At 60.1% G+C, this 57,671-nt stretch carries 39 protein-coding genes and 2 pseudogenes (1 of these 41 running past the window's edge); 13 read left to right on the top strand and 28 right to left on the bottom strand.

Annotated features, from left to right (window positions below):
• Nucleotides 1-516: the 3' portion of a dipeptide/tripeptide permease DtpB gene (gene dtpB, locus AS136_RS08980; RefSeq protein WP_023323364.1), read on the top strand. The gene continues 957 nt to the left of window position 1, outside the view; only the last 516 of its 1,473 coding nucleotides appear in the window; its start codon lies off the left edge, out of view; the stop codon is at nucleotides 514-516.
• Nucleotides 517-661: 145 nt separating this feature from the next.
• Here the strand turns inward: dtpB and rsmJ are convergent, their stop codons facing one another.
• The 3 genes from rsmJ to AS136_RS08965 all read right to left on the bottom strand — a co-directional run bounded on the left by rsmJ (nucleotide 662) and on the right by AS136_RS08965 (nucleotide 4,918).
• Complete coding sequence (gene rsmJ, locus AS136_RS08975) at nucleotides 662-1,414, bottom strand: 16S rRNA (guanine(1516)-N(2))-methyltransferase RsmJ (protein ID WP_022066426.1); 753 nt, start codon at nucleotides 1,412-1,414, stop codon at nucleotides 662-664.
• A gap of 7 nt (nucleotides 1,415-1,421) precedes the next feature.
• The gene (prlC, locus tag AS136_RS08970) at nucleotides 1,422-3,464 is read right to left on the bottom strand and encodes an oligopeptidase A (protein WP_008806935.1); all 2,043 of its coding nucleotides are present in this window, start codon (nucleotides 3,462-3,464) and stop codon (nucleotides 1,422-1,424) included.
• Nucleotides 3,465-3,646: 182 nt separating this feature from the next.
• Nucleotides 3,647-4,918: an acid phosphatase gene (locus AS136_RS08965; RefSeq protein ID WP_023298311.1), complete on the bottom strand. Its 1,272-nt coding sequence runs from the start codon at nucleotides 4,916-4,918 to the stop codon at nucleotides 3,647-3,649.
• A gap of 193 nt (nucleotides 4,919-5,111) precedes the next feature.
• Here AS136_RS08965 and AS136_RS08960 point away from each other — a divergent pair, with 193 nt between their 5' ends.
• Entirely contained in the window at nucleotides 5,112-5,954 is an 843-nt protein-coding gene (locus AS136_RS08960) for a 23S rRNA (adenine(2030)-N(6))-methyltransferase RlmJ (protein WP_008806933.1), read from the top strand.
• A 72-nt stretch (nucleotides 5,955-6,026) separates the two neighbouring features.
• Nucleotides 6,027-7,379 carry a glutathione-disulfide reductase gene (gorA, locus tag AS136_RS08955; RefSeq protein WP_023323365.1) on the top strand — a complete coding sequence of 451 codons (1,353 nt, stop codon included), beginning with the start codon at nucleotides 6,027-6,029 and terminating at the stop codon, nucleotides 7,377-7,379.
• Between the two features lie 53 nt (nucleotides 7,380-7,432).
• On the opposite strand, the gene AS136_RS08950 is transcribed toward gorA, so the two are convergent.
• Nucleotides 7,433-8,056 (bottom strand): glutathione S-transferase family protein, encoded by a 624-nt coding sequence (locus AS136_RS08950; RefSeq protein WP_012540364.1) that lies wholly within the window; start codon nucleotides 8,054-8,056, stop codon nucleotides 7,433-7,435.
• A gap of 135 nt (nucleotides 8,057-8,191) precedes the next feature.
• Here AS136_RS08950 and AS136_RS08945 point away from each other — a divergent pair, with 135 nt between their 5' ends.
• From AS136_RS08945 to AS136_RS08935, 3 genes are all read left to right on the top strand, one after another.
• A complete protein-coding gene (locus AS136_RS08945; protein WP_023323366.1) occupies nucleotides 8,192-9,340 on the top strand; it encodes an iron-containing alcohol dehydrogenase in 1,149 nt (382 codons plus the stop codon).
• Nucleotides 9,341-9,579: 239 nt separating this feature from the next.
• Nucleotides 9,580-11,232 (top strand): alpha,alpha-trehalase, encoded by a 1,653-nt coding sequence (locus AS136_RS08940; RefSeq protein ID WP_008806929.1) that lies wholly within the window; start codon nucleotides 9,580-9,582, stop codon nucleotides 11,230-11,232.
• A gap of 66 nt (nucleotides 11,233-11,298) precedes the next feature.
• Nucleotides 11,299-11,832 carry a GNAT family N-acetyltransferase gene (locus AS136_RS08935; protein ID WP_012967100.1) on the top strand — a complete coding sequence of 178 codons (534 nt, stop codon included), beginning with the start codon at nucleotides 11,299-11,301 and terminating at the stop codon, nucleotides 11,830-11,832.
• A 34-nt stretch (nucleotides 11,833-11,866) separates the two neighbouring features.
• Here the strand turns inward: AS136_RS08935 and AS136_RS08930 are convergent, their stop codons facing one another.
• Entirely contained in the window at nucleotides 11,867-12,625 is a 759-nt protein-coding gene (locus AS136_RS08930) for an SDR family NAD(P)-dependent oxidoreductase (protein ID WP_023298315.1), read from the bottom strand.
• A gap of 119 nt (nucleotides 12,626-12,744) precedes the next feature.
• Between AS136_RS08930 and AS136_RS08925 the strand changes: the two genes are divergently transcribed.
• The 3 genes from AS136_RS08925 to AS136_RS08915 all read left to right on the top strand — a co-directional run bounded on the left by AS136_RS08925 (nucleotide 12,745) and on the right by AS136_RS08915 (nucleotide 16,376).
• Entirely contained in the window at nucleotides 12,745-13,644 is a 900-nt protein-coding gene (locus tag AS136_RS08925; RefSeq protein ID WP_049138017.1) for a LysR family transcriptional regulator, read from the top strand.
• 106 nt (nucleotides 13,645-13,750) lie between these two features.
• Nucleotides 13,751-14,782 (top strand): inner membrane protein YhjD, encoded by a 1,032-nt coding sequence (yhjD, locus tag AS136_RS08920; protein ID WP_008806925.1) that lies wholly within the window; start codon nucleotides 13,751-13,753, stop codon nucleotides 14,780-14,782.
• A 271-nt stretch (nucleotides 14,783-15,053) separates the two neighbouring features.
• Nucleotides 15,054-16,376 carry an MFS transporter gene (locus tag AS136_RS08915; RefSeq protein WP_012967096.1) on the top strand — a complete coding sequence of 441 codons (1,323 nt, stop codon included), beginning with the start codon at nucleotides 15,054-15,056 and terminating at the stop codon, nucleotides 16,374-16,376.
• Nucleotides 16,377-16,413: 37 nt separating this feature from the next.
• Here the strand turns inward: AS136_RS08915 and AS136_RS08910 are convergent, their stop codons facing one another.
• On the bottom strand, nucleotides 16,414-18,465 hold the full coding sequence (locus tag AS136_RS08910) for an AsmA family protein (RefSeq protein WP_023323368.1): 2,052 nt from the start codon (nucleotides 18,463-18,465) through the stop codon (nucleotides 16,414-16,416).
• A 194-nt stretch (nucleotides 18,466-18,659) separates the two neighbouring features.
• On the opposite strand from AS136_RS08910, the gene kdgK reads away from it, so the two are divergent.
• Entirely contained in the window at nucleotides 18,660-19,589 is a 930-nt protein-coding gene (gene kdgK / locus AS136_RS08905; protein WP_012967094.1) for a 2-dehydro-3-deoxygluconokinase, read from the top strand.
• Between the two features lie 53 nt (nucleotides 19,590-19,642).
• Here the strand turns inward: kdgK and AS136_RS08900 are convergent, their stop codons facing one another.
• The 9 genes from AS136_RS08900 to bcsR form a co-directional block, all read right to left on the bottom strand.
• The gene (locus tag AS136_RS08900) at nucleotides 19,643-21,145 is read right to left on the bottom strand and encodes a M16 family metallopeptidase (RefSeq protein WP_008806921.1); all 1,503 of its coding nucleotides are present in this window, start codon (nucleotides 21,143-21,145) and stop codon (nucleotides 19,643-19,645) included.
• A gap of 220 nt (nucleotides 21,146-21,365) precedes the next feature.
• On the bottom strand, nucleotides 21,366-22,652 hold the full coding sequence (locus AS136_RS08895; RefSeq protein WP_008806920.1) for a dicarboxylate/amino acid:cation symporter: 1,287 nt from the start codon (nucleotides 22,650-22,652) through the stop codon (nucleotides 21,366-21,368).
• A 156-nt stretch (nucleotides 22,653-22,808) separates the two neighbouring features.
• Nucleotides 22,809-24,815, bottom strand: coding sequence for a biofilm formation regulator HmsP (gene hmsP / locus AS136_RS08890; RefSeq protein WP_008806919.1), 2,007 nt, complete (start codon nucleotides 24,813-24,815; stop codon nucleotides 22,809-22,811).
• A 243-nt stretch (nucleotides 24,816-25,058) separates the two neighbouring features.
• Nucleotides 25,059-28,538 (bottom strand): cellulose synthase complex outer membrane protein BcsC, encoded by a 3,480-nt coding sequence (gene bcsC, locus AS136_RS08885; protein ID WP_023323369.1) that lies wholly within the window; start codon nucleotides 28,536-28,538, stop codon nucleotides 25,059-25,061.
• Nucleotides 28,520-29,629 carry a cellulose synthase complex periplasmic endoglucanase BcsZ gene (gene bcsZ, locus AS136_RS08880; protein WP_023298318.1) on the bottom strand — a complete coding sequence of 370 codons (1,110 nt, stop codon included), beginning with the start codon at nucleotides 29,627-29,629 and terminating at the stop codon, nucleotides 28,520-28,522. Before bcsZ ends, bcsC begins: the two co-directional genes overlap by 19 nt.
• 3 nt (nucleotides 29,630-29,632) lie before the next feature.
• Nucleotides 29,633-31,978, bottom strand: coding sequence for a cellulose biosynthesis cyclic di-GMP-binding regulatory protein BcsB (gene bcsB, locus AS136_RS08875; protein WP_008806916.1), 2,346 nt, complete (start codon nucleotides 31,976-31,978; stop codon nucleotides 29,633-29,635).
• Nucleotides 31,979-31,988: 10 nt separating this feature from the next.
• Nucleotides 31,989-34,607 (bottom strand): UDP-forming cellulose synthase catalytic subunit, encoded by a 2,619-nt coding sequence (gene bcsA / locus AS136_RS08870; protein ID WP_012540356.1) that lies wholly within the window; start codon nucleotides 34,605-34,607, stop codon nucleotides 31,989-31,991.
• The gene (gene bcsQ, locus AS136_RS08865) at nucleotides 34,604-35,335 is read right to left on the bottom strand and encodes a cellulose biosynthesis protein BcsQ (protein ID WP_023323370.1); all 732 of its coding nucleotides are present in this window, start codon (nucleotides 35,333-35,335) and stop codon (nucleotides 34,604-34,606) included. The genes bcsA (AS136_RS08870) and bcsQ overlap by 4 nt, the downstream gene beginning before the upstream one ends.
• A gap of 11 nt (nucleotides 35,336-35,346) precedes the next feature.
• On the bottom strand, nucleotides 35,347-35,535 hold the full coding sequence (gene bcsR, locus AS136_RS08860) for a cellulose biosynthesis protein BcsR (protein ID WP_002921513.1): 189 nt from the start codon (nucleotides 35,533-35,535) through the stop codon (nucleotides 35,347-35,349).
• 168 nt (nucleotides 35,536-35,703) lie between these two features.
• On the opposite strand from bcsR, the gene bcsE reads away from it, so the two are divergent.
• The 3 genes from bcsE to bcsG are packed head-to-tail and all read left to right on the top strand — an operon-like array spanning nucleotide 35,704 to nucleotide 39,130.
• On the top strand, nucleotides 35,704-37,257 hold the full coding sequence (gene bcsE, locus AS136_RS08855; RefSeq protein ID WP_023323371.1) for a cellulose biosynthesis protein BcsE: 1,554 nt from the start codon (nucleotides 35,704-35,706) through the stop codon (nucleotides 37,255-37,257).
• Nucleotides 37,257-37,454 carry a cellulose biosynthesis protein BcsF gene (gene bcsF / locus AS136_RS08850; RefSeq protein WP_008806912.1) on the top strand — a complete coding sequence of 66 codons (198 nt, stop codon included), beginning with the start codon at nucleotides 37,257-37,259 and terminating at the stop codon, nucleotides 37,452-37,454. Before bcsE ends, bcsF begins: the two co-directional genes overlap by 1 nt.
• Complete coding sequence (gene bcsG, locus AS136_RS08845) at nucleotides 37,451-39,130, top strand: cellulose biosynthesis protein BcsG (RefSeq protein ID WP_023323372.1); 1,680 nt, start codon at nucleotides 37,451-37,453, stop codon at nucleotides 39,128-39,130. Before bcsF ends, bcsG begins: the two co-directional genes overlap by 4 nt.
• A gap of 107 nt (nucleotides 39,131-39,237) precedes the next feature.
• On the opposite strand, the gene AS136_RS08840 is transcribed toward bcsG, so the two are convergent.
• From AS136_RS08840 to dppA, 13 genes and pseudogenes are all read right to left on the bottom strand, one after another.
• Entirely contained in the window at nucleotides 39,238-40,239 is a 1,002-nt protein-coding gene (locus tag AS136_RS08840) for a glycosyl hydrolase family 8 (RefSeq protein ID WP_012967086.1), read from the bottom strand.
• 11 nt (nucleotides 40,240-40,250) lie between these two features.
• Nucleotides 40,251-40,727: a cellulose biosynthesis protein BcsD gene (gene bcsD / locus AS136_RS08835; RefSeq protein ID WP_008806909.1), complete on the bottom strand. Its 477-nt coding sequence runs from the start codon at nucleotides 40,725-40,727 to the stop codon at nucleotides 40,251-40,253.
• The gene (locus AS136_RS08830) at nucleotides 40,727-44,779 is read right to left on the bottom strand and encodes a cellulose biosynthesis protein BcsC (protein ID WP_023323373.1); all 4,053 of its coding nucleotides are present in this window, start codon (nucleotides 44,777-44,779) and stop codon (nucleotides 40,727-40,729) included. The genes bcsD and AS136_RS08830 overlap by 1 nt, the downstream gene beginning before the upstream one ends.
• Nucleotides 44,779-47,211: a cellulose biosynthesis cyclic di-GMP-binding regulatory protein BcsB gene (gene bcsB / locus AS136_RS08825; protein ID WP_023323374.1), complete on the bottom strand. Its 2,433-nt coding sequence runs from the start codon at nucleotides 47,209-47,211 to the stop codon at nucleotides 44,779-44,781. The genes AS136_RS08830 and bcsB (AS136_RS08825) overlap by 1 nt, the downstream gene beginning before the upstream one ends.
• A complete protein-coding gene (gene bcsA / locus AS136_RS08820; protein WP_008806906.1) occupies nucleotides 47,208-49,319 on the bottom strand; it encodes a UDP-forming cellulose synthase catalytic subunit in 2,112 nt (703 codons plus the stop codon). The genes bcsB (AS136_RS08825) and bcsA (AS136_RS08820) overlap by 4 nt, the downstream gene beginning before the upstream one ends.
• Before the next feature lie 19 nt (nucleotides 49,320-49,338).
• A pseudogene (locus AS136_RS08815) lies at nucleotides 49,339-50,131 on the bottom strand (cellulose synthase operon protein YhjQ/BcsQ).
• Nucleotide 50,132: 1 nt separating this feature from the next.
• A complete protein-coding gene (locus tag AS136_RS08810; protein WP_008806904.1) occupies nucleotides 50,133-50,669 on the bottom strand; it encodes a cellulose biosynthesis protein BcsO in 537 nt (178 codons plus the stop codon).
• Nucleotides 50,670-50,985: 316 nt separating this feature from the next.
• Nucleotides 50,986-51,159 (bottom strand): annotated as a pseudogene (locus AS136_RS28605) (hypothetical protein); the annotation flags it as partial.
• 24 nt (nucleotides 51,160-51,183) lie between these two features.
• Nucleotides 51,184-52,197 (bottom strand): dipeptide ABC transporter ATP-binding subunit DppF, encoded by a 1,014-nt coding sequence (dppF, locus tag AS136_RS08805; protein WP_012967082.1) that lies wholly within the window; start codon nucleotides 52,195-52,197, stop codon nucleotides 51,184-51,186.
• Entirely contained in the window at nucleotides 52,194-53,177 is a 984-nt protein-coding gene (dppD, locus tag AS136_RS08800; protein WP_008806902.1) for a dipeptide ABC transporter ATP-binding protein, read from the bottom strand. Before dppD ends, dppF begins: the two co-directional genes overlap by 4 nt.
• A gap of 10 nt (nucleotides 53,178-53,187) precedes the next feature.
• The gene (gene dppC / locus AS136_RS08795; protein ID WP_012967081.1) at nucleotides 53,188-54,090 is read right to left on the bottom strand and encodes a dipeptide ABC transporter permease DppC; all 903 of its coding nucleotides are present in this window, start codon (nucleotides 54,088-54,090) and stop codon (nucleotides 53,188-53,190) included.
• 9 nt (nucleotides 54,091-54,099) lie between these two features.
• A complete protein-coding gene (gene dppB, locus AS136_RS08790) occupies nucleotides 54,100-55,119 on the bottom strand; it encodes a dipeptide ABC transporter permease DppB (RefSeq protein WP_008806900.1) in 1,020 nt (339 codons plus the stop codon).
• 134 nt (nucleotides 55,120-55,253) lie between these two features.
• Nucleotides 55,254-56,861: a dipeptide ABC transporter periplasmic-binding protein DppA gene (gene dppA / locus AS136_RS08785; protein WP_012540345.1), complete on the bottom strand. Its 1,608-nt coding sequence runs from the start codon at nucleotides 56,859-56,861 to the stop codon at nucleotides 55,254-55,256.
• Between the last annotated feature and the right edge of the window lie 810 nt (nucleotides 56,862-57,671).

The raw sequence follows: 57,671 nt of genomic DNA, 5'->3' as shown, positions 1-57,671 counted from the left end.
TTCTGGGTGGTGGTTGCCAGTCCGGTGCTGGCGGCGATCTACACCCATCTCGGTCACAAAGGGAAAGACCTGACCATGCCGGTGAAGTTTACCCTCGGGATGTTGCTCTGCGCGCTGGGCTTCCTGACCGCCGCAGCCGCCGGGATGTGGTTTGCCGACGCCCAGGGATTAACCTCGCCGTGGTTTATTGTGCTGGTCTATCTGTTCCAGAGCCTGGGCGAACTGCTGATCAGCGCCCTGGGGCTGGCGATGGTTGCCGCGCTGGTGCCGCAGCATCTGATGGGCTTTATTCTGGGGATGTGGTTTCTGACCCAGGCCGCCGCGTTCCTGCTGGGCGGCTATGTGGCGACCTTCACCGCAGTGCCGGAAAACATTACCGATCCGCTGCAGACCTTGCCGGTCTATACCAATGTGTTCAGTAAAATTGGCCTGGTGGCACTGGGCGTCACGGTGATGATGGCGCTGATGGTGCCGTGGCTGAACCGGATGATTAATACCCCGGCCAGCGCCGAGTAACCGTTTAAGATGGCCGATCCGCGCTGGCGCCGTTTGTTCAGATATTGCGGTTCCCGGCTTACGCTACGCTGAGCCGGGCGACAATTCGGTAGCCCGGATAAGGCGCGTTGCGCCGCTATCCGGGAGATACCACCACGGCGTAATATTACTCCGGCGTACCGGCGTAAATATCAAACCGATGCCCTTTGGTCACCACCGCGTTCGGCGTGGCGACCTCCGCCAGCGGCGGCGCGTAATCCGGGCGCTTCACCACCACCCGTTTGGTCGCCAGCTGGCGCGCCGGGGCCAGCAGGCCATCGGCGTCTAAATCGGGCCCCACCAGCGACTGAAAGACGCGCATCTCTTTCTTCACCAGCGCGCTTTTCTGCTTATGCGGGAACATCGGATCGAGGTACACCACCTGCGGACGCGGGGTGATATCGGTCAGCGCCGTCAGGCTGGAGGCGTGGATCAGCTGCAGCCGCTCCTCCAGCCAGCCGCCAATTTCCGCATCGGCATAGCCGCGCGCCAGGCCATCGTCGAGCAGCGCGGCGACCACCGGATTACGCTCCAGCATCCGCACGCGGCAGCCGACCGACGCCAGCACGAAGGCATCGCGTCCCAGCCCGGCGGTGGCGTCGACGACATCCGGCAGGTAATCACCTTTAATACCCACCGCTTTGGCGACCGCTTCACCGCGGCCGCCGCCAAACTTGCGCCGGTGGGCCATCGCCCCGCCGACAAAGTCGACGAAGATGCCGCCAAGTTTGGGCTCATCGCGCTTACGCAGCTCCAGATGCTCCGTCGTCAGCACCAGCGCCATCAGGTTATCTTCATCCTGCTCCAGCCCCCAGCGGGCGGCTAAAACAGATAAGGCGCCGTCTCCGGCGCCTGTTTCATCAATTAAGCAGATCTTCACCGCAGACTTAACCCTTGATCCCGTAGTGCTCCAGCATCGCGTCCAGCTGCGGCTCACGGCCGCGGAAGCGTTTGAACAGCACCATCGGCTCTTCGGAACCGCCGCGGCTCAGGATATTGTCGAGGAACGACTGACCGGTTTCGCGGTTGAAAATCCCCTCTTCTTCGAAGCGTGAGAAGGCGTCTGCCGCCAGCACGTCGGCCCACAGGTAGCTGTAGTAACCTGCCGCATAGCCGCCGGCGAAGATGTGGCTGAACGCATGCGGGAAACGGCCCCAGGTCGGGCCCGGCACCACAGCGACCTGCTTTTTAATCTCGGCCAGGGTCTCAAGAATTTTCGCCCCCTGCTCCGGCTTGTATTCCGCATGCAGGCGGAAATCGAACAGGCCGAACTCCAGCTGGCGCAGAATAAACATCGCCGCCTGGTAGTTTTTCGCCGCCAGCATTTTCTCCAGCAGCTCCTGCGGCAGCGGTTCACCGGTTTCATAATGACCGGAGATAAACGCCAGCGCTTCCGGCTCCCAGCACCAGTTTTCCATAAACTGGCTCGGCAGTTCGACTGCATCCCACGGCACCCCGCTGATGCCGGAAACGCCGGCGGTATCAATGCGGGTCAGCATGTGGTGCAGACCGTGGCCGAACTCGTGGAACAGGGTAATCACTTCGTCGTGGGTGAACAGCGCCGGTTTGCCGTTGACCGGGCGGTTGAAGTTACAGGTCAGGTAGGCGACCGGCTTCTGCAGGGAACCATCCAGTTTACGCATCTGGCCGACACAGTCGTCCATCCACGCCCCGCCGCGTTTATGTTCGCGGGCATACAGGTCAAGATAGAAGCTGCCGCGCAGCTCGTTGTGTTCGTCATACAGCTCGAAGAAGCGCACTTCCGGATGCCACACATCGACATCGGTACGCTCTTTAGCGGTAATGCCGTAAATGCGCTTAACCACTTCGAACAGGCCGTTAACGGCTTTGTTTTCCGGGAAATAGGGGCGGAGCTGCTCATCGCTGATGCTGTAGAGGTGCTGCTTCTGTTTTTCGCTGTAGTAGGCAATGTCCCACGGCTGCAGTTCATCAACGCCAAACTCGGCTTTGGCGAAGGCGCGCAGCTGGGCCAGCTCTTTTTCGCCCTGCGGACGGGCGCGTTTTGCCAGGTCGGTGAGGAAGTCGAGCACCTGCTGTGGATCCTCCGCCATTTTGGTGGCGAGGGATTTAAAGGCATAGCTGTCAAAGCCCAGCAGCTGCGCCAGCTCATGGCGCAGAGCGAGGATCTCCGCCATCACCGGGCTGTTATCCCATTTACCGGCGTTCGGCCCCTGATCGGAGGCACGCGTGGAGTAGGCGCGGTACATCTCTTCGCGCAGCGCCTGGTTGTCGCAGTAGGTCATCACCGGCAGGTAGCTCGGGATATCCAGGGTCAGCAGATACCCTTCCTGCTCTTTCGCCTGGGCCTGAGCCTGAGCGGCGGCCAGCGCGCTTTCCGGCATACCGGCCAGATCGGCGACGTCGGTCACCAGCTTGTTCCAGCCCATGGTGGCGTCGAGGACGTTGTTGCTGTACTGGTTGCCCAGCTCAGAGAGGCGCGCGGCGATTTCACCGTAGCGTTTCTGCGCCTCCGGCGGCAGGCCAATACCGGATAATTCAAAATCGCGCAGCGCATTATCAACCGCTTTTTTCTGCGCAGTATTCAGCGTGGCGTAGTTATCGCCATCGCGCAGGTCACGGTAGGCTTTATACAGCCCTTCATGCTGGCCAACCCAGGTACTGTACTCGGAGAGCAGCGGCAGGGTCTGTTCGTAAGCTTCGCGCAGTTCCGGGCTGTTTTTTACCGAATTCAGATGGCTGACTGGCGAGAAGATGCGTCCCAGCACATCGTCCACTTCCGCCAGCGGCTGGCAAAGATTTTCCCAGCTATACGGCGCGCCGTGCGCCACCGCGCTTTCCACCGCGGCCCGGCAATCATCCAGCGCTTTGGTGACCGCAGGGACCACGTGTTCCGGTTTGATCGCAGAAAAAGGCGGCAGGGAAAAAGGCGTCAGTAATGGATTGGTCATATGCGCTGTCCTGTTGAAAAGGGTGAATGAAGCGCGCGTCCGGCGCTTATGCATGAGATCTAGAATGGGGGATAGTTGGGGGAATTTCAATGACGGGCGGTGCGTCATCCTGGGTATTGCTGCGATAAGTCCGCCCGTTGCGGGAAAAGGCCGACACGCGGTGCAGCGTGCCGGAAACCGCATTAATGCCTTTTTTGCGCCATCTCCCAGGCCGCCGACAGATTCAGCCGCTGCCAGAACTGCTGTTCGGGGGTGGCGCCGGAAAGGGGGTAACCCGCCGGCAGCGCGGTGTTGACCATCAACGCCCGACGCTGGGCCGCTGACAGTTGCGGCAGGGCAGCCTCCAGCAGTACTTCCGCCCCCTCAGGCACCTGCAGACGCGGCTGCGGCCCCTTCTGCTGCGGCAGATCGTAGGTCATGGTGAAACGAGAGAAATCACGCATCGCCGGATCGCGCCAGGGATCGTCTTTCACGCTGCTCTTCGCGCACTCAGCAAGCGATGTGCCGCAGGCTTTCGCCAGCGCGGCGCGCAGCTGATCGCGAGCTTCGTTAAATAATACCCGGTAGTGCGGATCGTTAAGATAATGGGCCACGTTGCGCTCGGCCACCATCCGCGAGCCGATCACGTCCAGCGGATAGTGGACGCCCAGCACGATGCGCGAGTAGCCATAGCGGGCGCCGCGGGTTACCAGCGCGTCGTAGCGCTCCGGGATCATCGCCGCCAGCAGCAGCGCATCAGTATAGCCGGTGTTGGTGTGGCCGCTGGGGAACGAGCCGCCGTCGGCGGTATAGGGCTGGTTATCCTTCACCACCACGTCGTCCGGCACCAGGTGAATGGTGTTGCCCTGAACCAGAAACGGCCGCGGATTGTTGAAGTGCTTTTTCGCCTCGCCGGTGCTGACTTCCGAGGCTTTGATCAATGCTGCCGCTTTCCCCAGCGCGCCCTGGTCATAGGCGGTCAGAAACGCTTTGCCCAGCCGCGGCCCCAGCGCATCGCTGAGGAAGTAGAGGTAGCTAATCCCTTCCGCATCGGCCAGCGCCTGACGGCGTGTCGTCTGCACGGCATCGCGATTGATGCTAGTCACCGTCGCCAGATTCTGCTTCACGACGGTCTCCGGCAGGGTGCTGAACGCCGACAACAGCGCAATACCCGCCTGCTGGTTGGCCCGGGTCTGGAAGTCATAGCCGCTGGCCTTCAGCCAGGCGGTATCGGCCTGAGTTTTGTTTTGTTTCGTGTGCGCCAGCCGATCGCGGGTCAGCGTGGCGGCATCCCCCTGCAGAGCGTGACGTAGCTGCGTCAGCGCCTGTTGCTCAAGATCGTCATACGCCTGGCTGGAGGCAGCCGGCGTCACGCTATTGGCGAGGGCCGCCGCCCTGTCCAGCGGGATGTCTTTGGCCAGAACCGGTTGCGCCAGCAGCAGCGCGATGGCCAGCAGTGAGAGTTGCCTTTTCATTATTTTTCCTTTTATTCAGATAATTACCTTGCCTGCACCCGACGCTAGCGCGGCCGTTTGACGTTTTTATGACAGCGTTATGTTTTGCAACGCTTTTGGCAGAAATGAAACAGCGCGGCGGCGCAGCGGTAATCTCGGCCGATCTGCGGTAAACTATCGGTTAACTTGTTTACTTCCCGGAATCTCTGTATCCATGCTCAGTTATCGCCACAGCTTTCACGCAGGCAACCACGCCGACGTCCTCAAACACACCGTTCAGAGCCTGATCATCGAAGCGCTGAAAGAGAAAGAAAAACCGTTTCTCTACCTGGACACCCACGCTGGCGCGGGCCGCTATCAGCTGAGCGGCGAGCACGCCGAGCGTACCGGCGAGTATCTCGAAGGCATCGCCCGCATCTGGCAGCAGGACGACCTGCCGGCAGAGCTGGAGCCGTATATTTCCGTGGTCGAACACTTCAACCGTAATGGCCAGCTGCGCTACTACCCGGGCTCTCCGCTGATCGCCCGCCAGCTGCTGCGCGAGCAGGACAGCCTGCAGATGACCGAGCTGCACCCGAGCGACTTCCCGCTGCTGCGCGCTGAATTCCAGAAAGACAGCCGCGCGCGCGTCGATAAAGCCGATGGCTACCAGCAGCTGAAAGCCAAGCTGCCGCCGGTATCGCGCCGCGGTTTGATTCTGATCGACCCGCCGTACGAAATTAAAACCGACTATCAGGCGGTGGTGACCGGGATCCACGAAGGCTACAAACGCTTCGCCACCGGCACCTACGCCCTGTGGTATCCGGTCGTGCTGCGCGCACAGATCAAACGCATGATCAAAGAGTTAGAAGCCACCGGCATTCGCAAAATTCTGCAAATCGAGCTGGCGGTGCGTCCGGACAGCGACCAGCGCGGCATGACCGCCTCCGGGATGATCGTCATCAACCCGCCGTGGAAGCTGGAGCAGCAGATGAACAATGTGCTGCCGTGGCTGCACAGCAAGCTGGTTCCGGCCGGCACCGGCCACGCCACCGTCAGTTGGATCGTACCGGAGTAATCGCAACCATCGGTGGAACCTTTTAAGCCTCGCGCTACAATCGCGGCAATCAACGATTAAGGACATATGGGCATGAGCAAACATTATGATTACCTCGCCATCGGCGGCGGTAGCGGCGGTATCGCCTCGATTAACCGCGCGGCCATGTACGGCCAGAAGTGCGCGCTGATTGAAGCCAAAGAACTGGGCGGCACCTGCGTCAACGTCGGCTGCGTGCCGAAAAAAGTAATGTGGCATGCGGCGCAGATCCGCGAAGCGATTCATCTTTACGGCCCGGACTACGGTTTCGATACCACCATCAACCATTTCGACTGGGAGAAGCTGGTCGCCAGCCGTAGCGCCTACATCGACCGCATCCATACCTCCTACGACAACGTACTGGGTAAGAACAACGTCGACGTGATCAAAGGCTTCGCGCGCTTTGTCGATGCCCATACCGTGGAAGTGAACGGCGAGACGATCACCGCTGACCATATCCTGATCGCCACCGGCGGCCGGCCGAGCCACCCGAATATTCCGGGTGTGGAATACGGTATTGATTCCGACGGTTTCTTTGAACTGCCGGCGCTGCCGAAGCGCGTGGCGGTGGTCGGCGCGGGCTATATCGCCGTTGAGCTGGCGGGGGTGATTAACGGCCTCGGCGCCGAAACGCACCTGTTCGTGCGTAAACACGCGCCGCTGCGCAGCTTCGATCCGCTGATCGTGGAGACCCTGGTGGAAGTGATGAACGCCGAAGGCCCACAGCTCCACACCAACGCGATCCCGAAAGCGGTAGTCAAGAATGCCGACGGCAGCCTGACGCTGGAGCTGGAAGATGGCCGCAGCCAGACCGTAGATTGCCTGATTTGGGCGATTGGCCGCGAACCGGCGACCGATAACTTCGACCTGGCGGCTACTGGCGTCAAAACCAACGAAAAAGGCTACATCGTCGTTGATAAGTTCCAGAACACCAACGTGCCGGGCATCTACGCGGTGGGCGATAACACTGGCGCCGTCGAGCTGACCCCGGTGGCCGTGGCCGCAGGCCGTCGCCTCTCCGAACGCCTGTTTAACAACAAGCCGGAAGAGCATCTGGACTACAGCAACATCCCGACCGTGGTCTTCAGCCACCCGCCTATCGGCACCGTCGGCTTAACCGAGCCGCAGGCGCGCGAGCAGTACGGCGACGATGCCGTGAAGGTCTACAAATCCTCTTTCACCGCGATGTACACCGCCGTCACCTCGCACCGCCAGCCGTGCCGCATGAAGCTGGTGTGCGTCGGCCCGGAAGAGAAGATTGTCGGGATCCACGGCATTGGCTTCGGGATGGATGAGATGCTGCAAGGCTTTGCGGTGGCCCTGAAGATGGGCGCCACCAAAAAAGACTTCGACAACACGGTTGCCATTCACCCGACGGCGGCAGAAGAGTTCGTCACCATGCGCTAAGACGCGATCGCCGGATGATAAAAAGAAGCCCCAGGGGCTTCTTTTTTTTATGTTCAGGCCACGCCGTTATTGCCGTGGCGCATAAACGCCGGGCGCTGATTGAGCGCCATATACCAGCGTTCCACGGCCGGCATCTCCGGATGGGCAAAAGGGGTCATCTTCCAGCGATGCACCGACAGCCCCAGCACGATATCGGCGAGAGTGAAGCGCTCGCCGGCTATCCACGCCCCGGTACGCTGCAGTTGCGCTTCGACAATGCGCACGCAGTGGGTCCAGGTGGCAATACTCTCTTTAATCGCCGCCGGATCCTGAAAGCGCGGATCTTTACGCACCAGCCCCATAAAGGCATGGCGCCAGGCAGTGTTAAACTCGGTCGCCTGCCAGTCCATCCAGTGCTCCACCTCGGCGGCGGGCTGTGGCTCGGCGGGCAGCAGATCCCAGCGCTCCGCTTTCCGCGCCAGATAGCGGCAGATACTGTTCGACTCCCAGAGCACGAAGTCACCGTCCAGCAGCACCGGCACCAGGCTGTTAGGATTCAGGCGCTGAAACTCAGGCGTATCCAGAGGCTTAAATCCGCTACCGTAATCCTCCTGCTGGTACGCCAGCCCGGCTTCCTCGCAGGTCCACAACACTTTCCGTACATTGATTGAAGAGCGTTTGCCCAGAATTGTTAGCATTGTCAGCGATTCCTCAGCCATAAAAGAGAGATCTTTCACTCTACTCTATTGTCAGCCTTGCCAGCCAGCAACCAGGCAGAGTAGTGGATAATGTGTATAGTTGATTCCAGCCTGTTTGCCGAAAAGGAACCCGACATGTTGACCCCTTTTACCGTTTTGATGCCCGCAAATATTCGTTTTGGCCGTGGTCAGGCCCTGAGCGCTGCCCCCTGGCTGGCGCAGCAGGGCGGCCCCATTCTGCTGGTGCATGGCGCCAGCCCGCAGCGGGCGGCGTTTCTGCGCCATCAGCTGGAGGCGCTGCAGCTGGAGGTCACGATGCTGGCGATAAGCCGCGAACCCTGGCTTATCGATATCGAGCAGGGCGTCCAGCTGGCGCGCGAGAAAGGCGTCCGGGCAGTGGTCAGCCTCGGCGGCGGCGCGGTGATTGACGCCGGTAAGGCGATTGCGGCGCTGGTGCCCGCCGCCGGCCCGCTGGTCGACTATCTGGAGGTGGTGGGAACGGGTCGTCAGCTGGAAGCCAGTCCGCTGCCGTTCGTGGCGATCCCGACCACCGCCGGGACGGGCGCGGAGGTCACCAAAAATGCGGTGATCAACGTCCCGGAACAACAGCGGAAAGTGAGCCTGCGCGACGACCGAATGCTGCCTGACCTGGCGATTGTCGACCCGGCGCTGACCGACAACGCGCCGCGGAGCATCACCCTGAGCTCCGGCCTCGATGCCCTGACCCAGGTGATCGAGCCCTGGCTCTGCAGCCGGGCCACTCCCTTCACCGATGCCCTCTGCCAGCAGGCGATCCCGCGGGGCATCCGCGCGCTGAAAATCCTGATGGAACAAGAGTGTCCGGCCAGCCGCGACGAGATGGCCTGGGTCAGCCTGTGCGGTGGACTGGCGCTGGCGAACGCCGGGCTGGGAGTGATCCACGGCCTTGCCGGCCCGCTGGGCGGCCTGAGCCGCGCCTCGCACGGTGCTTTATGCGGCAGCCTGCTGCCGTTTGGCCTGGCGCTCAATGAGTCGCAGATAAGCGACCCTGCCCTGCGCCAGCGCTTCAACGACGTTCGCCGCTGGCTGGCCGACGGGCTGGACGTCCCTGTGGATCGGGTCTGGGACAGTCTGCGGGAATGGAGCCATCGCGCCGGCCTTGGCACCCTGCGCGACCTCGGCGTAGCGCGCGATGCGCTGGAACCGGCGGCGCTGGCCGCCAGCACCTCCTCATCAATGAAGGCCAATCCGGTCAGCCTGAGCGGCGAACAGCTGCTGGAGATGCTGGAGGCGGCGTGGGAGTGAGCGCCCCGGGATAAAATTTTGTTGCATAATGAATGCTCCGAATTTCATCTGTGCCAGGATGTACAATTTTTAATTACTTATCAACAGCATACTTTAAAATGACAGCTTTTCTTCTCGGCGGAAAAGCGTGATCTCACGCACAGTTTGCTTCACACTCACCGAAGCGACTGTCTACGCTTAATAGACAAGGCCGGGTATGCCCGGCCCCGAACTCACGCTATCCGGAGGTCCGTATCGCTATGTTCAGCCAGAAATTACGCCACGTTGAAGACGACGAGTTAAGGATCGACATCGATCCCTGCTACGAAGCCGATCCGTACGAATTAAAGCTGGATGAGATGATAGACGCTGAACCGGAGCCTGAGGTGATCGAGGGGCTTCCGGCGTCCGATGCCCTTACCCCGGCGGATCGCTATCTTGAGCTGTTTACCAACGTGCAGAAATCACGCATCTTTGCCGACAGCAAAACCTTCCCCGACTGCGCGCCGAAACACGATCCGCTGGACATCCTGCGCAACTACCGCAAGGTCAAACGTCAGCCCGACTTCGACCTGCGACAGTTCGTGGAAGACAACTTCTGGCTGCCGGAGAACCAGACCGACGTCTACACCTCGGACCCCAGCCTGACGCTGAAAGAGCACATCGATAAGCTGTGGCCGGTGCTGACCCGCGAGCCTCAGGATCATATCCCCTGGTCGTCGCTACTGGCGCTGCCGCAGGCCTATATTGTGCCTGGCGGTCGCTTTAGCGAAACCTATTACTGGGACTCTTATTTCACCATGCTGGGGCTGGCGGAGAGCGGCCGTGAAGATCTGCTGAAATGCATGGCCGATAACTTTGCCTGGCTGATTGAAACCTACGGTCACATTCCGAACGGCAACCGCACCTACTACCTCAGCCGATCGCAGCCGCCGGTGTTTGCCCTGATGGTCGAACTCTTTGAAGAGGATGGCGTGCGCGGCGCGAAGCGCTATCTGGACCATCTGAAGATGGAGCACGCCTTCTGGATGGACGGCGCCGAGTCGTTGATCCCGCACCAGGCGTATCGCCACGTGGTGCGTATGCCGGATGGCTCCCTGCTCAATCGCTACTGGGACGACCGGGACACGCCGCGGGATGAGTCCTGGCGCGAGGACGTGGAGACCGCCCGACACTCCGGGCGGCCCGCCAATGAAGTGTACCGCGACCTGCGGGCGGGCGCCGCGTCCGGCTGGGACTACTCCAGCCGCTGGCTGCGGGATATCACGCGGCTGGCCAGCATCCGCACGACGCAGTTTATCCCTATCGACCTGAACGCCTTCCTGTTCAAGCTGGAGACGACCATCGCCAATCTCTCCGGCCTGAAGGGCGATCGCGAGACAGAGGCGGCCTTCCGCCAGAAGGCTCAGGATCGGCGGGCGGCGGTCAACCGCTATCTGTGGGATGATGAGAACGGCTGTTTCCGCGATTATGACTGGCGCCGTGAACAGCTGGCGCTGTTTTCCGCGGCCAGCATCGTCACTCTTTACGTCGGCCTGGCGACTCACGAGCAGGCAGAACGCCTTGCCGATGCGGTGCGGGCCCGCCTGCTCACCCCCGGGGGGATCATGGCCACCGAATATGAAAGCGGTGAGCAGTGGGATAAACCTAACGGCTGGGCGCCGCTGCAGTGGATGGCGATCCAGGGATTTAAACGTTACGGCCAGGATCCGCTGGGGGATGAGATTGCCTGGAGCTGGCTGCAGACGGTCAATCACTTTTACAAGCAGCATCACAAGCTGATTGAGAAATACCATATTGCCACCGGCGTCCCGCATGAGGGTGGCGGCGGGGAGTATCCCCTGCAGGATGGCTTTGGCTGGACCAACGGCGTGGTGCGCCGACTGATTGGCCTGTACGGTGAGCCAACCTAGTCGGGCTGTTCCCGGCGGCTTTCTCCTGCTATGTTCAGAGGATTCGCCCTGCCCGGAATGACGCTTATGCCTGAACTCCTGACGCCGCGCCTGCGCTGCTCACCGCTGCAGCTGGACGACTGGTCGTTTTTTCTTTCCCTGCAGCAGGATCCGCAGGTCATGCTCTACGTCGCCGACCCCCGGCCGCAGGCGGCCATCCGCGAGGCGTTCGATTCGCGGCTGCCGCCGTGGGCGCCGGGGGATGAACACTGGCTGTGCCTGGTGGTGCGCGACAGGCTCACCCATACCCCGCTCGGCCTGACCGGTTACCAGCATCATCAGCGCGAGATTGCCGAGGTCGGCTTTCTCTTCGCTCCGGCGGCGCAGGGCCGGGGCTACGGCTACGAATCGCTGCGCGCGCTGTGCGACTACGCCTTTACCACCGGCGGCGTCCGCCGCCTGACCGCCAGCGTCACCGCCGGCAACGAGGCGTCTAAGCAGTTGTTGCTCAAAGCCGGGTTCCGGCTGGAGGGGGAGCTGCGGGAGAACTACTGGCTGAACGGGCGCTGGCACAATGACTGGCTGTTCGGTCGGCTGCGTGGGGAGGGCGATGCGCCGTAGCGCACCGCCGGTCACAGGCTGGTGGCAGTCAGGATCAGAGGAACATCCCGCCCGAGACTTCCACGCGCTGCGCGTTCATCCACGCCAGCTCATCGCTGAGCAGGGCGGCGATGGCGTCGCCGATATCATCCGGCAGCCCGACGCGCCCCAGCGCGGTCTGGGCCGCGATATGCTGATTCACCTCGGCGTTATCGCGCACCACCCCGCCGCCAAAGTCGGTCTCGATGGCTCCCGGCGCAATGATATTCACCGAAATACCGCGCCCGCCCAGCTCTTTCGCCTGATAGCGGGTCAGGACCTCCATCGCCCCCTTCATCGCGGCGTAGGCCGCATAGCCCGGCAGGGCAAAGCGCGCCAGGCCGCTGGAAACGTTGAGGATCCGTCCCCCGTCCTGCAGGAGGGGCAGCAGCCGCTGGGTCAGGAAAAATGGCCCTTTGAACTGGATGTTCATCAGCTCGTCAAACTGCGCTTCGCTGGTCTCGGCGAAGGGGACGTTAAGGCCGATCCCGGCGTTGTTCAGTAAATAATCAAAGGTGGTTCGCCCCCACTTCTGCGCCAGCACCTGTGCCACCTCGCTGGCGAAAGCGTCAAAACTTGAGATATCCCCGACGTTCAGCGCTAATGCTGCCGCTTTGACCCCTTTTTGCTCAATCTCCGCCACCACGTCGAGGGCCGCCTGGCGGTTGCTGTGGTAAGTCAGAAGAATATCGGTTCCCTTCGCCGCCAGCTTCAACGCGGCGTTTTTACCCAGACCGCGGCTGCCGCCGGTCACTAAAGCGATACGTTGTGTCATCAGAAGACCCCTTTCAGGTTGCGTTGTGATTGTGTTCTAGCTTATTAAGTGCCAGTGAAACAATAAATACGCTACATTACGTTTTACTGTTTCATTCATAACAACAATAGGCGATCGGCATGGATAAAATTCATGCAATGCAGTTATTCATTCGCGTAGCGGATCTGGAGAGTTTTTCCCGCGCCGCCGAGACCCTGGCGCTGCCGAAAGGCAGCGTCTCGCGGCAGATTCAGGCCCTGGAAAGCCATCTTGGCGTGCGGCTCCTGCACCGCACTACCCGCCGGGTTCAGCTCACCCAGGATGGGATGGTCTACTATGAACGGGCAAAGGATCTGCTGAGCAACCTCGATGAACTGGACGGCATGTTCCAGCACGATCCGGCGAGCATCAGCGGCCGGCTGCGGGTGGATATGCCGGTCGGTTTTGCTAAAAAACTGGTGATCCCTCATCTGCCGACTTTTTTACAGCAGTATCCGGGCATCGAACTGGAGCTGAGCAGCAGCGATCGGCTGGTGGACGTGATCCGCGAGGGGTTTGACTGCGTGGTACGCGTCGGCGCGCTCAAAGACTCAGGGCTTATCGCCCGCCCACTGGGCAAGCTGACGCAAATTAACTGCGCCAGCCCGGACTACCTTGCGCGATTTGGCTATCCGCAATCCCTTGAGGATCTGGCGGATCATGCCCTGATCCACTACGCCAGCACCCTCGGGGTCCGTCCCCCCGGCTTTGAGGTGGTGATCGATGGCGCGGTGCGCTGGGTAAAAAGCGGCGGCATATTGACAGTCAACAGCACGGAAACCTATCAGGCAGCCTGTATCGCCGGGCTGGGGATCATTCAGGTACCGCGTACCGGCGTGCGCGAGGCGTTACGCGCCGGCGACCTGACGGAGATCCTGCCCCAGTACCGCGCCGAGCCGCTGCCGGTCTCGCTTATCTACCCGCACCGGCGCAATCTCTCCCGCCGCGTACATCTGTTTATGGAGTGGCTGGGCGGGCTGATGAAAGCGTATGTCGATTGATCCACACGAGTGGAGAACGGGGGGCAGGCAGAGGCGTTCCTGCAGGATACGCCATTTAAGGTATACTTTTTGCTGAATCTCGCGGTAAAAAAGGAAGAAATCACGTATGACGCCGGAAAACGACGATCGACGCCCACCACAGGAACCGGACACGCAGCCGGAGAAAAACAAAAGCCCCCTCGACGCTCTCAATGACACGGCCGTCGGGCAAAAAGCCAGCCAGGCGCTGAAGACCGTCACCGGAACGGCGGCCAAAGTGCAGCGCAACCCGGTGATCGCCCACTTACTGCGCGCCGCAGAACGTTTCAATGACCGGCTGGGCAATCAGTTCGGCGCGGCCATCACCTACTTCTCGTTCCTGTCGATGATCCCAATCCTGATGGTCTCCTTTGCCGCCGCCGGTTTCGTGCTGGCCTGGCACCCGACCCTGCTGCAGGATATTTTCGACAAGATTCTGCAAAACGTCAGCGACCCGACGCTGGCGGCGACGTTGAAAAACACCATCAACACCGCGGTGCAGCAGCGCACCGCCGTCGGTCTGGTCGGCCTGCTGGTCGCCCTCTATTCCGGTATTAACTGGATGGGCAATTTGCGCGAAGCGATCCGCGCCCAGTCGCGCGACGTCTGGGAGCGCCGGCCGCAGGACGAAGAGAAAATCTGGATAAAATACTTCCGCGATCTTATCTCGCTGATCGGTCTGCTGGTGGCGCTGATTATTACGCTGTCCATCACTTCTGTCGCGGGTTCCGCCCAGCAGTTGATTATCTCCGCGCTGTATCTCGACAACATTGAATGGCTGAAGCCCGCCTGGCGGCTGATCGGCCTCGCCATCTCGATTTTTGCCAACTATCTGCTCTTTTTCTGGATCTTCTGGCGGCTGCCGCGCCATCGTCCGCGGCGCAAAGCCCTGTTTCGCGGCACGCTTATCGCGGCGATTGGCTTTGAAATCATCAAAATCGTCATGACCTGGACGCTGCCGGCGCTGGTGAAATCCCCCTCCGGGGCGGCGTTCGGTTCGGTGCTGGGGCTGATGGCCTTTTTCTATTTCTTTGCCCGCCTGACGCTATTCTGCGCCGCATGGATCGCCACCGCGGAGTATAAAGACGACCGGCGGATGCCTGGCAAAACCCACCGTTAACGCATTGCGAGGATGAATTGAAGAGGCAAAATTCATCCTCGCGCTTTATTTCAGTAGATAAATCCACCCATTAACTTTTATTTAACCAAAAACTGGTTTTATCCTCTATCTTTTTAATTGTGTGAAGCATTTCATAGAACCATTTTTACTGGTGTAAAAATTATCCGCTTTTTGCCTGTTTTTTGCCCACTTTCCACGTTTGTTACAGATTGAAATGTCCCTGTGGCTGTGGCTATATGGCTTTTCGTTCGCGCAAAAATAAGAAAGATCTATGCAAGCCACAGCCACCACACTCGAAAACTCGCAGGAAACCGCCCCGGTCAATTCACGCAACAAAGTCGTTGTCGCCTCGCTCATTGGCACCGCCATTGAGTTTTTCGACTTCTACATCTATGCCACTGCCGCGGTCATCGTCTTCCCGCATATCTTTTTCCCGCAGGGCGATGCCGCCGCGGCCACCCTGCAGTCGCTGGCCACCTTCGCCATCGCCTTCGTCGCCCGGCCGATCGGCTCCGCGCTGTTTGGTCACTTTGGCGATCGCGTCGGCCGCAAGGTCACTCTCGTGGCCTCGCTGTTAACCATGGGGATCTCCACCGTGGTGATCGGCCTGCTGCCCGGCTATGAAAGCATTGGCATTGTCGCGCCGATGCTGCTGGCGCTGGCGCGCTTCGGTCAGGGGCTTGGCCTCGGAGGGGAATGGGGCGGCGCAGCGCTGCTGGCAACGGAAAACGCCCCGGCGCGCAAGCGCGCCCTGTACGGCTCCTTCCCGCAGCTGGGCGCGCCGATCGGCTTCTTCTTCGCCAACGGCACCTTCCTGCTGCTCTCCTGGCTGTTAACCGATCAGCAGTTTATGGAGTGGGGCTGGCGCGTGCCGTTTATCTTCTCCGCGGTGCTGGTGATCATCGGTCTGTACGTGCGCGTCTCGCTGCACGAAACGCCGGTCTTCGCCAAAGTGGCAGCGGCGAAAAAACAGGTCAAAATCCCGCTGGGTACCCTGTTGACCAAACACGTCCGCGTGACGGTGCTGGGCACCTTCATCATGCTGGCAACCTATACCCTGTTCTACATCATGACCGTCTACTCGATGACCTTCAGCACCGGCGCCGCGCCGAATGGCCTGGGCCTGCCGCGTAACGAAGTGCTGTGGATGCTGATGATGGCGGTGATTGGCTTCGGCGTGATGGTGCCTGTCGCCGGCCTGCTGGCGGACGCCTTTGGCCGTCGCAAGAGCATGATTGTCATCACCACGATGATTATTTTGTTCGCCCTGTTCGCTTTTAAACCGCTGCTGGGTTCCGGTAACCCGCTGCTGGTCTTCGCCTTCCTGCTGCTGGGCTTAAGCCTGATGGGACTGACTTTTGGCCCGATGGGCGCGCTGCTCCCGGAGCTGTTCCCCACGGAAGTGCGCTACACCGGCGCGTCATTCTCCTATAACGTGTCGTCGATCCTCGGCGCCTCGGTCGCGCCGTATATTGCCGCCTGGCTGCAGGGCAACTATGGCCTGGCGGCGGTCGGCACCTATCTGGCGGCGATGGCGGCGCTGACGCTGATCGCCCTGCTGCTGACCCACGAGACCCGCCACCAGTCGTTGTGATCCTTCGCCCTGACGCCGCTGGCGTCAGGGCTCTCCCCTACTTTTTCATCTGTGACAAAATGGTCCGACACTGGTTGCTATCGCCCTCCGCCGGGGAGACCAGCGCCAGCAGCGCGGCAGCCGGCGTCACCAGGGTCGCCAGCGCCGCCGCTACCGCACCGCGGACAATCAGCGGCCCGGCCTTCACCCCCGCCTGCGGCGATTTAAAGGTGCCCCGTACATACAGCGGTGAACGCAGGGTGATCACCCGGAAGCCTTTGCTTTCCGGATCGATGGTCAGGTCCAGCTGCTCGGAGGCGAAGCTGGCGGTTCCGGTCACATTGATCAGCGCGTTTTCCGTATCGAAGGCAAAAATCTGCGGCCGGGCGACGCCGTTGGTCACGTCGATATTGGCCGCCGCACAGTTCACCCGAACTTCCTCATCACCAAAAATCTGGCCGATCAGGTAGTTACCGACGTTAAGACCGAGAATTTCCATCAGGTTACGACTGATCAGGCCGTCGTTCATCAGCAGTTTCAGGTTGCCATTACTGTTGCCGAGCAGGGCCGCCACCGAGTTGCCGCTGCCGCGCAGCTGAACATCGCCATTCATCTCTCCGAGGGTTTTCTGCATCATCTCGACGTTCGGCATCAGCGCCTTCAGCTTCAGGCGTCGCGCCTGCAGATTGGCCTCACCCTGCAGCGGCTTTTTATCGCCCTGCAAGTGTACGCTGCCGGCAATCGACCCGTTGGCCAGGCCAAAGCGCACCGGCTGCAGGCGCAGGTCGCCATCTTCCAGGATCACATGGGTCGACAGATCGCTGATCGGCAGGGTGCCGCCGTGCTCAATTCTCCGGCCCTTAAAGCGTACATCGGCATCCATCACCTGCCATTTATCGGTTTCAAAACGGTCTGCCGGCAGCACTTTACCCGCCGGCTGCGGTCGGTCGCCCGCCTGGCGCGCAGCGCCTTTCTTCGTCCCTTTGCCGGAATCGACGCCGATTAACGGCCCGAGATCCGCCAGCCGCAGCTGCTTCGACTCCATATCGCCGCTGAGTTTCGGCCGCGGTTTGCCGGTGGTATAGGTGAGGGAACCATGAATGTCGCTATCGCCGATCCGACCATTAAAATCCTGGTAGTCAAAACGCATGCGGTTTTTCTGCTTAAAGTCGGCGCGCAGGCGGCCATCGGTAGAGAACGATGGCGTCTCCGGCAGCAGCACACCGGTCAGGTCGTAGAGATCGCGCAGCGAGTCGCCGGCGAATTTCAGCCGCAGGTCAATACCGCCGACGTTGAGCGGGTCGCTGACCGTGCCGCTGAATGCCACCCGGGTGTTGCCGGAGTGGAAGTCGCCCTGCAGCGGGAAAGGGGTGCTTGCGCTGCGCAGGGCCAGCATGCCGCCGATTTTACCGTTGCCGGTGACCGGCTGGTCCTTGTAGCGGCCCTTCAGCGACAGGCCAAAGACATAGTCACCCACTTTCGCCGCGCTATGCCGATCCTTCGTGCCGGTCACTTCGCTGAACGGCAGCGGTTTGCCGAGGGGATCGACAAGGATGGTGATATCGCTGCGGGTGATCTTGTCATCGATGGCGATAGTCCCGCGGTCAAAGAGAATATTATCGAGGCGAAAGGACCAGCTGGAAGGCGCGCTGTCGCCCGACGTACGCTGATCGCCAGCCAGCTGAAAGGTCCAGTTATTATTGTCTTCCGTCAGGCGGATCAGCCGCACGTCGGGCTGTTCCAGCTTGATCCACGGCAGGTACACCGTTTTGCTCAGCAGCGCCAGCGGGGCGAGGGTCGCCTCCACCCGCGGCAGGTGGATCATAGTCACCTGGGGGATGGCCGGCGGGTTGCCCAGCACGATATCTTCCGCGTGCACATGGGGCCACGGGATCCAGCTGCGCCAGCCGCGCTCGTCCGGCTGCCGCTCCCAGACCACGCCGAGATCGCCGCGGATGGCGAACGGTCGGTTAAGTTCGGCGGACACTTTCTGATTGATCGTCGGCTTCAGCCGGTTCCAGTCAAAGGTGGCCAGCACGATAAAGAAGAGAACGATCAGCAACAGTATCGTTCCTGTGATGATAACCAACGTTTTACGGGTTCTGCTCATCCCTACTCCGCTCCTTTTGCATCACGTCAGTCCTGAATATAGTCAAAACGCGGCGTTTATCCTGGAAATGCGCTTTTCGTCACATTACGCGCGTCAGGTCAAAAAAATAATGGAACGATGTTTTAATATGATTGACCAGCAAAACAGCGCAGCGCACACTAGCGCTTATATCGATTCCATTGCAGGTTCTGGCTATGTCTAAAAAAATTGCCGTTATTGGCGAATGCATGATTGAGCTGTCAGAGAAGAACGGGGCCGTTAACCGCGGCTTTGGCGGCGATACCTTAAACACCTCGGTCTATATCGCGCGGCAGACCGATGCCAGCGCACTGAGCGTCCACTATGTCACCGCGCTGGGAACCGATGCGTTCAGCCAGCAGATGCTCGACAGCTGGCAGCAGGAAAACGTCAACACCGATCTTATCCAGCGGATGGCCGACCGCCTGCCGGGGCTGTATTACATTGAAACCGATGACACTGGCGAGCGCACCTTCTACTACTGGCGCAACGAGGCGGCGGCAAAGTTCTGGCTGGAGAGCGATCGCGCGGCGGCGATTTGCGAAGAGCTGGCCACTTTCGACTATCTCTATCTGAGCGGCATCAGTCTCGCCATTCTCAGCCCGGCCAGCCGCGACAAGCTGTTCACGCTGCTGCGTGAGTGCCGCGCCAACGGCGGCAAGGTGATCTTCGACAACAACTATCGTCCACGCCTGTGGGCCAGCCAGGCGGAGACGCAGCAGGTCTATCAGGAGATGCTTGCCTGCACCGATATCGCGTTTCTGACGCTCGATGATGAAGACGCGCTGTGGGGGGAAAAACCGGTTGCTGAGGTGATCGCCCGCACGCATGCCGCCGGCGTGGAAGAGGTGGTGGTGAAGCGCGGGGCGGATGCCTGCCTGGTCTCGGTTAGCGGGCAACCGCTACAGGAAGTGCCGGCTGTCAGGCTGGCAAAAGAGAAGGTGGTGGATACCACCGCCGCCGGAGACTCCTTCAGCGCCGGCTACCTGGCCGTTCGCCTGACCGGCGGCGATGCTGAATCCGCCGCCAAACGCGGACACCTGACCGCCAGCACGGTGATCCAGTATCGCGGGGCGATCATCCCGCGGGAAGCGATGCCGCAGTAATTCTCCGCAGGAAGCGCTCTCCGGCCGCCGCTGGCGCGCCGGAGAGGCGTTAGTTACTGCCCTGGCGGGATGTCGCTGGCCTCGCTGTGGGCGTCAACTGTATCAGCGCTGCCGCTGACCGCCGCGGCCGCCGGATTCGGCGCCATCAGTTTTTCCCACGTGGCCTGCAGCTCCTTCATGTTGTATTCCGGTTCGCCTTTCGGCTGCTGTAGCACCAGCGCCATATCCTGGGACAGCTGCTGACGCAGGTACTGATTCAGCATGTCTACCGTCAGGGAGTTGAGGAACTCCTGGCGCAGCTTCTGATATTGCTCCGGCGCGATATCCACCACCTGATTCTGCAGGGAGCGCATGCGCTGGCTCATCAGAATATCGGTGTCAGTGCGCGCATAGGTGGCAAACAGCCTCTGCAGCTCGAGGCTTTTCTGGGCGATAAGCGCGTCAAACTCCTCCTGCGGCAGGCCGTTGTCCCGCACTTTCGCCAGCTCGCGCGAGACCACGCTCAGGTTGTTGTTCAGACGCTCGCCCGGCGATTCGATGTTGATCGCGCACTGCGCGCGCTGATAGAGCACCCGGCAGTCAAAGCCAAGACCAATATCCTTCACGTTATTTTTGCTCAGGCTCTGCTGCACGTGCCAGAACAGCGCTTCGCGGGCGAGGTCGTCGCGCCAGTAGCGCTGCAGCGCCGCGGAGTCGCGGATTGGCTGCCAGGGCGCATCCCACATGATGGACAGTTTGTCCTGACGCACCGCGCTGGTCATGATGCTGACCGGCACGGTAGGCAGTGGCGATAAGGTCGGCACCGCCGCGGGCGTTTCCCGCTTGCCCTTCAGATCGCCGAAGGTTTTGCTGATTTGCTCAGCGACGCTGCGGCTGTCGACGTTACCGACCACAATCAGCGTCATGGCGTCGGGGGTGTACCATTTATGATAAAAGTCTTTCAGCTGCGCCACGTCTATCGGCTGCTTCAGCGGCGCGGCAGGATCATGGCCCAGCATGGTGGACCCTTTCAGGCGGTAGCGCCACCAGCCCTCTTTGGTATCCAGCGGCCACGTCGCCACCATGTCGCTGCCCTGCAGCGCATGATTGATCGATTCAGGCGTAATGGTCAGCTTACCGCTGGCGTCCGCCAGCCAGCTCAGCGCCTCTTTCAGCAGATCGTTGCGGTTATTGGGCAGACTGAGATTAAACATTGTGTAATCGTAGGAGACGATGGCCGGCGGCAGAGGACGCTTCGGGTCAATACTCTGCTGCCATAAAGAGCGCGCCTGCATCGTCGGCAGGCTGCCGCTTTGCGTCAACGCCAGGCGAGGAACAAAGCGGCTGAAACCACTCTGCTGAGTGCTTTCGCTCAGCGAGCCAATATTCACGGACAGACGGACTTCAATACGGTCGCTGGGACGCTGCGGCGTGGCCAGCACCTGCCACGTCAAACCATTCGCTAAGGTCCCTTGTTGCCAGGCCGGATCAGGCTGGAGCGCTTCTGCCTGCACATAACCGGCCGCCGCTACCATCAGCAAACCGCCCGTTAAGAGTTTAATTGTTGTGCCCTGCATGTGAACCCCTGATGAACATTCCTGGTTACAACAGCACCCCACTGACGGGCTGCCGAAAAAAAGTGAGAGTGAAATACGTCGGTTAGACCACACGGAGACGAAAATGTCGCATGACAACGCAAAATAATCATTTCGTGTCATTTCCGCCAAGCGGAAATGACCTCTAATTATGCGCAGGAGCCCGTACTCCAGCAAGGGAGTACGGGCCTAAGAGGAGGATTTAAGAGGATAATTCGTGCGATTTGTTCGCTGGAACACGGTTATTCAGAACATCATCCATCTGTTTGGCATCGAGTTCTTTGACCCATTTAGCCACCACCACCGTAGCGACGCCGTTACCCACCAGGTTGGTCAGCGCACGGGCTTCGGACATAAAGCGGTCGATACCGAGGATCAGCGCCAGGCCCGCCACCGGCAAATGCCCGACGGCGGAGATGGTCGCCGCCAGCACGATGAAGCCGCTGCCGGTCACCCCCGCCGCCCCTTTCGAGGAGAGCAGCAGCACCACCAGCAGGGTGATCTGATGGAAAATATCCATATGGCTGTTGGTCGCCTGGGCGATAAAGACCGCGGCCATCGTCAGGTAGATGGAGGTGCCATCGAGGTTGAACGAATAGCCGGTCGGGATCACGAGGCCCACCACCGATTTGCGGCAGCCCAGCTTCTCCATCTTGTCGAGCATTCTCGGCAGCGCTGATTCTGACGAGGAGGTTCCCAGCACAATCAGCAGCTCCTCACGGATATAGCGGATAAATTTGAAGATGCTGAAGCCGGTAGCCCGGGCGATACTCCCCAGCACCACCACCACGAACAGAATACAGGTGATGTAGAAGCAGATGATCAGCTGCCCCAACTGCACCAGGGTGCCGACGCCATATTTACCGATGGTAAAGGCCATGGCCCCGAAAGCGCCAATCGGCGCCAGGCGCATGATCATATTGATGATGCCGAAGATAACCTGGGAGAAGCTTTCAATGACGTTGAAAATCAGCTGGCCCTTGCTGCCCAGACGGTGCAGGGCAAAACCAAACAGGACGGCGAACAGCAGCACCTGCAGAATGTTGCCGCTGGCGAAGGCGCCAATGACGCTGCCCGGGATCACATCCAGTAAAAAGGCCACCACCCCCTGGTCTTTCGCCTGCTCAGCGTACACCGCCACCGCTTTCGCATCGAGCGTTGACGGGTCGACGTTCATCCCGGCGCCAGGCTGCACCACGTTGACGATAATCAGACCGATAATCAGCGCGATGGTGCTGACCACTTCGAAATAGAGCAGCGCCACCGCCCCGGTACGGCCGACGGCTTTCATGCTTTCCATCCCGGCGATCCCCGTCACGACGGTACAGAAGATAACCGGAGCAATCACCATTTTAATCAGCTTAACGAAGGCGTCGCCGAAGGGTTTCATTTGCGCGCCCAGTTCCGGGTAAAAATGGCCCAGCAGAATACCGATCGCTATGGCCGTCAGAACCTGGACATAGAGGCTTTTAAAGATAGAGGTTTTCATAGGGTGTCCTTTGGGAATAACCACAGAGCAAGAAGGGATATTTGACGTCTGTGGCTTAAAAATAACACCCTGGAAACATTTCAGAAATAACTAACGCCGAAAGTGCAACGCAATTGTTAAAATCTTTGAGCTGACTCGCACAAGTCAACAAAACATTTACAAATTTTCATCCTCACGAACCGGGGAGAGATAGCGCGCGCTGAATGCCTCCAGCGGCAAAGCGCAACCGAACAGATGGCCCTGGAGCACCTCGACGCCCGCGGCTTGCAACCAGCGGTACTGGGCGTCGTTCTCCACCCCTTCCGCCACGATACGCAGCGACAGGCCGCGCGCGAGCTGGATCATCGCCGGCACCATGCTGACATCCTCCGGCAGCATATCGATGAATACTTTATCGATTTTCAGAATATCCACCGGCAGAGCTTTCATCTGCTGCAGCTGGTGCAACCCGGCATAACCCATGCCAAAATCATCCAGCGCAATCTGTACCCCGGCCTCGCGCAGCGGTCGCAACCGCGCCATCACATCCTGCGGATCGTCCATCCGGCAGCTCTCCGTCACCTCGAGGATGAGGGTGCCAGGGGCGATACGGTAGCGGGCGATCAGCTTTAGCATCTCCTCGCCACGGTCGTGTTCCAGCAGCTGGAGCAGGGAAACATTGACCGACAGCGGCAGCATAATCCCCTGGCTTTGCCAGGCCGCCAGCTGGCGGCAGGCCTCTTCCATCACCCAGTAGCCGACCGGGATAATCAGCCCGCAGGACTCAATGCGCTCAATCAGCGACGGCGGTAGCGACCAGCTGCCATCCGCCTGCCGCTGGCGCAGCAGCACTTCGGCGCCGCAGATCTCGCCGCTGGCGCAGGCCACCTGCGGCTGCAGCCAGATAGCGAACTGCTGGTTGTCGAGGGCGGTAATAATGTCGTGCTCTTCCATCAGACGGCGCTGAGCCTTTTCCATCTGCTCGGGATCGAAGAACTCAATCTGGTTTTTGCCTTTACGTCGTGCGGTGACGGCAGCCGACACCGCGCGCCGGTAAAACTGCTCGGCGCTGAGCCCGGCGTGGAACATGGCGATCCCGACGCTGGCGTAGGGCCGCAGCTGCAGCCCATGCAGCGGCAAACGCTCATTAATAATAGTGAGCACTTGCTTACTTAACGTCACCGCCTGCCACGGTTCGGCAAGGCCATCGGCGAGAATCGCGAAGTCATACCCGCTCACCTGAGCCAGCACCATTTGCGGCGGAATGGCGGCTCGCAGCTTCTCCACCAGCGTCAGGAGCAGCATTTCGCGCTGGCTCTCCTTGAGGACCCCGGCGGCATCCTGCAGGGTTTCGCAGGCGACGACGATTAGCGCGGCGCTCTGGGGGCGGGCCACCGTCTGCTCCAGCATCGCCAGCAAAAAGGCTTTATTCGGCAGCTCTGAGACCGGGAAGCGGGTCGACTGGATGGACAGTTCATCATGCTGGCGCACCAGGCTCTGCTGGTTGCGGTTATAGCTGCGCACCAGCATACCGATCTCGTCGTCATGGTGCAGGCGCGGGAGCGTTAGCTGATGGCCGAGACGATCCTGCTGGGAGAGATCGTTCAGCTCGCGGGCGATACGCCGCAGGGGGCGCACCATCAGCCGATTGATGCACCAGGTAAGCGCCACCGTCAGCATCAGCACCAAAAGTAAGTAAGCCGTCACTAACGTAGCAAGGGCGCTCATGACGAATTTATACATGCGGTATGAATCCGCCTGCAGCACCAGATAGGCCAGCGGCTGGGGATTAGCCGGCCGTTCCAGTGAATAAATAGGCAGCGAAATCTGCACCGGCAGCTCAAACAGCCGGGTGACGGTCACCGGCACCGGCCGCTCGGGGATAAATCGCATCCGCAGCGCCTGGAACTGGTTCGGCAACACCACATCCGCCCGGCTGACGATGCCAGCAGGCTGGATACGGCTTAAAATGGCTTCCGCTTCCGGAATATCGGCTTTCAGAATAGCCGCAGACAGCGGTTCGCGAACGGATCGCGCGATACTTTCTAACTGCGTGGCCGTGGTAAAGCGACTCTGTTGCACAAAGTGAAACAGCAAAATAGTGCAAAAAACCAATACAAAGGCCATGGACACGCTCGCGACCATCGCCATCTGTTTGATTGTAAGTGAACGGCTGACGCGCAACGGTGTTCTCCACTGATACTGAATGCATACCCGGTATCAATCCTTCAATGCCGGTCGTTTCAGGCTGATTATATACTCAAATCCTTCGCCCACGCCCGCGAGGGATGAAGTGACGGGATATTTCCGCGCGGTGGCGCAGACGCCGGGGAAATCGCCCCGGCGGCCGACGGTGGGCAATGCCTCACGAGTATACGCGAAGCGCGTCGTGGAGTGGCGCTCTGTGACGTAATTCAGCCTATTCTGCTACCAGTCGGCGTAGGGCACCAGCGGCTGGGGCGGCATATCCAGATCCCCCTGCCAGCCGGCCGCCGAGTAGCGGACGTAAAGCAGCGCATGGCTCGGGGTGTAATCCTTCGCCTGCTGAATATCGACCGCGGCGCCGACGAACCAGTTGCTGGTCACCCGCCGCTCCACCAGCGCTCTGGCGGTGTAACCGAATCCCTGGCTGCTGCTCCCCTCCTCCGTCAGCTCGCTGGCGCGCTGGCGGTAGTCGGACGGGATCAGGTTCAGCAGCGGATAACGGGCTTGCGTCTGGGTGCGCGAATGGGACCATGACACCGACCCGCCGAGCTCCCAGGACCAGTTCTCGGTACGCTGACGCCAGGTCACCGGCACGGCGAATGAGAGATACTCCTGCGGGCTGTAATAGCCGCCCTGGCCGAGGGTGTAACCGCTGAGATCTTTGTCGTAGTGCCAGATCATATTGTTGAGGCCGACGGTGACGCGACGATTATTCTCGTTGATGACCTTGTAGTAGTACCCGGTCATCCAGCGCACGCGCCAGTTATCCGCCACGTTTTTACCGGTCAGCGAATCGGCCCCCAGCGAGGACCAGATGCCGTGCGCTTCGCCCCGGTCATAACTGAGGCTCAGGCCGCCGCCGTCGGCGCGGACGCCGCCCCAGGTGGTGCCGGTATGGCTGCTGCTGTCTTTCTGCCCGCCAAAGGAGAGCAGCGAGCTGGAGATGGGGCGCCGGTGGACGTTGACCGTGTACCCCACCGGCCCGACGTCGCTGCTGTAGCTCAGCCCCCCCACCACATCGACGACATTGAAGCCCATCGGGGTGGTGCCGATATCGCCGCTCCAGGTGTCATTCTTCCAGCCGACCGCCACGCTGGCCCCGCTGTCGGTCTGGTTTTTACTGCCGCTGGTACAGGCGATCTCCCCGCAGGTGCCCCAGCTGGGCGAGTAGCTCCCGTCGCTGTGGGTGGAAAAGCTGCCGGCATCCATATTGACCAGATCGGTGCGAAAGAACATCCGGCCATCCGCCAGCGGAGCATCCACCTGCAGCATGGTGGTATGCGCCTTCAGGTCGGAATAGCCGCCGGTGCCGCTGGAACCCCAGAAGTCGTGTTCCAGGGTGACGTTCAGATCCTGCTGGCGATAAAGATCGGCGGCATCGCTACGGATCCCGCGCTTCAGCCAGTCATCCTGGCTGTCGTTGCGCGTCAGCCGCGTAAAGGTATCGTTATTCTGCGGCTGCACGGGGGCGATGCCGGAGGCCACCATCGCCTCCCGGTAGTGCGTCAGCGCCTGCTGCGGCGCCCCGGTCTGGGTGGCAAAGCGCGCGGCATCGCGCAGCACCAACGCGCTCTCCATCGAGGGCGGCTGCGCCTTCGCCTGCGGCACAATCTGGTTAAAAATCTGTTGGGCATCAGCGGTATCGCCAAGGCCGGCTCGCGCCAGCGCGACCCGACGCTGCATATTCATGGATTCGGTCTCTGCGCCTTTCAACTGCATGACCTGCGCCCGGGCGGCCTGTTTATCGCCCTCGGCCAGGTAGACTTCCGCAAGGCCGAGGCGCGCATCGCCATTGTCGGCCTCCTGGCGCAGCACCCGCTGATAGTCGGCAATCGCCGTCTGGCTGTCGCCGCGCTGCTGCGCCCAGTCGGCCAGCGTCAGGTCATAGCGCACCGAGGCGGGCTGCTGTTGGATAAGGGCGATCGCCTGCGCTTCGTTACCGCTGTCGCGCAGCTGGTTGGCCTGGCGCAGCACCCGGTCGCTTTGCAAACGCGCTTCGAGCTCACGAATATTATCCGTCCACGCGCTGCGCGGCAGAGCGGCGATTTGCGCCAGGGCCAGATCGTCCTGGTCGTTTCCCGACAGGTAGAGCCCCGAGGCGTAGACCCGTTCAGCATCCTGCGGCTGGCGGTTGACCATCGCCCGCATCAGCGCGTCGGCCTCCTGGCGTTCACCGGCGCTAACCAGATCGCGCGCCAGACGGTAGGTTATCCACACGCTGTCCGGATCCAGCGCCAGGCGCCGACGCTGGACTTCCGCCGCCTGCGCCCAGTTGCCCTGACTTTCCAGGGCCTGCGCCTGTTTCTCCAGCCGGTCGTTGGTCAGACTGCGCTCAATATCATCGATGCTCCGCCGCTGAGCGGGAGGGAGGCCGGCGATCCAGGCGCTGGCTTTCTCCGGCGATTCGGCGCGATAGAGGTTGGCCAGACCGCGCACCGCCAGATTATTACCGCGATCCAGGCGCAACGCCTGCTGGTAATAGCGCTCCGCCGCTGCCGACTCTTTGCGCGCCGCCGCGACGTCCCCCAATCCCAGCACGGCATAACTGTCGGTGCGATCGACCCGCTGCGCCTGGGCATAATAGTGCTGCGCCTGCGAAAGCTGGCCGGCTTTCAGGGCGTTATCCCCCTGCTTGATCAGTAGCCAGTAACGGTTGGTTTGCAGCAGGCTGTCCCATTTGCCGCGGTTCGGGCTGTCGGGGTCCATGGCAATCGCTTTATTGAGCTGCGCCACTGCCCGCGCGCGATCGCCGCGCTGGGAATAGGCCTGGCCGAGGGCGCCCACCGCATCGCTGTCGCGGCTGTCGGCCTGAACGGCTTTCTGAAGATCCGCGACCGCCTGCGAGGCATTCCCGGACTTGACCGCCGCCAGCCCTTCCGAGCGGGCGCGGAAGGTCGGATCCTGCAGCTGCGCCTGCTGCTGGTCGAGCAGAACGCGGGCGTTCGCCGCCACCGAGCCGGTGGGAAACTGCAGGAGAAATTGCTGCAACGCCTGCACGCTGGCCTTGCTCACCGGCATGCTTTTCACTTCACTGAACCACATGTCGGCGGCGATGCCGCGTCCTGAGGCCGAGCGGGCCATCTCCGCCAGATAGGCAAACCCTTCCTGCGGTTTGTTATCGGCAAACATCTGCTTCGCCAGCGAAGTCAGCAGGCTGACGTTGCCCGGCGCGCTGGCGTTCAGCTTTTTCAACTGGCTGACGCCTTCGCTATGGCGAGCGGGCAGGCGCGCCACCAGCGTCCAGTATTCAATGGCGACGTCAACGTCATCCGGCACCCCGCCGTACAGTTTTTCATAGGCGGCGATGGCTTCATCGACCTTCCCGGCCACGCCCAGCAGTCGCGCCTGCTGCAGCGCCTGCCGGCCCTCGCCGGTGTTGCTTTTCATCTCATTGCGCGACGCCTTCAGCTCCGGGGAGTCCGGCGCCAGCTTCGTCAATCGTTCCAGCTCTTTTTGCGCCCCGGCGGCATCCCCCTGACGCAGCAGGTAGCGCATCCGCGCGGCAATCAGATCCGGGTTGTTGGGATCAATCAGCTCCAGGCGGTACAGCGACTGGCGCACCAGGTCTTCACGATTACTGGCCTCGCCAAGGCGGACCTGCTCCAGCAGATGCTCCTGGGCAGGCGTCGTCGCCGCCTGCGCTAACGGCAGCAGCGCCACGCCGAGGGACAGCGTGAGTAAACTTAGTGAGAGCTTGCGCATTCCTGGTTCCAGTCAGGTTGTAATTCGCCACCCGCAGTGAAACGAAAACGGTGTTGATCCCAACCCTGGCCGAACAGCGTCAGAACTGCGCTGTAGTAGGCATCCGCGCCGGGATAGTTATCGGCGACGCGCTGGCGTTGCACCGACCGGGCCTCGTCGTCCTGTAAAAACGGTAGCATCACCGCGGAGAAGCCCACGGGCCCCTGGCCGCTGGTTTTGCCGGTGGCGATATTCACTTTCTCCGGGGGCACCCCCTGCTCCGTGGTCTGCGCCGCCATCGGCGCGAAGCGTTGCAGCAGTCGCGCTTTCTGCTTATCGCCATCATGGAGCATGCCCACCCACAGGTAGACGCGAATCGCGTCATAGCTACCGATCAGCGGTTTCTCGGTTTTCAGCTGCCAGCCTTTCCCTTTCTCATAACGCACCCAGTCCGGCGTAAAGCCTTTCGGCGCGGTTTCCAGCAGCAGGCGCAGGTTACTGTCGCGCAGGGCAGGCCACGGCGCGCCAAAACGCACAAAGTAGGTGGCCAGCTGCGGCGGAAGATAGCTGGGGTTAAACCGCCAGCCGCTGTCATCGGCAAAACCGACTTTTCCCGGCAGCAGCATCGTGCCAAGACCGGGCACCGCCACTGTCTCTTCCTCGACAATCCGCGCCAGCAGTGCTTTGCCGGTCTCGGTGTACTGCGGCTGCTGCCACAGGCGGCCCGCCTCCAGCAGCGCCCAGGCTATCCACAGATCCGAGTCGGAGGCCGAGTTGCTGTCCAGCAACGTCCACTGCTCATCGTCCTTTTTGCCCCACAGCCAGCCCGGAAGATGTTGTCGCAGGTCGCCTTCCGCCAGGTTGTTCTGCGTCCAGGTCAGTAGTTTGTCGAACCCTGCGCGATCGTTGGCGGCCAGGGCGAAAAACAGGCCATAGCTCTGTCCTTCCGAGGTGGAGATTTTGCGCGCATCGCTGGGGTCAATCACCCGTCCCTCAGGGCTGACGTACGCTTTTTTAAACTGCTCCCAGGCGGGCCACTGGCAGGCGGCGCTCACCGGGCCCGCCGCCAGCAGCAGCGCGGAGAGCACCGCGCCACAAAGTACTTTCATCATGGTTTATTCATCATCCAGGCTAAGACGGCGGCGACTGATGATGCGCAGCATGCGCCACAGCACCCACGCCAGCAGCACAATACTGATAGCGGCGAAGATCGCCAGCAGTATCGGGTGGTTAGAGAGCGCGAACCAGATGCGCTCGAACCAGGGCAGATGACCCACGTAGTAGATATCCCCTACCCGCAGACTGTTGACGCCGGACTCGCGGATCACCGCTACCGAGCCAAACATTGCTGCCCGCTTACCGCTGTCGTTGAGGGCGTTGGTCAGCAGTTCATTACCGCGCGGGCTGTCGGCCAGCAGGGCCACCACGCTGCGCTGATCGTTATACGGCGACTGGAAGCCAATCACCGCCGCCATCGGCCCGGAAGAGGTAATGTCGGTGCGGGTATTGGGCGTGCGGGCATCGTCATCGGGATAAATGCTCGCCAGGTCATAGTGGCGCATCGGCATTTTCACCCAGCTTTTGGTCGCCTCGACCAGCAGGTTGATTTTGGTGTCGTCCTTGAGGGACGACGGGATCGCGCCGATCAACAGCAGATCCGCGTCTTTGTTCTTGATCTGGTTGCCATCGTCGGTCATCTGCAGATTAATCGCCGCCAGACCGGTTTGCGAACCGATACCGCCCAGCGCCTGCAGCAGCGTCGCCACCTGGCCCTGGGTCGGCGCTTTCGGCACCACCACCAGCGTGTCGGAGAGGTCGGCCATACGGCTGTAAGGGAAGCCCGCATTGGCGAAGACGCGCAGGTCCGGCAGGGCGATAAAGTGATAATACTTCGAGAAGTCGATGGTCGAATCGTCGCCAATCACCACATGGTTCTGCACCGGCTGGAAGGTAATACAGTTGTCGATGGAGCCGCCCGGCATCGGGTTCATGTACTGGAAGTCAAAGCGCAGCTGGTTGACCGCCCCGAGACGCAGCGCGGGGATGGTGACCTCTGATTTGCCGTCCAGCAGCCCCTGCAGCACCGGCAGGCGCAGGATCAGTTTGTTCACGTCCTGAGCGCTGTTCAGGCTGAACGACTGCAGGAACTGGTCGTTGAGGCTGATATCCATCCGCGAACTGTCCTTCACCGGCGGCATGGTGTAGCGATATTTCAGATCCATATCGATGCCGTTGGCCCGCAGCAGATAGAGATCCGGCGGCAGATTAAGCGCCACGGTGATGGCATCCGGCACCAGCCCGCTGGACTGCAGCTGTTGCTCATAGGTTTTCAGCTCAGCGAAGGTGACCGAGCGGTCGGTGCGCACCCAGTTCGGTGCGTCGTAAGGCTGACGCGGCTGCAGGGTTTTGATGCCGTCCACGGTGACGCTGCTGCCGCGGAACAGAATATTGCCCTGGGCAATCCCCTTCGCTGCCAGCAGCAGGTCGTTATCATCGCGGCCGAAAATTACCAGCAGCTTGACGTAAGGATCGTTCGGGTTGTCGATCATTTCGATGGTCGGCGCCTTGACCGGCGGATGATCGCGCAGGAAGTCCGGGCGCTTGTCGTTGGTGGCGAAGACAATGGCGTTACGATCCGGCAGTTCGTTGAAATAGACCGGGAACTGCTGGCCGCGCCAGCCGGCCTTGCTGCCGAACCAGGAGGCGACAATCGCCGCCGCCTGCTGCTGGGCCACCGCTGGCGAGCCCGGGAAAATCATCGGTAGCGTCAGCGGGCGGTTATCGCGCGGATCGTAGAACGGCACCGGGAAGTGTGACAGATCGTTATGCACCTTCAGCGACTGGTAGGTGAGATCCAGATAGCTTTCGCGCCCGACGTCCAGCCACAGCGTGCTGCTGGCGGGGTTTTCGCAGACATCGCGGTAGTGACCGACAAACTCCAGCCGTACGCGGTTGAAGTCGGTGATGTACAGCGGGTCAATCGGCAACTGCGCGCGGATCTTTTTCCCCAGCTGCTCTTTGGTCACGGGCAGGACGCCCATCAGCTCATCGTTGAGATAGACTTTCAGCTGCGACTGCACGGGCAGCAGCGAAGGCGATGGGGTGTATTCCAGGTTGAGCAGCGCGTTGGCGACCAGCTCATCGCTGCGCATGCCGAATTCGACCGACGCGTCAGGCCGTGAGCCTCGCAGCACGATGCTGCCGGGCGGCGGCGCGATGGTGGCAAAAGTCAGCTTCACCTCCCGCTGCGGGACGTTCTCGGCCACCGCCGCCGGGGCGGTCGGTTCGGCAAGGGCCGCCGTTGGCTCGCCCACCACGATCGGCGCGCCCGGGGTCGCTACCTGCGGCTGAACGCCAGGGGCGGCGTTCGCCACGACGGCCGGCGCCGCATAAGAGGCCAGCGGATACCAGCTGCACATGCCCACCGCTACTGCACACATCCAGGAAAGTTTTCTTTTCATCGCATTATCATCATTGTTGAGCCATTGCCGGGTCTGCGGAGAGCGTCGGCGCGGCGCGTTCAGGGCGTCGGGGTACAAACGACACTATCCAGGCCACCAGCGAAGTGAGCGCGCGGAAAACCACCTTCACCGACGGCGGCGAAAACTCCGCCAGGTGACGATAGCCACGGAAGCCCAGCTTGAGGATATCCAGCAGGCTTTCCATCGGCTTGTCTTCCGGGAAGCTATCCTGCCAAAGCGCCCACGTATCAGCGCGGGCAAACGTACACTGCACAAAATCGATATGCTGTTGGTTGGTCAACGGCAGTAGCTGGAGCCCCACCTCGCTGCCGTTGACCCGCGCGACCCTAACCGGGAAGGCATATTCCTGCTGTCCCCGTTTGAGCAACAGCCTGGCGTTCTGGCCTTCCAGCACCTGCGCGTCGCCGTGAATTTTGATCCCCAGCCCGCCGTCGGAATAGTCGTGAACCGTGCAGGAGAACAGATGGCCATCTTCGCGGGCAATCGCCGCCGGCATGCTCATTTCGACACGATGCGAACGGCGAACCTGCTTGCTTTCGACCGAGACCGCCACCGCGCCGCCAAGAATAATCAGGTTGTAGAACACCCAGACAATACTCACCCAGACGGTGAGAATTTCGTTTTCCGGGCCATACATAAATCGCCAGATCCCCACCGCGACGCCGACCAGATTGAGCAGTACAAGGTAGATATAGGGCCGGGAGATCACCCAGTCGACATACTCTTCTTCCACCAGCCCGCCCTTCGCGGTGACGTTGAACTTACCTTTATGCGGGTTAATCAGCGCCACAAAGGTGGGCGGCGCGATATACCAGGCCAGCACCGTCTCGTAGATTTCACTCCAGAACGAATGGCGGTATTTGCCCTGAATCTTCGAGTTGGTCAGGCTGGCGTGGATCATGTGCGGCAGCACGAACAGCGCGATCATCAGCGCGGGCGCATAAATGATATAGGCATGGAGCAGCAAAAAGGCCAGCGGCGCCGTGAGGAAGATGAGGCGCGGAATACCGGAGAGGAAGTGGAGCATGGCGTTAGCGTAGCAGACGCGCTGCGCCAGCTTCAGGCCTTTGCCAAACAGCGGGTTATCGAGCCGGAAAATCTGCACCATCCCGCGCGCCCAGCGGATGCGCTGGCCGATATGCGCGGACAAACTCTCCGTCGCCAGCCCCGCCGCCTGCGGGATCCGCATATAGGCTGAGGTGTGTCCCCGCCGGTGCAGACGCAGAGAGGTATGGGCATCTTCGGTTACCGTTTCGACGGCTATCCCGCCAATCTCATCCAGCGGGCCGCGACGGATAACGGCGCAGGAGCCGCAGAAGAAGGTGGCGTCCCACATGTCGTTCCCGTCCTGCACCAGGCCGTAGAACAACGTCCCTTCGTTCGGCGTTTTGCGAAAGCGGCCAAGGTTGCGCTCAAAGGGATCGGGCGAGAAGAAGTGGTGCGGGGTCTGCATCATCGCCAGCTCTTTCTCTTTCAGGAACCAGCCCATGGTCATCTGCAGAAACGAGCGCGTTGGCACATGGTCGCAGTCAAAGATCGAGACGAACTCCCCTTTAGCGTATTTCAGCGCATTGTTGATGTTACCGGCCTTGGCGTGCTCGTGGCTGGTACGGGCGATATAGTGCACCCCGACATCTTTGGCAAACTGGCGAAACGCTTCCCGTCCACCATCGTCGAGGATCCAGATGTTCAGCTTGTCCTTCGGCCAGTCGATGCCCTGCGAGGCGTAAATGGTGTTTTTCACCACGTTGAGATCTTCGTTGTAGGTAGGGACGAAGATGTCCACGGTTGGCCACAGATCCATATCCTCCGGCAGCGGCACCGGCTGGCGGTTCAGCGGCCAGACCACCTGGAAGTAGCCCAGCACCAGCACCACCCAGGCGTAGGTCTCTGCGAACAGCAGAATGATCCCGCACACCAGGCTTACCGGGTCGTTCCAGTTCAGCGTCGAGGTGTAGCGCCACCAGATATAGCGGCACGACACCGTCAGCGACAGCACGATAAGCATCAGCGCCGAGAAACGCCCCGGGATGCGCCGCACCAGCAGCGCCACGCCCCACAGCAGCATCAGGAAGATAAACTGCGACAGCGGGTTAAAGGGCTGCGTAATACACATTAGCGCCAGCACCAGCGAGCAGAAGGTCACCCCCCCAAGGATTGCCCGGCGCAGCTTCGGATTAAGGTGCGCCAGCTCTTTCTGTTTATCCAGATGGCCGGTGCGGGCGTTCACCTGTTCAGGCAGTTTCTCCAGCCATTGCGTATAGCGACCGTGCACCCCTTCCAGGGCCGCCAGCGAGCGCCAGTTGACCTTTTTTTCCGGCTCCGGCACGCGCGTCGCCAGCAACCACAGGGATTGCAGCAGGTAGCGCAGCGGATCCAGCGGACGCGGGCGATGCGGATTAATATGGGGAAAATAGGTTTCATGGTGGGCCAGAATCGCCTGCCAGCGCGGCGTCTCCAGCGGCATCAGCGCCCAGACCAGCGACGCCCACAGACAGCCAAGCGACGCCGAAAGCCAGGAGGCCCCGTGCTGCCGATAGTCGTCATAGCGCGCGCGCAGCCGTTCCCCCACCGGCGGAGCCAGCAGCAGCGTGCTGAGGCGGATCATGCCGGCCTCCCGCCGGAATAGTGGATCAGGCACCAGTTCGCCAGGGTCAGCACCTCTTCCGCCGCCAGGGAGTCCTGACGATACTCCCCAAGAGGCTGTTTCGCCGCCAGGCACTCGGCCATCGCCTCGTCGCGGTGAATCGTCACCGGCAGGATGCGCGGCTGGCTCTCCAGCCACAGCTGGTAGAGATCTTCCTGTAGCTGGCTGCCGACCCGCAGATCGTTAATCAGAATGTCGCTGTTGGCCGGGAGGGGCTGCTGGTGTAGACGGATATGGCTATTGGCGTCGGGATGAACCACCACCAGTGTGCGATCGCACAGCGTCAGCAGCTCGCGGGTTAATGGCGAATAACCGTTCGGCAGATCCAGCAGCAGCCAGCGGTACTGGCTCTGCAGCCGCTGCACAGCCTCCGCCATCGCCCCCAGCGCGGGCTGCAGCTGGTCAGCATTTTCTCTTTCGCCGGCGCTGAGCTGGCCAAACGGCAGCAGATCGATATGTTGCGTATAGCGCAGACCCGCGTCGCGCCAGTCCCGACCGTCGAGCAGCGCCCGCGCCCAGCCGTCCTGATGATGGACGTCGGTATTGAAAAAAAAGCGCAGCATATTATCCGGGCTGGCGTCGATCGCCAGCACCGTTTCACCGAGCAATTGCAGCGCCCAGGCGAGTGCAGCCGTAATGGACGTGACGCCAGTCCCCCCGCGCACGCCCTGTAATCCCAGAATAGCCATCTCCGGCTTCCTTATTTTTTCTCTGCAAACTCTGCCAGTAACGGCCAGCGCTTCAGCGCCGCATTCAGCTGCTCGCGCCGGGAAATATCATGATAATCAATATCCGGCAGGGAAAATGCCCGGCTTAGCGCCAGAAAATCATTTTGAAAGGTGTACCCCAGCGTGGCGTCCGTGGGTACTGCAGGATCTTTTGCTGGCATATCTCTGTCCGTTTGAAATTTATTATTAAACCAGAGGACGAATACAGCGCATCCTTAAAAGCAGGTGTACATGCTAAAACTGATGACCTTTAATTTCAATGTTAGGTTTACTCTGCCGGTTTCGCTAGTAAACTTATCCAGTGTCAATCAGGGCGCACGAGGGATGCCGTGGATAGTGTATTTACTTTGGGTATTTCATCATTATGGGATGAAGTGTGCCATATGCCGGTCGGTGGGGTATGGTGGCTCAACGTTGACCGTTATACCGATGCCGTCAGTCTGTTTAATCAGACGCTGGCCGCGCAGGCGAAAAACAGCAAGATCGCCGCGCTGGTAATGGGAGACAAACCTAATAATATCATTTCATTAGATAATGAAGGTGGCCCGGATAATATCGCGCTGTTCACCCTGCCGAATCGTCCGGAAGCCCTGGAAGAAATACATCGTGATTTAGTCTGCTCCCTCGAACCTGGCAATTACTTGTTTATTCTGCTATGCGCTGAAAATACCTGGCAAAATATAAATAAGGATAAGCTATGCGCCTGGGTGGAAAAGACCAGCCGCTGGGCGCAATATCACCGTTGCGCGTTCCTGGCGATCAATTCCGCCCAGGATATCGATCGACAGCTCACCCCATTATTACGCGAGTACCGTTCCCTTTCCGGCCTGGCAAGTATTCGTTACCAGGGCGACCGGCATCTCTTTGATATTGCCTGGTGGGGAAGCGACAAAGGCATCAGCGCTCAGCAGCAGCTGATGGTCCAACACGATGATGCCGGCTGGCGGCTGGCGCAGGAGACGGAAACCAGCGTTCAGCCACGTAGTGATGAGAAGGTGATCCTCAGCAATATGCGCGTGCTGGAAGGCGCCCCGCCGCTGTCGGAATACTGGACCCTGTTCGATACCAACGACGAGGTTTTCAACGCCGGGCGCACCGCACAAGCGGCCACGGTACTTTTCTCCATCACCCAGAATACGCAAATTGAACAGCTGGGCCGCTATATTCATACCCTGCGTCGCCAGCGCGGTACGGCGCTGAAAATTATTGTCCGTGAACAAACGCCCAGCCTGCGCGCGACGGATGAGCGGCTACTGCTTAGCAGCGGCGCCAGTCTGGTGATCCCCAGCAGCGCGTCGCTCTCCCGCTGTCTGACGTTGATCGAAAGCGTGCAGAACCAAAAATTCTCCCGCCATATTCCGGAGGATTTCGCCACGCTGTTGACCTGGAGCCAGCCGTTAAAGCTGCGCGGCTACCAGAAGTGGGATGCTTTCTGCGAGGCGGTACAGAACGTGATGGCCAATACCCTCCTGCCCGCCGACAGCAAAGGCGTGATGGTGGCCCTGCGCCCGGCGCCAGGGCTGCGCGTTGAGCAGGCGCTGACGTTATGCAAACCCAACCGGATGGGCGATATCATGACCATCGGCAATAACCGGCTGGTGCTGTTTTTGTCGTTTTGCCGGATTAATGACCTCGATACCGCGCTAAACCACATTTTCCCGCTGCCGACCGGCGATATTTTTTCTAACCGCATGGTGTGGTTTGAAGACAAGCAGATCCTCTCGGAAATCGTGATCATGCGCGGCGTCGAACCGGCGCGCTGGAACACGCCGCTGCCGCTGTCGGTGGGTAAAAACGAGACCATCAACGCCACCCACGATGGACGCCACTGGCGACGCTACCCCGAGCCGCACCGGTTAACCACCCGCGAGGAACAAGCCTGATGATGTCTATCGCCGATATTCTGCAACTGGTGGTGCTCTGCGCCCTGCTGTTTTTCCCGCTGGGTTACCTGACGCGCCATTACCAGCGCCGTATTCGCACGACGTTAAGATTGATGTTCTTTAAACCCCGTTACGTGAAACCGGCAGGCGTATTACGCCGGGGAGCCACGGTTAAGCAAGGCAAAGCGAACAAATGACAAACACTAAACCGACCGCGACACCGCTTCCGCTCTGGCAGTACTGGCGCGGCCTTGGCGGCTGGAATTTATATTTTCTGGTCAAATTTGCCCTGCTGTGGGCCGGGTATCTCAATTTCCACCCGATGCTGAACCTGGTGTTTCTCGCCTTTCTGCTGGTGCCGATCCCGCGCGAAAAGCTACACCGTATCCGCCACTGGATCGCTATTCCGCTCGGCTTCGCGCTGTTCTGGCACGATACCTGGCTGCCCGGTCCGGAGACGCTTCTTAGCCAGGGTTCGCAAATCGCCGGCTTCAGCGCCAGCTATATCTGGGATCTGATCGTCCGGTTTATTAACTGGAGCATGGTCGGCGCCTTCTTTGTTTTACTGGTCCTGTGGCTGTTTATCAGTCAGTGGCTGCGCGTCACCGTGTTTGTCTCCGCGATGGTCGTCTGGCTGGCGGTCAGCCCGCTGCTGCCAGCCTTTACCCTATGGCCCGCCGGTCAGCCCACCACGGCCGCCGCCACGACCGCGCTGGCCAATACCGGGGCCAACGCCGCCGCTGGCACCGCGACCAGCCCCGCCAGCAGCGATATTCCACCGCAGACCGAGCCGCCGACGTCAGCCAATCTCACCAACTGGCTGAACGGTTTCTATGCCGCCGAGCAGAAACGCAAAACGCCGTTCCCGGACCAGCTGCCGGCGGATGCCCAGCCGTTTGACCTGCTGGTGATCAATATCTGCTCGCTCTCCTGGTCGGATATTGAAGCCGCCGGTCTGATGGACCATCCGCTGTGGAAGCATTTCGATATTGTCTTCAAAAACTTTAACTCCGCGACCTCCTACAGCGGCCCGGCGGCGGTGCGCCTGCTGCGCGCCAGCTGCGGCCAGCTGTCGCATACCAACCTGTATCAGCCGTCCGGCGCCGATTGCTACCTGTTTGAAAACCTGGCGAAACTCGGCTTCAACCAGCAGCTGATGCTCGGCCATAACGGTCTGTTCGGCGACTTCCTGAAAGAACTGCGTTCGCTGGGCGGCATGCAGAGCCCGCTGATGGACCAGACCGGATTGCCGGTCAGCCTGCAGGCGTTTGACGGCTCCCCGGTGTATGAGGATCTGGCGGTCCTCAACCGCTGGCTGAAGACCGAAGAGGCCAGCAGCAATCCGCGGAGCGCCACCTTCTATAACACCCTGCCGCTGCATGACGGCAACCACTTCCCGGGACAAAGCAAAACCGCAGACTACAAAGTGCGGGCGCAGAAGCTGTTTGATGACCTGGATAACTTCTTCACCGAGCTGGAGAAATCGGGGCGGAAAGTGATGGTGGTGGTGGTGCCGGAACACGGCGGCGCGCTGAAGGGCGATAAGATGCAGGTCTCTGGCCTGCGGGATATCCCGAGCCCGTCGATCACGAACGTCCCGACGGCGGTAAAATTCTTCGGCATGAAAGCGCCGCATGAAGGGGCGCCGATTATCATCGATCAGCCCAGCAGTTACCTGGCGGTGTCGGAGCTGGTGGTGCGTGCCCTCGACGGCAAAATGTTCAGCGAGGACAGCGTCAACTGGCAGCAGTATGTCGCAAACCTGCCGCAGAGCGCAGCGGTGTCCGAAAACGCCAACGCCATCGTCATCCAGTATCAGGGCAAGCCTTATGTCCAGCTGAATGGCGGTAGCTGGGTGCCTTATCCGCAATAAGCGACAAGGCCGCCCAAACTGGCGGCCTTACATCGTGAGACGTTCCCATTCTCCCTTCCCCACCCGCATGCCTACGGGCGGGGAAGGCGGCAAATCAATCACCGTCTCTAACGCTGATCCTGTTTCGCCAGCCAGACCAACTGCTTGAGGCTGGCAGAGTAATAATCATCCTTGTCGTCAATCTGCGGCGCCTCCTGCGGTTCACCCAGCGTCAGATCGCGCACCGCCAGCAGGCCGCCGGCCATATACCAGGGTGCCACCTCGTTGGTGCTGACGTTGATCCACGCCGGGGTTTGCAGGCGCGGGTAACTCTGCATCCAGGCCTTCCACGGCGCGAGCAAAGCGCTTTGCGGATCGGCCCATGAGAGATACAGCGGGATACGAATCGCATCGAAACTCATCCGCGGCGGCCACTCTTTGGCTGGCAGCATCTTGCCATCTGCCCGCAGCGCCACCCAGTCGCTGGGCAGGTGTGATTTCCCCCACCCCATCTGCCCCAACAGCGCCTGTCCGTCGGTCTGCAATGTCCGCCAGGCGGTCAGATGCGTCCGCTCCGCGAAGGCGCGCCAGGCCGGGAAGATGAAATAGGAGGGATTAAGGTTCAGATGGTCGTTGAGATTGAACCCTTTCACGCCCGGGAGCATCACCTGACGACCGGCGAAGGTCACCACCGTATATTTCAGCAGGGAGGCGGTGATGGCATCCGAGGCAATCGCGTAGCGCTTGTCCTGCCACTGCTTTTGCGCACGCAACAGCGCCCAGGCGATGAGAGTATCACCATCAGAGGCGTTGTTTTTATCGGCGATAGGGTCCGGCGCCACCGGGTTATAACGCCAGTAAAACAGCCCGTTAGACTTATCGCGCAGGGTGCTGTCCGTCCACTGCCACAGCTTGTCGAACGCCGGGCGATCGTTATTCGCCACCGCCAGGAGCATGGCAAAGCCCTGACCTTCCGTATGCGACACATTGCCATTGGCGGTATCAATGATACGGCCGTCCGGCATCATAAAACGGGCCTTATAGCGCTCCCAGGCCGTATCCGCCCACGCCCGGGGCACCAGCATCACTGCCGTTGTCACTATCACCGCCACTAAAGCACGCAGGGGCATACATTCACTCATTATGGATGGTAGTAAAGAAACTGAACGTCAGAGACAGAGAACACCCGCTCACGTTGTAAAACGACATGAGCACTGCCTCCCTGACTCTGCAGCCAGCGAGAATATAACCCCTCCAGTATGGCACAGAACGCGTTGCACCAGCGCACGCGTCCCGCGTCGTCCCGGCTGACCGGCAACGCCTGATGGCGCAGGCGCAGGCCATCCTCACCGACATCAATCGTCACCACGCCCCAGTGGAAATGGGTCAGCAGCCGGTTGATATTCGCCTCCAGCTCTCCCACCGTCTCCGACGCCGGCAGCGGATGGGTCTCCGCCAGCGAGGCGCCCATCTGACGCAGGAAGGGCTGGCTTTCCAGCTCGCCGGCATTATTTAACATACCTTCGACCATAATAACCAACAGATCGAACCATCCGGCAGGCGTCTGCTGCTGCTGGAACCAGGTCGTGACCACCGGGTTATTGTTCTCCGTCATCATCAATGATCTCCCAACATATAGCGGATATAGAGCCCGGCGGTGCTTTCGTTATAATCCCCGAAGGTGTCATAGCCAATCTGGCCCCCCAGCGTCATCTGTTTGTTAACCTTGTAGTCCGCCCCGGCGCGCAGGGTATAGCCGATGCCGCTCTTCGAGGTCGCGGAATAGTAGGCTTCCTTGGCAAACCCATTGCTCACCGCCGTCTCCAGGGTCTGCTGCCACTCCGAATTGGTCGGGAAATAGGCGCTCTTATCCTGACTGTAAGACTGGTACCCCACCGAGCCGCCAAGCTTCATGGTCCAGTTATCATATTTCTCCGTCAGACTGACCGGCAGCGACACGCTGACATAGTTTTGCGGGCTAAAGTAGCCCCCCTGACCATAGGTGAAGTAGCTGAGGTTCTTGGAATAATCCATATAGCTCATGCTCAACCCGGTCTGTAACTGGCGATATTCGTCATGATAGGGCCGCAGATAGACCCCGGCATTGGCGTTAATGCTGGTGTTGCTGGCGACGTTCTGCCCCAGGTAGCTGTATCCGCCACCGCCGACATAGAAGCCCGCGTCGCCGTCGTCATAGCTCAGCTGCAGGGTGCCGCCGTTTTTCGTCACCTGCCCCCAGGTTTTACCGGAATAAGTGTCCTTCAGACCAACGTAAGAAAGCAGGCTGTCGGTCAGTGAGCGGCGTTCGCCGGTCAGGATCAGCGACAGGTAGTTGCTCAGCTTAGGCGACCATTTCACCCCACCGACAACGGTATTGAGATCCTGGCCCAGCGGCGTGCTGCCAATATCGACGCGATAATCGTCACCGCTTAACGCCAGCGCCAGCTCGACGCCGTTAGCCTTCTGCGAATCGGTTGAGCCGCTGGTCTGGTCAACGTTCGGCTTAAGGCTGGAAGAGGCCAGATAGCTGGCGACCTGTCCCGAATCATAGCTCCCGAGCTTCGCCAGGTTTTCCATCCCGCTGCTGGTGGTCGGATTGAAATCTGCCGCATTCAGGGTGCCCAGGCCGCTTAAGGCTTCGGCCCCCGGATTGCTGGCAAAATAGGCCGTCCGCTCCGCCTCGGTCATCGAGGCGATCGCCGCCTGCTCGCTGGTGGCGGTACTCACCATATTGGAGACCGCGTTAGCCAACGGGTTGGCGCCGTACCGACGCCAGGCGTCGCCGCTGGCGGTTCCGGCGTTCAACGACACCGGGGTGACGGTAAAATCAAAGCGCGAATCGCCAAATGGCGAAGAAGACCAGGTCAGCGGCGTCCGGAGCTCCGTCAGCTTGCTGGTCCCCGATTCGCCGTCGCGCCCGCGCACGTCCATACCGCCCTGCAGCCAGCTGCCGGTTTTCTCCTGCAGCGACTCCATCATGGTGTCCACCTGGCGCAGCATCCGCGTCTCGGCGGTATCGACCGGCAGATCGGGGCGCTGGATCCCCGGCAGCGTGGAACCGGGCGCGGCGGCCGACTGGGCGACCTGCCACGGCATATACTGCCCGTAGGCGGAGGCCGTTCGCGTCGGCGCCGACGTTTGCGACACGCCGATGAAGGGGTTATCCGCTGCCAGCACCCCGCCGACGGTTGGCGTTTCGCTGCTGTTGGTGCTTTGCATACCCAGCAGTTTGCCGCGGGCGCTACGCAGGTAGGTCATCGCCTGCTGATGATGGCCCTGCGCCTCTGCGACTCTCGCCAGCAGCAGTAAGCGATCCGGGGAGTTATCCTGGCGCAAACCGCCGGCCAGCTGTTCGGCACGATCGTTGTTCCCCGCCGACAGCGCCACGTCGATGGCCCCGGCGCGCGCGTCCTGGTTCGGCGTATCGCGCGTCATCAGGTAGTCATAGACCACCCCGGCCTCTTTGTTCATTTTGCCGCTCTGGTACAACCGCGCCATCGCGAACATCAGATCGGTATTCTGCGGATCGCTCTGCATGGCGCGGATCAGCTTGTCATACGCCGCAGCGTAATTGCCCTGCTCGCGCAGGCGATCGGCTTCGTTGATCACATAGCCATTGCGAATACTCGCCAGCTGCGTCGGCGTACTGCTGGCCTGCAGCTGCGGATTGCTGAGCAGGTTCTGCGCCTCGCCGGTCAGCCCGGCCTGGTTCAGCACCGCAATCTGATCGGCGTAATCACCGGCGTTGCCAGACACGCCGCTGCTGATATTGTTGCGCACCAGCGAGACCGCGGTGGTCAGATCGCCGCTTTCGGCCAGCAGCCGCGCCAGCTTGCCGGCGTCCGCCGGGGCTTTCGGCGGCGTGGAGGCCATCGCCCGCAGGGTATTGCTGGCGGCAGTGCGGTTGCCCTGCGCCAGATAGTTTTCGGCGGTCACCAGCTGCAGGTTGTAGTTCACCCGCTGGCGTAAATCGCGCATGTCGCTGGTCTGGCTGCCGCCGGGAATGCGCGCCAGCAGCGTCTGCGCCTGCTGCCAGGCGCCATTTTCACTGGCAAACAGCGCAGCGGCATACAGCGCATTGTTGCTGGCGCCCGGGCGATAGGCCGCCGACATCAGCGAAGAGGCCTCGCTACCGTTACCCGATTTTTGCAACAGCCGGGCCAGATCGAGGCGCAGCCAGGGATCGTCCGGATAGCGGGCGACGCCTTCGCGCAGAGTGGCAATCGCGCCGCCTGGATTACCGCTGCTGACCTGCGCCTGGGCCTGACGGCGCACGGCATCGCCCGGCATACCGGCCACCACCCGCGGCTGCAGTTTTTGCTGCAGGCTCTGCGGGAGCGTCTGCAGCATCGCCTGCGCCTCGGCGGATTTATTCTGCTCGCGCAGCACGTAATAGAGGTTTTCCCGCCCCGCCGCGTTCTGCGGATCGTCGCTTAACAACGAGCGCAGCGTTTGCTCCGCCTGGGGCAAATCTTTGTTATGCCGCAGTACATCAGCGCGGAACAGCTTCGCCGAGGCGCCCCGCGCCCCGCTCTGCTGCGCCAGCGGCGCGGAGAGCGCCAGCGCCTGGCTGATATTGCCCTGCTTATAGGCCTGCTGAGCCTGCGCCAGCTGGCCGTAGAACAGCGCATCGGCCGCTTGCTGACGACGGGTCGCCGAGGCGTCGCCGCCGAGATCCGCCGCCCGGCTCAGATACTGCGACGCGGCCTGGTAGTCGCCGCTGCGCTGCGCGATATAGCCCATGCCCGCCAGCGCATCGGCATCCTGCGGGTTGGTCTGCAGCACCTCTTCAAATTGCTGCTTCGCGGCGGCGGTATTGCCGCTGTTCAGATTGGCGTAGCCCTGGCCGCGCGCCTGACCGCTGCGCCGTTCGCGAAAGTAATTCTGAACTTCGCTATCCTGCGGATGCCGCTGCATCCAGGTATCGTAATACTGCTCATCCCCGGCCTGCGGGCCCAGCCAGAGCAGCGCCTGACGCAAGCCGCTGTCCGCCTCTTTATTGCCGCTGGCCATCGGCTCCAGCAGGGCGATCCCTTCCCGGCGGGTCTCTTCCCGCCAGGTTAAGGCTTTGCCCAGCGCCACCCGCGGGGCGTTCTCCTGCGGATGCTGGGCCACGTACTGGCGCAGTTCGCTGATGGCCTGCGGATAAAGCGATTTGTCGCTGGCCATGGTCAGGTAATATTCCGCCGCCAGCCCGGCAGGCGGCGTATTGCCATTAAACATGCTGCGCCAGGTCGCCAGCGCCCCGGGGATATTGCCGCCGCGCGCCTGCTGGCGGGCCAGGCTGAGCTGCCCCTGCGGCACCTGCGACATCTTTTTAGCGTTGTCTAAATCCTGCAGCCCCGGGCTGTCCGGCGCCGCTTTCGCCAGCCGGGCGCGCCACTGCGCCGCCGCCTGCATATCGCCACCCTGCTGCGACCAGAGCGCCATCAGATACAGCGCCTGGGTGTTATTGGCATCGACCGAAAGCACCTTCTGCAGGGACTCCATCGCCAGTTCGTCATGGGATTTCTCATGCCAGTAGTTGGCCTGGGCGAACAGCGCCTGCAGCGCCGCGTCGTTACCTGCCGCCAGCGCGCCGCCAGAAGCACCGAGAGTCAACGCGCCGGTGAGGCAGAACGTCGTGAGCCGGCGGGAGGTTTTCATCGTTATTGTTATCTTTCTTTTCATTAGTTATCCCCCGAACCCAGACGCTTACGGGCATGACGTTTAAACATCGCGGTCAGCGCCAGTCCCATTATCGAGGTGGCAATCAGCCCCAGCACCGCCAGGAAACCGGAATGCTGGCTGGCATACCAGACAGCCATCATGTACCACGGCATCTGACCGCTGGGGAACGGCGTGCTGACCTGGAAGCTGCGCACCCCGTTATCACTGGTGATCACCGCGGTATCGCCACGGATCCCGGCGTTGATACGCGGCGAGTCCAGATCGGTCTTCAATCGCGCCAGCTGGTCATCATTGCTGGCCATCGCCACCACCACCAGGCGAGTCGCGTTCCACGGCGAACGATAGCTGATGAACCCGCGCCAGGCGCTACTGGACGAGAAGTAGCGATCGGCATCGAGGCTGGCCGAGGTCCAGTCGCCGGTTAGCCGACGCTGCACTTTTTGCCACAGGTCAGGCTCGCGGACGCTCAGCGTGTTATCCACCGGACGATACGGTGAATCAGCCAGCAGGCTCTGGTTAAAGGCCTGCTGATCGAGAGCGGTGACTGCCAGCACGTCACGTTCGCGCAGCGACTGCAGATCCGCGCCGCCGGTCGGCATCCCGAGCACGACGCGGTTATTCGCCAGCGCCGTGCCGGTCGCATTTCCGGAGCGCGCCGCCAGATTCAGCAGGGTGGCCACCTGGGTCTCAGACGGGTCCGCCGGCAGCATAAGCGTCGTTTGCGAATAGTCCGCCAGTCGCGAGAAAGGGAATGAGGCGCCAACGAAATAGGAGAGGTTTGGCAGCAGCGAGAAGTGTCGCGTTTTGCTCAAATCAATCCAGGAATCGTCAGTGATCCGGCTCTTGATATTGTTATTCAGCAGTACCGAGCACGGAACATCATCCTTCGGCACCACATTGAAGTACATCGACAGCTGGTTATCGCCGTAGATCAGATAGGGCGCCAGCGGGATGGTAAAGCGCTCCTGGCGCGCATCGCCCCCGAGGTGGCGCCAGACTTTCTCCAGCGGCCCCTGCTTGTTCATCGCCAGGTTATTGAGGAAGGTACCGTTGAGCGTGACGCTCAGCAGGGACTTGTCCTCATTAATCCAGCTTTCCGACGGGAAGCGGTAGCCAACCTGTAGCGGGATCGTCTCGCCATCCCAGAGATAGAGGTCGGGCGCGGCGCGAAAGGCGATACGTAAAGGCTCATGCCAGACGCCGCTGACGGTCGGGCTTTGATCCTTACGCAACAGTTCGCTGAGCTTGACCGGACGATCGGTGGGGATCCAGCGCGGCGCATCGTACGCTTTACCAACCGGGATGGTCTGCGGTTCGACATCCAGCGTCGCGGTTTGCGGCGCGAAGTTGCTGCGGGTCAACCGCCAGGCGGCCATGCGCAGCGCGGTATCGTTTTTACCAACAATCAGCAGCAGTTTGTAGGCCGGATTGGCGGGGTTGGCGATGATGCGCAGCAGCGGTTTATCGGTTTCCGGCAGCGTCATGCCGCCCACCTGCTCGCCCGGATGGCCAATCACAATACCATGGCGTTCCGGCAGGCGATCGCGCAGGGCGCTGAAGGCGATGCCGCGATAGTCCGCCTGGATACCCAGCCATGAAGAGACCAGCGCCGCGGCGCTGAAGACGTCAGCTGAGGGCTTCGCCCCATAGGCGACCGCGATGTCCGCCGGGGTCATCTGCATGCTGTCAAAGAAGGGGCGTGGGAAGTGGCTCAGGTCGTCGCTGATGTTCAGTTGCTGGCTTTCCCAGCTGAAATGCGACGTGGGCAGCACCGTCACCCGCGACGAATCATGGATGTCACGCTGGCACTGCAGGGTATCGCCATCGTTGATCTTCACGCTCAGGTTATTGCTGGAGACCATCAGCGCGGGCGGAATATCCAGCTGATAATGGGAGACATCCTCGCCATCAGCACCCAGCGGCAGGGTGCCGAGGGGCTGACCGTTGAGCATCAGCTGCAGGGTGGCGTTGCGGCTCGCCATTTCCGGCGATACGCGGACGGCAAGGCTGAGCTGGGAATGGATCACCACCTGGTCGGAAGGCAGCGTAAAGCTAACGCCCCCCTGCCGCTGGCCGCCGCTGAGGATAATGCCATCCGGCATCCCCATTTGCGCCAGATTCAGATCGCCTCCCCAAACCGGGGCGACGGGGATGACATCGGGCGCAACCGTGTCGCTCACCGGCGGGGTTACTGCGGGCATCTCAGGCACAGGCGTTGTCAACGCCGCATCGCCTGCGGGGGCGGGCGCTACCGCTGGCGTGGCCTCTTCCGGAGCGGCCGCCGGAGGTTCGTCACCGGGCTCATTGTCCGCCGCGCCGTTGAGCTGCGGAAAACTCAGCGGGGCTGAAGCGCCAGTAGCCGGCTCTTCACTGTGCAGCGCAGGCGCAGAGAACATCCCTGCCAGCAGCGCCAGCGTCGTTAATCGCTTCATAACGTCCCATCCTCCTGCGCCGTTTTCGCCACAGCCGTCCGGCTGCGCTGGCTGCGACGGGTTTTCCACGTCAACCAGAACAGTTCGAACACGCAGCGCAAAATGGTGAAGAAGGAGCGGAACGGGTTATCCTGCGGGCGCGGCGGATTAATCCAGGCATCCGCGCGGGCCAGCACCACCCGCACCAGTTCACGGCGGCGCGAGAGAGGAATATCTTCATCAAACTTGAGGCGCAGGAAGCGCTCGTCTGAGGTGACCAGCTGAGCCGGAATGGAGATAGCCCCGGACTGCAGGATCAGCTCAATCTCTTCGATATCATCCTCCAGATGGCGCATATCCGGCGCGGCCACGCGGCAGCCGCCCATCGACAGGTCCGCGGTATGGCTGCGGGAAACGATACCGCTGGCGTAATGGATCACCACCGGAATGTCGACATCGATACGAATGGTTTTTCGCACCTGCCGCGTTTCGCGCGCTACGGCAATCGCCGCCAGCAGGAAGATCAGGCTGTAGATCCCCCACCCGACGTTGAGGGCGATAACATTGGGATCCGAGCCAAAGTAGTCATGGCCTATCGCCCGGACGATGCCGACCACCACCCCCAGGGCCAGCAGGCAGGCCACCACCAGGTGCGGCCGCACCACGGTGAAATCGAAGTAGCCGACGTCAAGCAGCCCACCCTTATCGGTAACGTTGAATTTGCCGCGTTTGGGGAAAATCATCGTCACCAGTGTCGGCAGCACCAGGTGGAAGGCCAGCACAATATCGTAGATCTCCCCCCAGAAGCTGTAGCGATAGCGGCCGTTCATTCGCGAACCAACGTAAATAGCGAGGAACAGATGCGGCAGGGCATAGGAGACAATCAGGCTCGCTGAAGAGTAAATAATATTGAGGTTAAACAGCAGATAAGCCAGCGGGGCGGTGACAAACACCACCCTCGGGAGCGCGAACTGGTAGTAGAGCATGGCGCTCAGGTAGCACAAGCGCTGCTGGAAGGTCAGGCCGCGACCAAACAGGGGATTATCGACGCGAAAGATCTGCGTCATCCCGCGCGCCCAGCGGGTTCGCTGGATGACGTGCACCACCAGACGTTCGGTGGCGAGACCAGCCGCCAGCGGAATATCGAGAAAGGCCGACTTCCATCCCAGACGCTGAAACTTCAGCGCCGTATGGGCATCTTCGGTCACCGTTTCGACAGCGAAACCGCCGATCTGCGCCAGCGCCTCGCGGCGGATCACCGCGCAGGAGCCGCAGAAAAAGGTGGCGTTCCAGTTGTCGTTCCCCTGCTGAATCGGGCCATAGAACAACATCCCTTCGTTCGGGATGTTGCGCCCGACGGAGAGGTTACGTTCAAACGGGTCCGGGGAATAGAAATAGTGCGGCGTCTGCACCAGAGCCAGCATCGGATCTTTCAGGAAACCGCCGACGGTGGCCTGCAGGAAGACGCGCGTGGCGACGTGGTCGCAATCGAAAACGCAGATAAGCTCCCCGTGGGTCAGGGTCAGCGCATGGTTAAGGTTCCCCGCTTTGGCGTGCTTGTTGTCGTTACGGGTGATATAGCCCACGCCGACGTCGGCGGCGAACACGGCAAACTCACTGCGTTTGCCATCATCCAGAAGATAGATCTTCATTTTATCTTTTGGATAATCAATGCATTGTGCCGCCAGGACGGTATCGCGCACCACCTCTAACGGTTCGTTATAGCTCGGGATATAGATATCGACCGTCGGCCACTTACTCATATCATCCGGCAGTGGAACAATGCCGCGCTTCAGCGGCCAGACCGTCTGCAGGTAGTTAAGCAGCAGCATCACCCAGATATAAACTTCCGCCAGAAAGAGTCCCATCCCGAGAATGGCTTCAATGGATGAGTTGAAGTGCAGGGTCTGCGTGAGGCGAAAATACATGTAACGCGTGGACATCAGCAGCGACGTGACGACCATAATGACCGATACGCTGCGGCGCTTGCTGAAGCCCATCAGAAAGAGAATACCGATACTTAGCAGACCAAAAATATACTGCTTTTGGCTGTCCATCGGCGTGATCACCACCAGCACGGCGACGGGAGACAGCACCAGCGCCAGCAACCAAAAAAGAGATTTTTTCATTCAGCAGCCCTGCAATAAGTTAAAGCCCTGACATGCGTGGCTGGCTGTGCACCGTGCCATCGCCAATATGGATACCCAACAGCGAAGATATCTTTTTAGCCATGATTTCAATATCAAAGGCCGCTGCGGAGGAGGCGTTGAAGTCCAGGATCGACTTCTGCGAGGCATTAGCCTCTACCACGCTTTCATCACGATGGATCACGCCAAGCAGTCGCTCGCCCAGTTTCTCTTCCATCAGGCTGGTGACGTCCCGGCTGACCTGGCGACGGCTATCGCTTTGGTTTATGACGAAATAGTGCCCGTGCTTATGATTCAGCGCCCCGCCGGTCAGGCGCTGTTTTTCCACGTGCGCCAGGGTCGACATCGAGGCGGTATCCGCCAGCAGCGGGATCAGATGCAGGTCCGCCAGCCCCGTCAGGGCCTTCAGCGCCGGTGAAGGCCCTGGCGGCATATCGGCGATGGTGATAAGCCCGGGATAGTTGAGCAGCGCCGACAGACCGCGCTGGAGAAAATGGTCATTGTGGGTCAGTTGCTCATCAAACGCCTGACGCTGCGCCTCGCTCACTTCGCCGTAAGGCAGGACGAAAATATTGCTGCCGGCGCTCAGCACACACTGGCTCCAGTCATGCAGTTCCAGCGCCTTCGCCACGTAGCCCCGCTCATCGCTCAGCGGCACGCCAAAATGCAAACGCAGCGCGTTCTGGACGTCAAAATCCAGCGCCAGGACTTTGCTGCCAGTCCGCGCCAGCGAATAAGCTAAATTGGCCGCAAGGGTCGTTTTCCCCACGCCACCTTTCGGTGAACAGACGCAAATCAACGGCATGTAGCGATCCTTTCCAGAAGAGATTTCAAAGGCTGGTCTTTATTTTTCGCCACCGGCTCCGCGGTTTTTGCCGCGAACAGGTGGGCATAGTTGTCGGCGCCCGGCGCAGGCCGCGGGGCCATCCTCGGCGGCGGGGCCATCACCGGTTCAGGTACTGGCGTCGCTGCCAAGGGCTCTGCCGTCATCGCCGGCGCCGGAGCGACAGGTTCCGGCATTGCAGGTTCTGCGACCGGCAGTGGGATCGCGGCAATAACTGGGGGGACTGGCGCAACCGGAGGTGATGCTGGCGCGGCGACCACAGGGTCGACACGCTGGAAGAGATCCGCAGGCACGGGCTGCGGCAGCGGCGCGGAGACCGACCCTCCCAGCGCCAGAGAAGCGGGTTTCCCGGCGTCGGGATTCAGCTGATTGAGGATCGCCCAATCCCCATGTTCCCGCGTGGCGGCTTGCGAAGAAAGATCCTGAAATTTGAGGTTTTGCGTCCGCGTTTTTTCTTGAAAGCGCTGCAGATCATCATAATGGTTCATTGATAACCTCATGATTTTAAAAATTTCATATTAAGTTTGTTGTTATTTTCTGGGTATATTAAAAATATCGTGACGCTTCTGGTATGGCAGATAAAGCGCCGGTGGTGACGTACCAATACACACGATTGACAGGGTTATAATAGTTTAGAATTTGATTTTTGGGATGATTCCACGGCAGAAGTATCGCTACACTAACACTTCCCTTTCAGAAGGATAGCCCCATTTTTTAGGTATGCGTACATCCTTAACCCCCGCAACCATCGCGCTTCCCAGTCGTTTTTATATAAAAGTATTACGCCATGATGAAATCATAGCGTCAGTTGGACGAAAGAATAAACCTGAACCATTTTAATTTCTCTTTAATTCTATAAAAATGGACTGAAAGGCTTATTTTTTCGGATAATCGACGAAGAATGCTCCGAGAGTATTGCAGAAACTGCGGTAATGAACGGTGTTGCCAGGTTTCCTCTCCGGCGGAAGAGAAACTCCCGGTCCTGGGACCGGGAGTGTGCCATCAGGCGTGGGGTTTTTGCGGATTCTCATCCTGATCGACGGCAAAGCAGGCTACCAGCTGACCGCCGTAATCCTTAAGCTGCGGCTGAAGCTGGGTGCAGGGACCAAAGCGTCGACGGCAGCGCGCGTTAAAGGCGCAGCCCGGCGGTGGGTTCAGCGGGCTCGGCAGTTCGCCGGTCAGCTTGATCCGCTCGCGCCGATCGTCCGGATTCAGACGCGGCGTCGCCGACAACAGCGCCTGGGTGTACGGATGACGCGGATTGTTGAAGATCTGGTCCTTGGTGCCCTTCTCCACGCAGCGGCCGAGATACATCACCATCACTTCATCAGCGATGTGCTCGACGACCGACAGGTCGTGGGAGATAAACACGTAGGACAGCCCTAAATCCTGCTGCAGATCCATCATCAGGTTCAGCACCTGGGCACGTACCGAAACGTCCAGCGCGGAAACCGGCTCATCGGCAATCACCACGTCCGGATCCAGCATCAGCCCGCGGGCAATAGCGATACGCTGACGCTGACCGCCGGAGAACATATGCGGGTAGCGATCGTAATGCTCGGTTTTCAGGCCGACCTTCGCCATCATCGCCAGCGCTTTTTCACGGCGCTGCTCTTTACTCAGGCTGCTGTTAATCAACAGCGGCTCTTCCAGAATCTGCCCCACTTTTTTTCGCGGGTTCAGCGAACCATACGGGTTCTGGAACACAATCTGGATTTTCTGCCGCCGGAGCTTCTGCGCCTGCGGGTCATGCTTAAGCAGATCCTGCCCCTGATAATACAGCTCACCGCCGGTGGGGATCTCAATCATTGTCAGCAGACGACCGAGGGTCGATTTGCCGCAGCCCGACTCTCCCACCACCGCCAGCGTTTTACCACGCTCAAGGGTAAAGGAGACGCCGTCCAGCGCTTTCACCAGTCGTTCCGGGGCGAATATTCCCTTCTTCACCGGGTAGTGTTTTTTCAGATCAATGGCCTGCAACAGCGGTTGTTGCGTGGCGGCCTTTTGCATACTCATAATCCAGGCCTCCCGGCATCATCGAGTGGGTAGTGACATTTAGACTGACGGCCGCCGGTAAGATCCGCGAGCGCGGGCTCTTCGCTCCGGCATTTATCCGTGGCATAGGGGCAGCGCGGGTTCAGCAGACAGCCGACAGGACGGTCATATTTCCCCGGCACCACGCCCGGCAGCGACGCCAGACGCGCCTTATCCTGGGCGAACTCCGGCAGCGCGCGCAGCAGCGCCTGGGTGTACGGATGACGCGGCGCGCGGAAGATATCCTTCGCATCACCGGTCTCCACCACCTGACCCGCATACATGACGATAATTTTATGCGCCGCCTCGGCCACCAGCGCCAGGTCGTGGGTGATCAGCACCAGCGCCATATTCTCCTGCTGCTGCAACTCCAGCAGCAGCTCGATGATCTGCGCCTGAATAGTCACGTCCAGTGCGGTGGTCGGTTCATCGGCAATCAGCAGTTTTGGCCGACAGGCAATCGCCATCGCGATCATCACGCGCTGACTCATCCCGCCGGAAAGCTGATGCGGATAAACGTCAAGCCGCGACGCCGGATCGGGAATACCCACCAGGTTCAGCAGGTCGATGGCCCGCTGGCGGCGAGTTTGCTTATTGCCGCCCTGATGAACTTTGATCGCTTCCATAATCTGGTAGCCGACGGTATAGCACGGATTGAGGCTGGTCATCGGATCCTGGAAGATCATCGCCACTTCCGCCCCCACCAGCTGACGCCGCTCTTTTTCAGAGATGCGCTGCAGGTCGCGGCCGTTGAACTCCAGTTTGTCCGCCATCACCCGCCCGGGATAGTCAATCAGGCCCATAATCGCCAGCGAACTGACGGATTTACCGGAACCGGACTCCCCCACAATACCGACCACTTCACCCTGCTTCACGCTATAGCTGATGCGGTCTACGGCGCGGAACGGCGCGTTCTCATCGCCGAAATGCACCGATAATTTATCTACATTTAATAACGCCATCTCGAACCTCTTACTGCTTCAGTTTGGGATCGAGCGCGTCACGCAGACCGTCACCCATCAGGTTAAATGCCAGCACCGTCAGCAGGATCGCCACGCCCGGGAAGGTCACCACCCACCAGGCGCTTTGCGCGAACTGCAATACGTCGGAGAGCATGGTGCCCCACTCAGGCGTCGGCGGCTGCGCGCCCATGCCGAGGAACCCCAGCGCTGCCATATCGAGAATGGCGTTAGAAAAGCCCAGCGACGCCTGAACGATCAGCGGCGCGAGACAGTTGGGAAGAATATTGACGAACATCTGGCGCATCGCGCCGGCGCCCGCTACGCGGGAAGCGGTCACGTAGTCGCGGTTGACCTCCACCAGCACCGCGGCGCGCGTCAGACGCACATAGTGCGGGAGCGCCACGAAGGTTAGCGCCAGCGACGCGTTGACGATAGATGGCCCGAAGATAGCCACCAGCACCAGCGCCAGCAGCAGGCTCGGCAGCGCCAGCATAATATCGACGACGCGCATAATGATGGAATCCACCGCCCCGCCGAAATAGCCCGCCACCAGACCGAGCACCACGCCAAGGATCAGCGACAGGACCACCACCAGGCAGCCCACCAGCAGCGACAGGCGGGCGCCGTACATCAGACGCGACAGAATATCGCGGCCCACATCGTCGGTACCAAGCAGATGCGCCAGGCTGCCGCCATCCTGCCAGAACGGCGGCGCCAGCAGCGAATCACGGAACTGATCCGCCGGGTTATACGGGGCGAGGAAGTTGGCGAACACCGCGATGATAATCATCACCGCCACGTACACCAGACCGACGACCGCGCCTTTGTTGCGTTTGAAATAGTGCCAGAACTCCTGCAGCGGGGTCATTGGCACAGGTGCAGCAATCGCTTTATTCTCAGAAACTTGTGACATGATGGCCTCTTACTTCTTATGCCGGATACGCGGGTTCACCACGCCATACAGCAGGTCGACCAGCAGGTTGACGAGGATAATCATCGTCGCCACCAGCAGCACCCCGCCCTGCACCACCGGGTAATCACGACGCTGCAGCGCGTCGATCAGCCAGCGGCCTAAACCAGGCCATGAGAAAATGGTTTCCGTCAGGATGGCGCCCGCCAGCAGCGTGCCCACCTGCAGGCCAATGACCGTGACCACTGGCAGCATCGCGTTGCGCAGCGCATGGACCACAATCACTCGCATCCGGGTCAGCCCTTTGGCGCGCGCGGTACGAATGTAGTCTTCGCCGAGCACTTCCAGCATCGACGAACGGGTCATACGCACAATCACCGCCAGCGGGATGGTGCCCAGCACGATAGCCGGCAGGATCATATGCATTAAGGCGTCAATAAAGTCGCCCTGCTCGCCCCAGATGGCGGTGTCGATCAGCATGAAGCCGGTCAGCGGCAGAGTATCGTCAAGGAACACCGTATCGCTGATACGCCCGGAGACCGGCGTCAGGTTCAACTGCACCGAAACCAGCATAATCAGCATCATGCCCCACCAGAAGATAGGCATGGAGTAGCCGGTCAGCGCCAGACCCACGGCGGTGTGGTCAAAGATGGATCCGCGTTTTACCGCAGCCAGCACGCCCACCGGAATACCGACGGCGACAGCGAAAATCATCGCGCAAACGCCCAACTCAAGGGTGGCTTTAAAGCGCGGGACAAACTCTTGCCACACGGGAATGCGGCTTTTCAGCGAGATGCCTAAATCACCGTGCAGTACGCCCCAAATGTAATGGGCATATTGCTGCCACAGCGGCTTATCAAGGCCCATTTCGGCCAGCAGCTGCGCGTGACGCTCGGGGGAAATACCACGTTCACCCGCCATAATCATCACCGGATCGCCGGGGATCATATGGACGAAGGCAAAGGTGAGAAGGGTGATACCGATAAATGTCGGGATGACGAGTCCCAGACGTCGGAGAATAAACTGCAACATAACCCGGATTCTCTCTAGTGACGCCCCGCCTGGCGACAGGGCGTCTGTATTGCTCACAAAAGCATTCCCCGGAATAGCGGGAATACGCCCCCTACCTCTCCCACGCGGGGAGAGGGGGTCAGGCATCGTGCTTATTATTCGACGGAGACGTTATCGAAGTGGTGTTTGCCCAGCGGATCCACCACATAGCCTTTGACTTCTTTACGCACCGGCTCATAGACGGTGGAGTGGGCGATGATCAGCGCCGGAGCCTGGTCATGCATCACTACCTGAGCCTGTTTGTACAGTTCAATACGCTTGTTGTGGTCGTCGGTAGCGCGGGCCGGCTGAATCAAATCTTCAAACGGCTTATAGCACCAGCGCGAGTAGTTGGAGCCGTCTTTCGCTGCGGCGCAGCTGAACAGGGTCGCGAAGAAGTTATCCGGATCCCCGTTGTCACCGGTCCAGCCCATCATTACGGTCTGGTGCTCGCCCGCTTTCGCCCGCTTCAGATATTCACCCCACTCATAGGTAACAATCTTGGCCTGGACCCCGACTTTCGCCCAGTCAGCCTGGATCATTTCAGCCATACGGCGAGCATTCGGGTTGTACGGACGCTGTACCGGCATTGCCCACAGGTCGATGGTGAAGCCTTTTTCCAGGCCCGCTTCTTTCAGCAGCTGTTTCGCCTTCTCCGGATCGTAGGTGTAATCCTTAACGTCGTCGTTATAGCCCCACATCGTCGGCGGGATCAGGTTCTTCGCCGCCTGGCCTGCGCCCTGGTAAACGGCTTTGATGATCGCTTCTTTGTTGACCGCGTAGGTCAGCGCCTGACGAACTTTGACGTCGTCCAGCGGTTTCTTCTCGGTGTTGAAGGAGAGATAACCGACGTTCAGGCCCGGCTGTTCCAGCAGGGTAATGTTCTTATCTTCCTTCATGCGCGCGATGTCCGCCGGGTTCGGGTACGGCATCACCTGGCACTCATTTTTCTGCAGTTTGGCATAGCGCACGGAAGCGTCCGGGGTGATGGAGAAGACCAGACGATCGATCTTCGGCTTGGTACCCCAGTAGCCCGGGAAGGCTTTATACAGAATGCGGGAATCTTTCTGGTACTGCAGCAGCTGGAATGGGCCGGTACCGATAGGATTGAGGTCCACTTTTTCCGGCGTGCCGGCTTTCAGCATGTTATCGGCATACTCTTTCGACAGGATAGAGGCGAAGTCCATGGCCAGGTCAGCGAGGAACGGCGCTTCCGGGCGAGTCAGGACGAACTGGACGGTTTTATCGTCCACTTTCTTCACTTCGCTAATCAGGTCCGGTAACCCCATCCCTTCAAAGTATTCATAGCTGCCGCCAGAAACTTTATGGTACGGGTTATTGGTATTCTTCTGGCGATCGAAGGAGAACACGATGTCATCGGCGTTCAGGTCACGGGTGGGTTTGAAGTCTTTATTATCTTGCCACTTCACGCCCTGGCGCAGATGGAAAGTATAGGTTTTGCCATCAGGACTGACTTCCCATTTCTCAGCAAGCCCTGGAATAACTTCCGTGGTACCGGTTTTAAATTCGACCAGGCGGTTATAGATCGGTACGGAACTGGCGTCATAGGTGGTGCCAGAGGTGAAGAGCTGTGGGTTAAAGCCTTCCGGCGAGCCTTCAGAACAATAAACCAGGGTTTTCGCTTGCACGCTGGCGGCGACGGTCATGGCGACCAGGCTCAGACCAAGCTTCAGCATCCCTGATTTCTTCAAGGAAATACTCATTATTCTGCTCCAAAACTGTGATGTTGTTTGCATATATCCGCCGGACCTTTATTTATTTTTATTCGTCCTATTTCAAACAACGGATGCGTTGGCTGCGCTCGATCATCCCAGTCACATCGTTATCTATGCTCAGGGGAGCTCGTACACTTGCCGCCTTTCCGCAGCTCGAACTATTTAGAATATACCCGGTCCAGTCGGTGGTGCCCGAAGGCGTAGAGAGAGATGGGGATTCCTTTCGCAAAAACGACTGAGTTGCAGTACGGATTCTCCATGAAATGCCCCTCATGCCCTACAATCTGTCAACAGAATGGGGAAACGTCAATACAGCCAGCCGGGTTTTACATCCAGCGTGAGAAACGGCAGGCAAAGATTAAAAAAACTTCAAGGCGCTATTTTCAGCAGAGAAATTTATGCTACGGGTCAATAAGCAGAATAATGACCTTAATAATTTGCAACACGCAGAGGGAAACAATTCCAACAAATGAGAAAAATTTCTTGCCGTGTGACCAATATGTGAGCGATTAATAGCGCGAACGTTAAAGCGCACAGCGGAAAATGCTACATTTAGCCATAAGCTTCGCGAAAAAAGATCTGTTCATCGATAAAAAAATGCAATGGAAGATGTCACAAAATAGCGAATAGCTGGCTGGAAACGTGGGTAAAGTCGTTTATTGTGATTTTGGTGGAATTTTTGGCCGGTCCCTACTTACGGAACCAGACGGCACGGCGTATATATCGTCCTGACAAATGGCAAGAGGGGTATTGCGCGAATCATAAAAACGAAGGGCGGCATTGCGTCGGAAGCTCACG

The sequence above is a fragment of the Klebsiella sp. D5A genome (assembly GCF_001620885.1).
Classification (GTDB): domain Bacteria; phylum Pseudomonadota; class Gammaproteobacteria; order Enterobacterales; family Enterobacteriaceae; genus Klebsiella; species Klebsiella variicola.
Note: the sequence above shows the minus strand (reverse complement) of the source record. Positions and strands in the feature narration are given on the sequence as shown.

Bases quoted from the DNA above. Each gene is read 5' to 3' on its own strand.
- prlC (WP_008806935.1), bottom strand. From the start codon at position 3,464: ATGACCAATCCATTACTGACGCCTTTTTCCCTGCCGCCTTTTTCTGCG.
- AS136_RS08965 (WP_023298311.1), bottom strand. From the start codon at position 4,918: ATGAAAAGGCAACTCTCACTGCTGGCCATCGCGCTGCTGCTGGCGCAA.
- AS136_RS08960 (WP_008806933.1), top strand. From the start codon at position 5,112: ATGCTCAGTTATCGCCACAGCTTTCACGCAGGCAACCACGCCGACGTC.
- gorA (WP_023323365.1), top strand. From the start codon at position 6,027: ATGAGCAAACATTATGATTACCTCGCCATCGGCGGCGGTAGCGGCGGT.
- AS136_RS08950 (WP_012540364.1), bottom strand. From the start codon at position 8,056: ATGCTAACAATTCTGGGCAAACGCTCTTCAATCAATGTACGGAAAGTG.
- AS136_RS08945 (WP_023323366.1), top strand. From the start codon at position 8,192: ATGTTGACCCCTTTTACCGTTTTGATGCCCGCAAATATTCGTTTTGGC.
- AS136_RS08940 (WP_008806929.1), top strand. From the start codon at position 9,580: ATGTTCAGCCAGAAATTACGCCACGTTGAAGACGACGAGTTAAGGATC.
- AS136_RS08935 (WP_012967100.1), top strand. From the start codon at position 11,299: ATGCCTGAACTCCTGACGCCGCGCCTGCGCTGCTCACCGCTGCAGCTG.
- AS136_RS08930 (WP_023298315.1), bottom strand. From the start codon at position 12,625: ATGACACAACGTATCGCTTTAGTGACCGGCGGCAGCCGCGGTCTGGGT.
- AS136_RS08925 (WP_049138017.1), top strand. From the start codon at position 12,745: ATGGATAAAATTCATGCAATGCAGTTATTCATTCGCGTAGCGGATCTG.
- yhjD (WP_008806925.1), top strand. From the start codon at position 13,751: ATGACGCCGGAAAACGACGATCGACGCCCACCACAGGAACCGGACACG.
- AS136_RS08915 (WP_012967096.1), top strand. From the start codon at position 15,054: ATGCAAGCCACAGCCACCACACTCGAAAACTCGCAGGAAACCGCCCCG.
- AS136_RS08910 (WP_023323368.1), bottom strand. From the start codon at position 18,465: ATGAGCAGAACCCGTAAAACGTTGGTTATCATCACAGGAACGATACTG.
- kdgK (WP_012967094.1), top strand. From the start codon at position 18,660: ATGTCTAAAAAAATTGCCGTTATTGGCGAATGCATGATTGAGCTGTCA.
- AS136_RS08900 (WP_008806921.1), bottom strand. From the start codon at position 21,145: ATGCAGGGCACAACAATTAAACTCTTAACGGGCGGTTTGCTGATGGTA.
- AS136_RS08895 (WP_008806920.1), bottom strand. From the start codon at position 22,652: ATGAAAACCTCTATCTTTAAAAGCCTCTATGTCCAGGTTCTGACGGCC.
- bcsC (WP_023323369.1), bottom strand. From the start codon at position 28,538: ATGCGCAAGCTCTCACTAAGTTTACTCACGCTGTCCCTCGGCGTGGCG.
- bcsZ (WP_023298318.1), bottom strand. From the start codon at position 29,629: ATGATGAAAGTACTTTGTGGCGCGGTGCTCTCCGCGCTGCTGCTGGCG.
- bcsB (WP_008806916.1), bottom strand. From the start codon at position 31,978: ATGAAAAGAAAACTTTCCTGGATGTGTGCAGTAGCGGTGGGCATGTGC.
- bcsA (WP_012540356.1), bottom strand. From the start codon at position 34,607: ATGATCCGCCTCAGCACGCTGCTGCTGGCTCCGCCGGTGGGGGAACGG.
- bcsQ (WP_023323370.1), bottom strand. From the start codon at position 35,335: ATGGCTATTCTGGGATTACAGGGCGTGCGCGGGGGGACTGGCGTCACG.
- bcsR (WP_002921513.1), bottom strand. From the start codon at position 35,535: ATGCCAGCAAAAGATCCTGCAGTACCCACGGACGCCACGCTGGGGTAC.
- bcsF (WP_008806912.1), top strand. From the start codon at position 37,257: ATGATGTCTATCGCCGATATTCTGCAACTGGTGGTGCTCTGCGCCCTG.
- bcsG (WP_023323372.1), top strand. From the start codon at position 37,451: ATGACAAACACTAAACCGACCGCGACACCGCTTCCGCTCTGGCAGTAC.
- AS136_RS08840 (WP_012967086.1), bottom strand. From the start codon at position 40,239: ATGCCCCTGCGTGCTTTAGTGGCGGTGATAGTGACAACGGCAGTGATG.
- bcsD (WP_008806909.1), bottom strand. From the start codon at position 40,727: ATGATGACGGAGAACAATAACCCGGTGGTCACGACCTGGTTCCAGCAG.
- AS136_RS08830 (WP_023323373.1), bottom strand. From the start codon at position 44,779: ATGAAAAGAAAGATAACAATAACGATGAAAACCTCCCGCCGGCTCACG.
- bcsB (WP_023323374.1), bottom strand. From the start codon at position 47,211: ATGAAGCGATTAACGACGCTGGCGCTGCTGGCAGGGATGTTCTCTGCG.
- bcsA (WP_008806906.1), bottom strand. From the start codon at position 49,319: ATGAAAAAATCTCTTTTTTGGTTGCTGGCGCTGGTGCTGTCTCCCGTC.
- AS136_RS08810 (WP_008806904.1), bottom strand. From the start codon at position 50,669: ATGAACCATTATGATGATCTGCAGCGCTTTCAAGAAAAAACGCGGACG.
- dppF (WP_012967082.1), bottom strand. From the start codon at position 52,197: ATGAGTATGCAAAAGGCCGCCACGCAACAACCGCTGTTGCAGGCCATT.
- dppD (WP_008806902.1), bottom strand. From the start codon at position 53,177: ATGGCGTTATTAAATGTAGATAAATTATCGGTGCATTTCGGCGATGAG.
- dppC (WP_012967081.1), bottom strand. From the start codon at position 54,090: ATGTCACAAGTTTCTGAGAATAAAGCGATTGCTGCACCTGTGCCAATG.
- dppB (WP_008806900.1), bottom strand. From the start codon at position 55,119: ATGTTGCAGTTTATTCTCCGACGTCTGGGACTCGTCATCCCGACATTT.
- dppA (WP_012540345.1), bottom strand. From the start codon at position 56,861: ATGAGTATTTCCTTGAAGAAATCAGGGATGCTGAAGCTTGGTCTGAGC.